Consider the following 57,671-nt stretch of genomic DNA (forward strand, 5'->3'; position numbering starts at 1 on the left):
TTTCGCTGCCGGCTCCGTCCCCGTCGTCTCCGCGGGCGCGCAGCTTCAAGTAAGCTATTCCGGTGATCGCGGCGAAGATGACGACGGCGATGGTGGAGGTGGCGCGGCTCCCGGCCAAGTCGGCGAACACGTTCACGGGAACGAACGACAGGATCATCTGGGGCAGCGAGAGATCCGCCACCTGCTGCTGCTCGGTTTGAAGCGCTTGCAGGCTGTCGGCGCTCGCGCCCGCTCCCGCGTCGGTGAAGCTGGCGCCTGCGAGCCCCGAGAACGCCACCGCCGCCCAACCGGTAAGCGCCGCCACCGCCACGGTGCCCAGCAGCACGGCCAGCACGACGGCGCTGATGCGCCCCAGGTTCTCGGTGACCTTCGTGCGGGTGAACGCGCCCACGATGGCTACGAACACGAGCGGCATCACCAGCATCTTCAGCAATGCGATGTAGCCCTGGCCCACGATCGACATCCAATCGAGCGCCGTCGAGGCGGCGTCGCTTCCGCGCCCCAGCGCCAGCTGAATGCCGATTCCCAGCGCGATGCCCAGTCCCAGCGCCGTGAACACGCGCGGCGTGAAGCCCATGCCCTTGGCCTTCATGAAGCGCAGGGCTAGGAGCAGGGCGACGAACACGGCCAGGACGGCCGCTACGGGAAGGATGGCATCGAGGGACATGGCGGTTCTGGCTTTCTCGCGCGCGTGGTTTCAGCGGTTGCTGCGAAATAGTATGCGGCCGCACCTGCTGGACGCGGCCGCATGCGGGTGATTTGTCTCTGGTCTGTTGACCAACGCCAACAGGACGGCAACAAGGGCGAGCGGAAACCTTCAAGCGCCTCCGAGGGTGGTGTATCAAAATTCGCCGCAGGGCGCCGCTTAGACGGTCCCGCCGTAGGGCAAGGGCCCTGCCCTTGCCGTCGACCTGGGAAAATGTTGTCTTGCCGAGCGGCAAGGGCAGGGCCCTTGCCCTACGACACCAGCGAAGCGGTCCTTTTGGTACAGCCTTGTTCGCGTGTATGCGCGAAAACGCGAACCGCAGCCGCTTTTCCGGCTTCGTCGAAACGGTCGATCAGGGGGATCGCTCCTGCGGCGGCCTACAGGTTCTCGTCCATGTCGAACGACAAGGGGGAGTCCTCCGCCTCGGCCATGATCGCGTCCTGCAGCAGCGTGCGCGTGTCGGCCAGCAGCTCGTCCATGAACGCGCGGTTCGCGCCGGTCAGGGCCTCGGTGAGCGCTTCGCCTTTCAAGGGGGCGCAGGCGCGGTCGGTGGCGGCGACGAAGGCGTGGGCCTTCTGGCGGCTGGCCTTCAGATAGTCTTCCACGCGGCGCGCCACCAGCGGGTAGCGGCTCTCGGCCAGCACGTCCAGCGTGCGTAGCAACCAATAGACGCTCTCGGGATCGGGACGGCGGGCCTCGCTCTCCCAGGCGGGGTGCACGGCCGAGGCGTTCGCGAAGAAAGGCACGAACGGCGAGAACGCCGTGGTGGCCAGCGACACCCAGTGAACGCCCGCGCGCTCGGGCGGCAGGCCGGGGCGAATCTGCAGCACATGGCCTTCCTGCGTGCGCGACAGCGCGATGGCGCGGTAGCGGGTACGGCTGCGCTCGTCGCCGTCCGAGCCCAGCGGGTCGAACGGCGTGCCGTCGAAGTGCGAGGCCAGCAGCTGCGCCACGTCGTCCACGTCCAAAAGACGGTTCGCACGGCGGATGAACGGCAGGTCCAAATCCTCGGGCTGCTGCTCGACCTCGGGCGTGAACAGGCGCTGGCCGAACCAGACGCGCGGAGCGTTGTAGTGGGTGTCCTGCTGCGAGTACGTGCCGAAGATGCGGCGGAAATCGAACGTGCCGGGGCGCGGGTTCAGGTGGTTGTCTTCCACGAACTCGCGAATGCCGTCGGAGTGCAGGAAGTCGGGCGATTCGAAGTCGACCTCCTGGATGGAGATGCGGTTCGCGCACACGGCGTACGCGTCGTCGGGGATGCGCTGCGCCACCCAGTGGTGTCCGGTGGCCAGCTCCATGTACCACACCTCGTCGGCGTCGGCGAACAGGATGCTGTTGCCCTCGGCCGACCCGTGCTCGGCCACGATGGCCGCCACGCGCTCCACGCCCGCGCGCGCCGAGGAGATGAAGGGCAGCACCACGGTGACGAGCGCGTCTTCGGCCAAGCCGCCTTCCTCCACCAGCGGGTCGTGCGCCAGCACGCGTTCGTTGGCGTAGGTGGATTCGGTGGCGCTCATGGCCACGCCGGCCGCGTTGATGCCGGCTTCCTCGTAGGCGCCCTCGGACTGATCGACGTCGGGCGTGGACGTGTAGCGCAGGCCCGCCCCGTCCAGTTCCATCGAGAATTGGTTGTTGGCCGACACGAACGACTCTTTCTTGTGCACCCGCTCGGGCACGACGGTGAAGCGCTTCGGCGCGCAGGCTTCCGCATGGTCCTCGGTGCGGGCGATGAGGGTGGAGCCGTCGAGCGTGGCCGCCTTCCCCACGAGGACGGATGTGCATGCGCAGTGGGTGAGTCGGGCCATGAGGGCTCCTCTCGTTCGATGATGCCGATGGTTGACATGGTACCTCGTGATGGCGCGGGAGTGCGGGATCTCTTTCGCTGGAGGTCTATCGGTTTCGGACTTCGGAGCCCGTTCTGCGCGGATTCGCGTGACAACGATCGCCGGGCGTGCCGTGCCGAGGGCCGCGTTCGCATCCCGCCGTCCCGCGCGAGCGGAAGGTCGGCAGCCTGACGTGCTGTCGCGGCGTGCCGGTTGACGGGGCCGGGGCGGCGCGGTATGCTGGGCGGCGTTTTCGTACACCCCTTTGGAGGATTCGTGATACTTTGCAGGGCTGCGGCTCCGCGCGTGATCGCCGATGAAGCATCGCACGGAGCAGGGACGAGCATAGTCATCGGCATCGGAAGGCGCGCCGCCTAGAGGCCCGTCGTCTTCGTCGATGCCGGAACGCCGAACTCGCAAGCGCCGCAGGTGATGATTCATCTGCGGCGCTTTTTTGCGCGCTGGCTCGCGGACCCGTTGACGATGCGTCGTTGCGGGGAGTATCCGCCGAGGCTCGGTGCGCGTTCCTTGTCCCGCATTCCGAGATCCAAAGAGGTGCATGGTGTCTACTTCCGTTTCGTTTTCCGAGGGGCCGCTGTTCCGGCAGCTGCTCTCGTTCGCTTTGCCGCTTATGGCGGTGAACCTTCTGCAGTACGTGTACCAAGCGGTCGACATGGTGGTGGTCGGCCAGGTGGTGGGCGATGTGGGGCTGGTGTCCATCAGCAACGCGACGAACGCCGCCTTTCTGGTGAACGCATTCGTTATCGGGCTGACCGCCGGGGGCGGCGTGGTGGTGGCGCGGGCCGTGGGTGCGCGCGACGCGTTCGCGCGGCGGCGCGCCTATGCGGCCACGCTCGCGGTGGCGCTGTTGGCGTCGGCGGCCATCGCGGCGGCCGGCATGCTGTTGGCGCGGCCGGCCTTCACGGCGAACGCGGTGCCCGCCGCCGCGCTCGACGATGCCGTAGCCTATACGGTGGTCATGTGCTGCGGCGCCGTGGGGCCGTTCCTAATGAATGCCGCCGCGGCGTTTTTGAAGGCGCAGGGCGATGCGTGGACGCCGCTTGTGCTGGTGGGCGCGGCGGCCTTTGTGAACGTGGCGCTCGACTTGGTGCTGGTGGGGCCGGCAGGCCTCGGCGTGGTGGGGGCCGCGTTCGCCACGGTGTCGGCGCAGGGGCTCGCCGCCGTGCTGGCGCTCGCGTTCGTGTGGCGGCGCTATCCCGAGGTGCGGCCGTTCGGCCGGGGCGGGGCTGCGCCGGGGCAAGGTCGCGGTCGCGGCGGAGCGCTGGAGGACGGCCGGCGCCAGGGTCGTGACGGTGCGCCGCTCGGCCGAGCCGGCCGCCGCGCGCCCGGGTTGGGCGCCGCCGTGCTGGCGGTTCTGCGCGTGGGCGTTCCGTCGGCCGTGCAGATGGCGGTGGTGAACCTGTCGTACGCGCTGGTCACGGGCTTGCTCAACCGCTACGGCACCGATGTGGCCGCGGCTGCCGGGGTGGGGCTGCAGATCAGCACCATCGCGGGGCTTCCGTGCTGGGCCATCGGCCAGGCCATCACCACGGCCGCCGCGCAGAACGCCGGGGCGGGCGAGCTGCGCCGCGCGCGCGACGTGGTGCGGCTGGGCGCCGTGCTCAACATCGGCGTCACGTTGAGCATCCAAGTGCTCATCCAACTGCTGGCTCCGGCCATCGTGGCGCTGTACGGCCTGACCGAGCCGGCGACGCTCGACGTGGCCGTGCTCTACCTGCGCATCACGTGCAGCGTGAACGGGCTGTTCTACGCGGCCATGTACAGCTTCGACTCGTTCGCGCTCGGCGCCGGCTCGCCGCGGCTCGTGCTGGCGAACTCACTCATCGACGCGTTCGCCGTGCGCTTCGGCCTGGCGTTCCTGCTGAGCGGCGTGCTGGGCGCGGGCTACGTGGGCATCTTCGTGGCGCAGGCGGCCTCGCCGGTGATCCCGGCGATCATCGGCGGCGCGTATGTGCGCCACTGGTCGCGTTCGCGCGGGGTGGGGCGGGCGCGAACGGCTCAGGCGGGCGCCGTTGGAGAGCGCGCTGCCCGATGACGAGCCCCGGCCGTCCTTGCCGGCGAGGCCGGAAGGGCGGCCGGGACGGGCTCCTCCCAAGAGGGGGTCTTGCTCCTTACCGTTCCTTGCTCGTGCCCCTGCTACGCCGTCGTCACCAGCTCGCTTGCGGGGATCCGCTCGACAGCGTGGCGGTCGGGGCTCTTCGGCTCGCAGGCGGCGTGGCCCACGGCCAGGATGTTCACCGGCACGAGCGATTCCGGCAGATCGAACTCCGCACGCACGACGGCGGGGTCGAAATGGCATATCCACACGCTTCCCAAGCCCAGGTCGGCGGCGGCCAGCATCATATGGTCGGTGAGGATGGAGGCGTCGATGTCGACGGTGCGCATCCCGTCGATCGGGCGCCGCCAGGCCTGCTCGCGGTCGGCGCACACGACGAACGCGAGCGGCGCGCCGTGCAGGTTGGCCGCCCGGCCCAGCTTCGCGAGCCCCTCCTCGCTGGACACCTGCACGATGCGGACCGGTTGGCGGTTCGCGGCGGTCGGCGCGACGCGGGCGGCTTCGACGATGGTGTCGATGCTCTCCTGGTCGACGGGATCGGGTCGATAGGCGCGGATCGAGCAGCGTTTTTTGGCAAGGTCGAGAAACGTCATGAGATGCTCCTGTTCTCTTTGGTCGGAAAGGCCGGCTTCGTTCGCAATCCATGCTACTCGCCAGTATCTTTCAGGCAAGTAGGCACTTTTTCGGAATATACTATCCAAAAGGAAAGCAAGGGATCGACTGCGCCTCCGGTCACCCGCGTGGCGAACGCTCGCAAACGAACCGCTCGGCCGGAGCCTCCGCATGCGGAAGGGGTCGCCAACGCGCGCATGGGAAAGCGGCCGGATGCCCCGCATTTGGAAGAAGGCGCGAACGCTCCGCGCATAGGGAAAGGAAGCCGTGCATGAAAACCTGTCCGAGCGCCTACCATTGCCCTGTCGAAGCCACCATCGACATCGTGGGCGGCAAGCACAAGGTGCTCATCCTGTGGCATTTGAGCAAGCACGGCGTGCTGCGGTTCGGCGAGCTGCAGCGCCTTATGACGCAGGCCACGCCCAAGATGCTCACCCAGCAACTGCGCGAGCTCGAGGCCGACGGCATGGTGCATCGCGAGCTGTACCACCAGGTGCCGCCCAAAACGGAGTACTCGCTCACCGAGCGCGGGAGCAGTTTCGTGCCCATTCTCAACGAGATGTGCGCGTGGGGGAAGGACGTGCTCGCCGAGGCGGGTGCGTCGGAGTTCTAGCGCGCGGCGTTTGCTCGGTGGCGGGCGATTGCTGGCGGCGAGCCGCGGCCGTGGCGGCGAGCCAGCCGCTTCGACGACGAGCGACGCCGAAGCGTTGCCGCCGCCCGCTACGCTTTCGGCTTCTTGCGCAGCCTGAGGTCGATGCCCCGCTCGGCGGCCAAACCCTTGAGCGTGTCGGCCGCGAAGGCGGCGCGCTCCCTGAGCGGCACGGCATCGTCGACGGCCACGGGCTCGATGCGCTCCATGGCGCGCCGCACGTCGTCGAGTTCGAGCAGGTTCGCAGCCTGGCAGAACAGCGTCTTGCGACGGCCGTCGTTGCACCGGTCCAGCAACAGGGCCAGGGCCGCCGCCTTCTCCCGCTGCTCGGCGCGATAGGCGTCCAGCCCGTCGCGCTGCGCCCGTTCGAGGTTCTCCATCTGGTTGCGATGGGTGACGAACAGGTCGTACTCGCTGATGCCGTCGTAGTGGGCGCAGGGAAACTCGGCGCACTGGAAGCAGTATTCGACGCCCGGCTTTTCCCGCGCGCACCGCGCGATGGCGCAGCCTTGGTTTCCGGCGCCGCCTCCGCAGCCGGGGCAGTATCCTCCCACGCGCATCGAGCACAGCCCGCAGTTCAGCCCGCAGAGGGAGAGCAAGAGGTCGTCGCGCTCGAAGCCTTTCATGGAACCGCCTTCCGCTGTCGCACGTGTGCTCAAAAGGTGTGGGCTTTGATTATGGCAGGGCGCTCTCTGGCATGCGGGCAGGGCGATGACGCGCGTGCGGCGTTTTCGGCGCGCGGCCGCATGCGCTCGTGCTAGGAGGTCGGGGCGCTTCGGCGACGCGGGAGTCGGGCGCGCTTTCGTTGAGAGCCGTGCGCGGCGGACGCTACAGGCCGGCTATTTCCCGTTGCAGCTTCTTCGTCAACTTGGCGAACACGAGGCTGTACGAGTGGTCGCACAGCTCGCGCAGCAGGTCTTCGGGCACGGTCCCGTCCAGATCGACGGAGATCCAGCAGCGCTTGTCGGCGTAGAAGCCGGGCAGGATGTCGCCGGGCCAGTCGGCACGCAGCCGCTCGCTCCACACAGGATCGCATTTCAGCGACACCAGGTTCAGGCCCGCGTACTCGCGGTGCTGCTCGCCGGGCTGCATGGTCGCCGCGAACATCTTGCCGCCCACCTGGTAGCGCCACCATTCCCACTCCACCTTGTAGTCCTTGGTCGCGCCGGGCTTGCTCAGCAGGTATTCGTCCAGCCAATCGTGTACGGTCATGTGGGCGTTCCTTCCTCGGTTGCGTGCGTGCCGATTCCCTGCGCTTTGGCCATGCGGGCGGCGGTCTCGCACTCGGCGCGCTCGCTGAAACGGGCAGCAGCGGCGTCCATCAGCTCCCGCTCGCCTTCTATCTCGCTTGGGTAGGGGTGGCGCGTCGCCATGCGGTCGAACTCCTCGCGAACGCGTCGGGCTTCCTCCTCGTCGCCTTCGGCCAGAAGCGCCAGGGCGTGGCGCGTGCGCAGCACGGACGGGTAGTTCTTCATGGCCTTCATGAGCTTGCAGGCGTCGGCGTCCAAGATGCGCTCCGTCTCCTGCATCCCTTTCCCGGCCATGAGCTCGCAGTACGCGAGGTCGATCTTCAGCAGCGAGCGATGCAGGCCGAGCATGCCGGTCTCGCCTTCCAGCAGGTCGCAGATGGCCTCGGCGGCCTCGGTGATGCGCCCTTCGTCCAGAAACCGGCTGCAGGCGACGACGGCCACGGAGGCCACGAGGGGGTTGCGCAGCTGCTCGGGCTCGGCGGGCGCGGCGAACCACGCGGCGGGCATGTCCTTCGTCCGCACGTCGTCCGCCTGAGCCTCGCTGATCTTCAGTATGATCCAGAATGCCCGCAGCGCCTCGGGACCCTCGCCTGCCGCTCGCAGGTTCTTGCCGTCGTTGTTCACGCCGCCCACGGTGAGCGGTAGGCCGTTCGTCAACGCGAAGGCGAGCCCGATGATGGCGACGAACGCGAAGAAGGCGGTGCCGAGCCCCTTCGGCAGCAGGAAGGCCGGCACGGCGGCGGCCAGGCCGACGAGCACGTTCGCCAGCGTGCCGCCCAGGTTGTAGAGTCGGTAGGGGATGCCTCCGTTCACGAGGTCGGGCGGCGCCATAAGGCATTGCCCGCCCGTCCCTTGCACGGAGAACCGCCTAAAGCGCAGGCGACCGTCCTGCTGGATCAGCATGAGACTGCCCACGCGAAACGAGCGGAACCGATAGCCGGTGGCCAGCCCGAACACGAGGTGCCCCGCCTCGTGGACGATGATTTGCAGGAAGTAGGCCGCCACCAGAAGCACGACGAGCGCCACGATCCATGCGGCAGTGCCCAGGGGATCGGCATCGGGGCCCTCCGCGCCGCGAGTCAAGTGGCCCGCAAGGTAGCCGACTGCCGCGCCGAGCACCATGAACAGCGCGACGACCAGCGCTTTCGTCGCCAGGCCCCGCTTCTGCGCGCTTTTCTTGTCGGACACGCCCCTGCCTTTCTCGATTGCTCTCACCGAAGTACCGTCACAGTATCTCATATCGCTCACGGAATCGTCCCTTGTCCCGCGACGCTGCGTAGCGTATGATACATACCGTTAGTATGTATAGAGCGTCTTCGCCGCGCGTTGGGAGCGGGCGGCAGGTCGTCAGCCTGTGCTGCGCACCGGCTGGGGCGCTTCATCTGGATCATCCGTTTGTTCGTCTACCCGAGAGGAGGGCCCGTGGCGCGCAACAAGCATCCCGAGGAGACGGTGGGTCGCATCCTCGACGTGGCCATGCGCCTGTTCGTGGAGAAGGGGTTCGAGCACACCACCATTCAGGACATCGTCGACAACTTGAACGTGACGAAAGGCGCGGTGTACCATCACTTCAAATCGAAGGAGGACATCCTTGACGCGGCCATCGAACGCGAGAGCGCGCCGCTCATGAAGGAGCTGGTGGCCATTCGCGACGACCCGCGCATGACCGGCCTCGAGAAGATGCAGGCCTTGTTCGAGGCCTCGATGGACGGTCCGCAGCTGCCCTTGAGCGCCGAGGTGGCCGTCGAGCCCGACCCGGTGAAGAACAGCCGTTTTCTGGGTATGCAGTACCGGTCTATCATCGAGGAAGTGGCTCCGCGGTTCGTAGAGCCCATCATCTGGCAGGGGATGGAGGACGGCACCATCCGCACCGAGCATCCGCGCGAGATGGCCGAGGTCGTGCTCATACTGGCGAACCTGTGGGTAAGCCCGATGTTCCGCATGACCGATGCCGACCAGCTGCGTCGCCGCATGGACTACTACGTGGAGCTGCTGCACCTCATGGGCCTGAACGTCAAGCCCGGACGCATCACCGGCATGCTCGAGGACTTCCGCAGCGGTTACGAGCAGAAGCTGCAGGAGAGGGGAGGGCGCGCATGACCCGATGATCGCGGGTTCGCCGCGCCGCCACGCTGCTTCGAGCAGCGTCTTTTTTTGACCAAGATACATACCAACCGAAGGTATGAAAGAAAGGAATCGAACCATGGCAACCTTGTTCAACCGATCGTTCGTGTCGGTCATCATCGTGCAGATAGCGTCGCTGTTCGGCGACGCGGTGCTGCGCTTCGCCCTGCCGCTCTACGTGCTGAACGTGACGGGCTCGGCCGCGCTCATGGGGGCGGTGTCGGCGGCGGCGTGGCTGCCGTACCTGCTGCTCACGCCCATCGGCGGCGTGGCGGCCGACCGCGTGAACAAGCGGCGCATTATGGCGTCGCTCGACGTGCTGCTGGCGCTGACGTGCACGGCGTTTCTGGCGCTCGACGGCACGGTCGACCTCATCGGCATGTCCATCTGCGCGCTCATCATCTTGTACGCGGTGCAGAGCGTGTACCAGCCCACGGTGCAGGCGGCCGTGCCGTTCATGGTGCCGCGCGAGAGCGTGGTGCGGGCCACCGCCATCGTGAGCCAGATCAGCGCGCTGTCGGGCCTGGTGGGACCGGTGATCGGCGGTTTGGTGTTCGGCCTGTTCGGCATCGAGCCCGTGGTGATGGTGGCCGGCGCGGCGTTCGCGCTGTCGGCCCTGCTCATCGTGGCGTTCGTCCGCATTCCCTTCCAGCGCATCGAGCGCGAGCAGGGCATCGTTCGCACGGTGTTGGGCGATCTGGCCGAGAGCCTCGCCTTCCTGCGCCACGAGCGGCCGGTCATCCTGAAGACCATCTTCTTGGTCGCGGGCATCAACGTCACGGTGTCGGCCTTCATCATCATCGGCACGCCCGTCACCGTGACGCAGATTCTGGGGTTGCCGAACCAGTTCATGGGCTTCGCCGAAGGCGCGCTCGCGCTGGGCGGCCTGGCGGGCGGCGTGGCGGTGGGCGCGCTGGGCAACCGGCTGAGCCTGCGCAAGGCGCCGGTGTTCCTGCTGGTGGCGGCACTCTCGCTCGTGCCGGTGGCCGTGGTGCTGGGCGTGCCGATGGACGCGATGGCGGCCTACGGGGTGCTGCTGGCAAGCCTGTTCGCCAGCATGGCGTGCGCGACGATGTTCAGCATCCAAGCCATCTCGTTCATTCAGATGGAAACGCCCGCCCATCTGGTGGGGAAGGTGATCGCGCTGGCTATGTCCCTGGCGAACTGCGCGCAGCCGGTGGGACAGCTGGCGTACGGCGGCCTGTTCGACGCGCTGCGCGGCAACCTGGTTCCCGTGGCCATCGGCACCATGCTGGTGGCGTTCGTCATCGCGGGGCTCACGTACCGCGTGCTCAAGCGCGGGTTGCCGGCGGAGGAGCCTGCGGCGGCCGAGGCCTCGGCTGAAGGCGAGGTGCGGCTTCTCTAACCGGTTGGCAGCTCATCCGGTCGTCGGCCAGCCCATTGTCGCCCGAAAGCCTCGGTTCTGGGGTCGAAACCGAGTGTTTCGGGCGACAATGCGGCGGCGAGGGCGGCGTACGGCTGCGGCAAGAAGTCATCCCGCTTACGGCAGCCGTCTCGCCCTAGCGCCGTGTCCCGCCGATCGGTTGTTAGCGCCGGTTGAACGGCACGATGGTGGCGGGGATGCCGCCTTCCATGATGACGCGCGGCTCGCCCTTGATAAGCGGGCGGAAGTACTCGAGCGCTTCCGGCGCGATGCCCTGGTAGTTCGGCAGGATCCACTCGGCGGGGAAGTGCTTCACGAAGTTCGCGAATTCGCTGGCGGGCGCGGAGAAGTACTGCGCGTTGTAGAGGCCCTGCGCAGCGGCGGCCTCGTCGCGGCGCACGCCCACCACCTGGCCGGTGAACGCGGGGTCGGCGCTGCGCATGTGGGCGCTCATGCCCAGCTCCCACGCCTCGGTGCGGTCGACGATGCTCTGGGCGAAGTTGCTGGAGCGCGCCGCGCGCGACAGGTCCTGCACCACGCCGCGCGGCACGATGCCGGCGTCCACGATCATCTGCTTGAGGGCGGCCGCGGCGCCACCCAGCACGGCGTGCGCGAACCCGTCGTCGGCGGCGTTGCCGGCCGACAGGTACGCTCCATCCGCGTAATGCGCGCCCTCGGAGGTGACGATGTAGCATTTGCCCGCCTCGTCGAACTTCTTGCGCACTTCGGCCAGGAACGCCTCCTGATCGAAGTCGACCTCCGGCAGCACCAGCAGGTCCACGTCGCCGGTGACGCAGCAGCTAGCGGCGAGCCACCCCGCGTCGCGGCCCATCACCTCGAGCACGAACACCTCGGGGCGCGTGTACGCGTCGTAGTCGAGGCGCGTGGCGTGGGTGATCTCGCAGGCCACCTTCGCGGCGCTCGGGAAGCCGGGGCAGTGGTCCACGGGCACGAGGTCGTTGTCCACCGTCTTCGGAATGCCGATGAACCGTTTGCCCGGCGCGTTGTCCTGCGCCCACGAGGCCAGCGCGTCCACCGTGTCCATGGAGTCGTTGCCACCGATGTAGAACATGGTGGTTATGTCGTGCGCGTCCATTACCTCCACCAGGCGGCGGTAGTCGACGTCGTTGCCGCGCTTCAGCTTGTAGCGGCACGTGCCCAAGGCGGACGACGGCGTTTGTTGCAGCAGCTCGATGTCGTGCCCCGTGAGGTCGGTGAGGTCGTACAGCAGTCCGTCCAGCGTGCCCTCGATGCCGTACAGGCCGCCGAACACGCGGTCGTACACGGGGTTCAGCTGGTTGGCGCGCACGACGCCGGCCAAGCTGGAGTTGATGACGGCGGTGGGGCCGCCGGATTGCGCGACGAGGCAGTTTCTCATGGAGGATGCTCCTGTTCTCGAAAGGTTGTTCGATCCGTTCTCGAATTTCGCTGTCACAGTATGACGGTGCCGGGTGCGCGCGGCGAGAATTCCTCGCGTTCATCATGCTAATTCCCGTGCCCGTGCATTTTCAAGGGGCGCACGGCGGTCGATGCGCTATCGCTGGTTCTGCGTCTGGTCCGATGGATGCGGGATAGAGATGGCCTGCGGATACGCTGGCGGTGCGGTTGGCGGGTACGACGTCGGGCACGCCTGTGCGGCAGGGGCTGCTCCCGGCGAGTACGGCGGCGCGAATCCACCGGGCTGGTTTGGAGGCGTCGCGCCGAAAGGCGTTCCTGAACCAGCGGGCTCCATGCCGCCCTTCTCGCGTTTGCGACCGCGCACGAACAGGACGATCGCGTCGACGACGTCCGCGAAGAAGAACAGCTGCAAGATGATGTGCGCCACGCACTCGCCGGTGGAGATGCGCCGCTCCGCGCGTAGACCGCCCGCATAGGCGATGGCCCACAGGGAGCCTCCCATCATGGTGATCCAGCCAACCGTTAGGGCGATGGGCACGGACACCCAGCCGACCACGGCGAGCACGGGATGCAGGGAAAGCAGCAAAAGAAACATCATAATCAGCCCGCCCAGGCAGAAGAACGGGATGAGGCCCAGCTTGGCGAGCAACATCGCCCTGCGCGAGAAGGCGAGATGACCATCGGCTTTCCTGGCGTACAGGATGATGCATTGGACGACGCTGGCCACGAACGCCGCGAGCACGCAGAAGCTTAGCACGGCGAAGCCCGCGTCGAACATGCCGGTCGAGTCGGGGTCGAACGTCGATGCCAGACCCGCCAGCACCAAGAACCCGTCCAACGACGCGACGTAGGCGATGGGTGCGATCCAGCGCAGCGGATGTCGGGTGCTTTCCATGGCGGCTCCTGTCAGACAATGCTTGGACGCTGTGCCCCATCGGCTCAGTCGGACGTCGCGTTCCATCATAGTCTGCCGAGGGCGCTGGGGCAAACTCTGCCGCGCGTGCACGGGCGAACGAGCGCATGCGGAAAGCCTCCTCGCTATCCGGGATATAAGGAGACCCCGCTCCTTTTTCTGAAGGGCAAACGTGCCCTTGCCCTCCGCTGCTAAACCGGCATTGACATTACGCAGGCCAGCGCGTTGTCATCCTGAGCGAGCGAAGCGAGTCGAAGGATCCCGTGCGGTGCCAACCGGAGGTGCTTTCGGCTGCCGCCGCACGGGATCCTTCGACTCCGGCGGCTTATTCGACTCCGGCGGCTCGCGCCGCCCATCGCTTCGCGATGCCTCCCTGCGCCCGCTCCGCGTGCTCGGGAGTGCAACAAGTCCACTGGACTGTTGCATGCTCAGGATGACAATCTGGACGGCGCATGTCAGTGGCGGTTGAACGGCGGATCTTGTCCTGAAAGCACGAAAATGCGAGCAATGTTGCGTTTCGAAAGCCCGCATTTGCGTTCGTGTCCAAGGGCTTCGTAAATTGCCTGCTCAGGGCATCTACTTGCTTGCGAGGCGGATGGGGCGGGCGCCTTTATCGATCTCGATCGCAACATTGCTCCCATTTTCGTGCTTTTTGGGCGGTTCGAAGTTGCTTCAAGCGTTTCGCGGCTGCTCGCGTTCGGCGCTCTGCGCAGCGTCTTCCTCCACCAAGCCTGCGGCCGCCAGTATGGCTGCCTTCGGGTTCAAACGCGCTTTCCCGTCTGCCGAAATCCATAAGAAACGGATAGCCGCAGATGGTCTTTTCCGGGCTTCCATATTGTGCGTGGACAACGGTTTGTTCTATTCTCGCAGGTCGCCTTTCGTAACGGCAACGCACGGTCGACGGCAAAACCCCAGATGGCGAAAAACTACCACATGTTGTTGTTCATTGTGTTTTCATCTTCAACATATGGGTGACATGCATTGACGAGGACCCGGAGCGCTGGTAGGGTGGAACCACCGCCCGGCGGCGAGGGACAGTAGGCCCGCCGGCTCCGAGGACGCCCCGCTGCGGGCGCGCTGAGCGAAACAACACACTGCACAAAGGAGACCGTATGTATCAGGTTCAGAAGCGCGACGGCAAGATCGCGGAATTCGACATCGCCAAGATCTCGTCCGCCATCGCCAAAGCATTCGACGCGTTGGAGAAGCAGTACCATCCTTCCACGATCGACCTTCTGGCCCTGAACGTGACCGCGCACTTCGAGCCCCGTATCAAAGACGGCATCATCAGCGTCGAGGACGTGCAGGACAGCGTCGAGGAAGTGCTCTCCACGGCCGGGTATGCCGACGTGGCGAAGTCCTACATCCTCTACCGTCGCCAGCGCGAGAAGGTGCGCAACGCCAAGGCCACGCTGCTCGACTACAAGGACCTCGTCGACCAGTACGTCAAGGTGGAGGACTGGCGCGTGAAGGAGAACTCCACGGTCACGTACTCCGTGGGCGGCCTCATCCTGTCGAACTCCGGCGCCATCACGGCGAACTACTGGCTGTCTGAGATCTACGACGACGAGGTGGCCAACGCCCACCGCAACGCCGACATCCACCTGCACGACCTGTCCATGCTCACGGGCTACTGTGCGGGCTGGTCGCTCAAGCAGCTCATCCAGGAGGGCCTGGGCGGCGTGCCCGGCAAGATCACGTCGAAGCCGGCCAGCCACCTGTCCAGCCTGTGCAACCAGATGGTGAACTTCCTGGGCATCATGCAGAACGAATGGGCCGGTGCCCAGGCGTTCAGCAGCTTCGACACCTACCTCGCCCCGTTCGTGAAGGTGGACGACCTCACGTACGAGGAGACGAAGCAGTGCATCGAGTCGTTCGTGTTCGGCGTGAACACCCCGTCGCGCTGGGGCACGCAGGCTCCGTTCAGCAACATCACGCTCGACTGGGTGTGCCCAGCCGACCTGCGCGACCAGCCGGCCATCGTGGGCGGGCGCGAGATGGGCTTCACCTACGGCGACTGCACGCGCGAGATGGACATGGTGAACAAGGCGTTCATCGAGATCATGATCGAGGGCGACGCGAACGGCCGCGGGTTCCAGTACCCCATTCCCACGTACTCCATCACGCGCGACTTCGACTGGAGCGACACCGAGAACAACCGCCTGCTGTTCGAGATGACCTCGAAATACGGCACGCCCTACTTCTCCAACTACATCAACTCCGACATGGAGCCGTCCGACGTGCGCTCCATGTGCTGCCGCCTGCGCCTCGACCTGCGCGAGCTGCGCAAGAAGTCGGGCGGGTTCTTCGGCTCGGGCGAGTCCACGGGCTCTATCGGCGTCGTGACCATCAACATGCCGCGCATCGCGTACCAAGCGGTGGACGAGGCCGACTTCTACCGCCGCCTCAACCACCTCATGGACGTGTCCGCGCGCTCGCTGCACACGAAGCGCGAGGTCATCACGCGCCTGCTGGACGCCGGCCTCTACCCGTACACGAAGCGTTACCTGGGCACGTTCGAGAACCACTTCAGCACCATCGGCCTGGTGGGCATGAACGAGGCGTGCTTGAACGCCCGCTGGCTGCGCGCCGATATGACGCAGGAGGCCGCGCAGGCGTTCACGAAGGACGTGCTGAACCACATGCGCGAGCGTCTGGCCGACTACCAAGAGGAGTACGGCGACCTGTACAACTTGGAGGCCACCCCGGCCGAGAGCACCACGTACCGCTTCGCCAAGCACGACAAGGAGCAGTTCCCCGACATCGTCACCGCCAACGACCAGGGTTCGCCGTACTACACGAACTCGTCGCACCTGCCGGTGAGCTACACCGACGACATCTTCAGCGCGCTCGATGTGCAAGACGAGCTGCAGACGCTGTACACGTCCGGCACGGTGTTCCACGCGTTCCTGGGCGAGAAGCTGCCCGACTGGCAGAGCACGGCCACGCTGGTGCGCAAGATCGCCGAAAACTACAAGCTGCCGTATTACACCATGTCGCCCACGTATTCCGTGTGCAAGAACCACGGCTACATCGCCGGCGAGGTGTACGAGTGCCCGTGCTGCCACGAGGAAACGGAAGTGTACTCGCGCATCACCGGCTACTACCGTCCCGTGAAGAACTGGAACGACGGCAAGTCGCAGGAGTTCGCCGACCGCGTGGAGTACGACTTGGGGCATTCGCATCTGACGCGCGAGGGCGTGCAGGTGACGGCCGCCGCTGAGCAGGCCGGGCAGGCGGGTTCGCACGTGACGGTGCCCGAGGAGATCGCCCCCGATCACAGCACGCTGCCGGCGGGCCTGTACCTGGTGGCTACCCGTACCTGCCCGAACTGCAAGCATGCCGCCGCCCAGATGGACGAGGCCGGCATCGCCTACGAGGAGCTGTTGGCCGAGGAGAACGTGGAGCTGGCCCAGCGCTACCGCATCATGCAGGCCCCCACGATGCTCGAGGTGGGTGCCGACGGCTCTGTGGCCATCACCGGCGGCGCGGCTCCGGTTTTCCAGCGCATCAACGAAATGAAGATGCAGGTGGTTGCTTAGCTCCCGACGCTTGCGTCGGATTAACGAGAGGGCGCGCGGCGAACACAATCGCACCCCATTGCCAGCATACTGACAGCTAGCGCCCATAAAGAGCAGGGCCGGATTCGAAAGAGTCCGGCCCTGTTTGCGTAGGGCAATTCGGAGCACAGCGTGTTCCGAATTGCACGATTTGCGACTCGCGGTGCCTCGAATTCGGCCCTCGATGCGTGCCGAATTCGCACCTCCGTGGGGGGGGGCCTGCTGGTCATCCGCGCGATGGTTGTTCCCGGAAAAATGCGAATTGCAGGAAGGTCAAGTTGTTTGTTGACGTGAAAGGAAGGGCTGGAGGCGCTAAGGAAGCGCTATCGGTTCCTTCCGGACCGCTCGGTGCCGACGCCTTTGTTATCCAAAAGCGAAAAAGCTTCCTCGGCAGGTGTTTCTGCTTCAAAAAGGCGTTTGTGCATGATCACATCTAAGAATAATAAAAGCTGTAGCCCTTTCAACTGGTGTTTTATAAAATGACTATAACACTTATACATAAATACTTCGAAATAGTCGTTCACAAACGCCCTTTTGAAGCAACATTGGCAGATGTTGCTTCAAAACCAAGGATTGCACGGGCCTGTTTCTGTCCGCGCTGCGCAAATCGCCGTCAAGCGGCCGTGCGTCTGGTTTCAATCCTGGTTTGATACCTGGCTGAAACTCGACTGCTCAGACGCCGCGCAGGTGGGTGTTGGGGACGGCTTGGCGTAGTTCGGGGAGGAGGGTTTCGAGCTCGTCGGGGGCGTAGGGATGCAGGATGCCCGTTCCGGCGAGCACGGTGTCGGTGTCGACGAAGCTTTGCAGGTGCCAGGCGCTTGCGCCGGCTATCCAGTGGGAAAGGGCCACAAGATCGGCGAGCGTATGCAGTTCGCGCACGACGGTGGTACGGAACTCGTAGGGCACGACGTCCGACAGCAAGTAGCTGATCGAATCGCTGATGGGGGCTATGTCGAAGCCGGGCACGCCGACGGTTTCTGCATAGCGTTCGGGTGCGTTCTTCACGTCCATGGCCACGTAGTCCACGAGTTCCGCTTCCACGAGCGCCCGCAGCACCTCGGGGAAGCTGCCGTTCGTGTCCAGCTTCACGCTGAAACCTGCGTGCTTGATGCGTGCGCAGAAGTCGGCGAGATCCGGCTGGAGCAGCGGTTCGCCACCGGTGATGCACACGCCATCGAGCAGGCCATGCCGCTTGTCCAAGAATGCGAAGAACTCCTCGACCGCTGTGTCGCCGGACGTGTCGTTCGGATCCAGCACGAGCGCGGCGTTGTGGCAGAATGGGCAACGGAAGTTGCAGCCCGGAAGAAACACGGTGGCCGCCGTATGCTCGGGATAGTCGAGCAACGTCAGCTTCTGCAATCCGGCTATTCTCATGAGGCGGCTCCTTGGATGTGCGGTGGGAGCCCGACGTGCCGCCGGGCTCCCGTCATCATAAGCTGCGAGCGCTCATTCCGCAAACGCATGCATCTCCCCGGTGGAACGTAGGAACGGCCTGCTGGCCGCACGGCGCAGCAAGTCGCGGCGGCTGAAAACAATGCAGCGAGCGCACGGTGCGCTCGCTGCAATATATCGTGTTGTCGAACGTTTCGGCACCTGTCAGCCAGTAGGCTGTCTCTACGAGAGCTCCGTGATCGTGAAAAGCGGAGTGGCTAAAGCAGGGTCGTTTTCGTCATGATCCGGCGTGAACGAAACGTCCAAAAATGTTTTACATTTTTGTTCGAAGTCCTCTACAGGAGCAATGCGGTAGTTCTTGGTGGCGGTGGTCCCGTCGGTGAACGTAGCCGTGACGGACAAGGTTGCATTTGCAAGCTTTTGAGCGGCTTCGGTCACTTTTGAAGCGAACCACGTGTTGTTGTCGATCTTTCCACTCATCAAGTCGCCACCATAGTAGGCATTGTTTAGCTCTGTGGACTCGACAAACAGCTCATTCAATTGGTCCTGCAGGACTGCGGCTGCATCAGGGTCTTCGGTGGCTTCAAGCTGGCGGTGGAGGTCGCTTATCTGCTGCTTGTTTTCCATTATTGCCGGGTCGGCCGTGTTGACGAGTATCTCTCGACGAAGACCCTCGGGATTTTGGTCATCATAATCGACTTCAAACTGGGCGGGCGTGTCCATTACGGGGTGCGATGCGTCTTGAGATATATCAAAGCCCATAAACCTCACGTCGTCACCTTCGATGGCGTATGAAAGATGCTTGATGCTTTCGCCGGCGCAGGTCAGGTTCATGGCGAAACGGATGTCGAAGCCGCCGTTGCCAGCAAGGCTGATGCCCGATTCGTCGGTAGAAAGAGCGATGCTCTGCCCGGGTTCAGCCGCTTCGGCCACTGCGAGGCCGAACGGATTGGCGAAGGATGGCGATAGCGTTGTATCTGTGCCGTCATTGTTGTTGGACGATAGGGCGAGGGGGCTCAAAGCTAAGGCACCAGCTCCCAAAGCCAAAACGGCGCAAGCGGCGATGGCAAAACCCTTGACGCGGGTGCGTTTGACGGAAAAAACAGGTGCGGCTGCGGGACGGCCGGGTTTCGCGCTGCGAGTTGCATTTGCCGAAGCGCTCGCTGCCGATTGCGCGCGCGCCTGTTCGAGCACTTGTTCGGGCAGGTGGGCGGGTGCGTGGGTGTCGTTCATCATGGATTGGTAGCGGTTCAGGGGATCTTCGTTCATGAAAGGCCTCCTTTCGAAGGGAGGATGGAGGGAATCGGTTGGGGTTGGTCCGCGCAGCGCAAGACGCTGATGTTGGGCGGACGAGGCTTGGCCGGCGTGTCGGGTCGTCCGGTCGTTTCAGGCTCGGTTTGCAACCCTTCCTTGGGCGTATCGCCTTCCAGCAGCTCTTTAATGCGGGCTCGGGCGCGGAACAACCAGGTTCTGGTCGTCGCGGGCCGGCAGTCGAGCGCGCGTGCGATCTCGTCGGTGGAATACCCTTCCACATAGTGCAGGTGCACAGCCGTGCGCTGCTGCTCGGGCAGCTGGCCCACGGCGTCCCATACGGCAGCGTCCTCGTCGTCGCGCGCGGGAGTGTCGGGTGCATCCCATTCGGGGTCGAGGGCGACGGTGCGATGCTTCCAGCCCGATCGAGCCAGGTCGCGACACCGATTCACGGTCACGCGCAGCAGCCATGCCTTCACGTGCTCGGGGCTCTCGAACGTCGTGGCGTCGCTGTGCAACTTCAGGAACACGTCCTGGTACACGTCTTCCGCATCGGCGCGCGATCGCGTTTGGCTGAGTGCCAGCCGGTACACCGCGTCGCCCCAATCGGCCATAGCCTGCCTGAGAAACGCCTCCGCGTCCGTTCGGTCTTCGTGGTTCGGCATGTTTTCACCTCCTTGAAGAAGCATACGATTCAGAAAGCCCGCATGTTTCGGAGGATGGAAAAGAGTGCGAAAAAGAACGCCGCGCCTTTGAGGCAAAGGCGCGGTAAATGCGAGGGGCTAGAAATGCGAACCGCAGCCGATGGCTCTTACGACAGTTCGGAGATGGCGAACAAACTTGGCTGCTCCGGGCGGTCTTTCTGATGCGCGTTGAGCGCTTCGACATCATCGCTGCTTGTTGGCTCGTGGGTTATTGCCCACTGGTAGCACGCTTCCCGGTAGTCCGCCATCTGTTGCTCGAAGCCGGATATCGGCTCTATGGAATAGGACTTCGTCTGAGTCGATCCGTCGGTAAACGTTGCTGTGAGCTCAATGCGACAGCTGGCAAGAGCAAGCGCAGCTTTTATGTCGATGGCTGTGCTGTACTCGTAGAACAGATGGCGATTCGCCTCGCCCGACTGCAGGCGGTGAAACGCATCTGCGGCTTCCTCGGGAACGGGAAACCCGAGGTAGATACTCACCGTCCTGTCATTTTGAACACTGCGCTGATCGTTGTAGTCGAGGATAACCGAGTCGGTATAGTGAAAAACTGAATCATTGCCGGAATCGATCTCTTCCTGCGTTGAGGGGCGTGATGCCTTTTCATTGTCTATGGTCTCGAAATAGGCGTGGTCTCCTTTTATCGCGTAGGTGATCGACTCGATGTTTTGACCGGTGCAGGCGAGGTTTAAGCCGTACTTGTACCCGGCCCACTCGTCGTACTTCCAGAATTGCTGGGTTTCCGGATCGTAATATGCGCCGCTGTAACCGCCCCATCCGAAATCAGGTGAATTGAGCACAATCGTTTCGCCTGCGGTGCCTTCTGGGTGTTCCGAAGCGTAGGCTGAGAGTGCGAACGAATTACCGGAACCTTGCGAACTCATACCGAAAAAGGGGAGTTCCGGCCAGGTGGCGACACCGCTCGCGAACGCGGTTCCCGCAATGAGAACCGCAAAGCAGGCCGCTACGGCGAATATCTTCGGCAAAGGACGTTTGGGGCGTGGCGTGGGTTTATCGTGCGTTCGCACAGATGCGGAAAACGCCTTATCGTATGCGGATTCTTCCGCCCCGCCTGCCGCACGGCGTTCGGCGGCCGCTTTCTTCATCACGTCGTCAAGCAGGCGGTCGGACGCTCTCACCTCCTGCATCTTCGTAGCGTAGTCGTTGAAGGGATCGTTGCTCATGGTCGGCCTCCTTTCCTGAAGGCGTGGTTTCGTTGGTTGCGGAGCGTGGGGATGCTGGCTGGTCGTCGGCGGCCGCGCTGCGCGCGGACCGTCCGGCCAACTCCCCGGTTTCGAGGGCGGCCCTCATGTGCTTGCGGGCGCGGTGCAGGCGCGTGCGCGCGGTCGAAGGGCGACAACCTACGAGGCCGGCCACCTCGTCGGTGGAGTAGCCCTCCACGTAATGCAGGTGCACCACGGCGCGCAGGTCGGGAGGGAGCGCGCCGATGGCGTCCCATACTTCGGAGCCGAGCAGATTGGGCGCTTCGATGGCCGTGTGGCGTTCCGCCAAAGGCTCGTTGCGGCGCTTCCAACCCGATCGGCCGATATCGCGGCAGCGGTTGACGGTCACGCGCAGCAGCCACGCCTTCAAATGCTCGTCGTCGTTGAATGTCGTGCGATCCTTCAACAAGCGGATGAACACGTCTTGGAACACGTCCTCGGCGTCGGAGGCGTCGCGCAGCTGGCTCAAGGCCAGGCGCAGCACCATGTCGCCCCAACGGCGCATGGCGCGCTCGAGGAACGCGTCGGAGCGCAGGTCCGCGGCGGCCGAGTTCGCGGCGGACGGCAGGGCGGCCGTTCGTTGAAGCGCGGGCTCGGGCGCAGGTAGGACCCAGGGTGCGGGTGCTGGTGCAGGCGCGACTTCAGGAACGAGCGTTCCCCCTGGCGCCGCTGCGGCCTCGGGTGCCGCTGCGGCCCCGCGCGCGAATGCAACTTCGGGTGTCGTTGCATCCGCCATTCCGGACGCGCGGACGGACGGTATATGTTCGGGCATTGGTTTCACCTCCTCGACCATAACACGAACGAGGACGTGCGATTGTTCGCGATGGGCGAACCGGGTTCACGGGACGGGTTCGCACGACGGGTAGGCCGCGCTACGAAAGCTCCCCTTCGGCTTCCGCAGGCTCGCCGTGTCCCTGCCCGTTCTTTCGTTCGCGGCGTTCCGCCCTACCTGGCAGCGTCACCACGAAGATCGACGCGACGACGAGCACGCAGCCGATCCCCTGCAGAGCCGTAAGCGTCTCGCCCAGCACGAGATAGGCGAAAAGCAGCGAGAACGGCGTTTCCGACGTGCCTACGAGCGACGCCTTGGTCGCGCCGATGATCTTGATGGAAATAAGCAGCAATGCCACGGGAATGACGGTGTTGAACAGCGCCATGGCCGCGCCCAGCCCCAGCTGCGTAGGCGTCAGTTCGAACATGGTGGGAAACGTCGTGGGAAACGACACGGCCAGCACCGCCAGGCTCACGGCCGTGAGCGAGAACGTGATGGTGAACGTGCCGTCCTTCTTCACGACCTTCTGCCCGAGCACCGAGTAGACGGCGAACGTCAAGCAGGCTCCCACGCCGTACAACACGCCGAGCGGGGACAACTGCAGGTCGGACCCCGGCAGCACGCCCGATATGAGCACCACACCGGCCATGGCCAGCACGAGCGCGGCCACGATCCGCTTCGTAAGGCGTTCGCGAAACACGAGCGTTCCCATAAGCGCCACGACGGCGGGGTACGCGTAGAGGATGACGGTGGCAAGCCCGGCGGTGATCTCGTTCACCGCCATGAAGTACAAAAGCGCGCTGCCCACGAAGAACACGCCCTGCACGTACACGAGCGGCTGCCGGCTGAACAGCGGTTGTCGTCGCCATACGACAAGGAAGGCGCCCAGCAGGAGGAACGTCAGGCTGAAGCGCAGCACCATGACCTGCGGCGGTTCGAGTCCCGTGCCGAACAGGTACTTGCCGATGACTCCCATCGTCGAGTAGAGGATCGCCTGGATCACGGCGAGCGCGTATCCGACTGCCTGCGAGCGCACCGAGCCTCCTTCTTACACCGATAGGGATTATTCCGTAGTATGCACCCTCCGTTCGATCCCATCAAGCGCCCATGCCGCCCGAGCCGTCGATCGTCTGACGCGGGGTGCCGCCCGCGCCCTGGCGGATGCCCGAGCGCTGCGAAGGGCCTTCGCGCTCTGCTCAAGACGGCGGGGAGGGGGCTCCGCGCTCCGCTCCGTCGCATCCCGCGTGCGAAAACAACGTAATCGCACGTGGAGCGGTTGCGCGACGCCGTCCCGTCCTCTATATTATCCCTATCAATATCTATTTCTATATGGATATATTCGAAGGGAAGGCCCGTGCCCAGCAACGACGCTCTGACCGCCGACGAGGTTGCCGGCATCCTCCAAGTGAGCAAGAACACCGTTTACAACCTGGTCAAACGCGACGAACTCGCGTCGTACCACATCGGGCGCAAAATGCGCTTCACCATGGGCGACGTCGGGAACTACATCGCGCGCTCGAAGCGCACGGCGCCCACGGTGGGAAGGCGGTCCGCCGTTAAGCCTCGTCGCGCGGATTCCTCGCGCGCCGTGTCGAAGCCGGTGGAAGTTGCCGGTTCGCTACGCCCTTCGCCTGCGCCGTCGGGCGAGTACGTCATCGCGGGCAACGACGTCATCGGCGACGTGATCGCGAACTACCTGGGAGCCACGGACTCCCCGGTCAACCGCGTGTACGAGGGCAGCTACGCGGCGTTGGTGGATCTCTACCTCGGTCGGGCGCACGCGGCGCTCGTCCATCTGTACGACGGGGCCACGCGCTCCTACAACGTGGAGGCGGTTTCACGGCTCATGCCGGGCCTGCCGGTGAAGCTGGTGCGCCTCGTGGGGCGCCGCCAAGGGCTCATCGTCGCGCGCGGCAATCCCAAAAACCTGCGCACGTGGGAAGACCTGCTGCGTCCCGGCGTGCGCCTGGTGAACCGCGAGCGCGGCTGCGGGTCGCGCATCCTGCTGGACGAGGCCCTTTCAAGCTTGGGAGCCGACCGCTCGAAGCTTGCGGGATACGACCGCGAGGCGAACTCCGCTCTGTCCATGGCCTCGTTCGTCGCCCGCGGCGCCGCCGACGTGGGCATCGGGGCGGAGCGGGTGTTCCATCAGGTGGAAGGCGTCGACTTCCTGCCGTTACAGGACGAATGGCTCGACATCGCCCTCGCGAAGGGCCCCGCCGAGCGCGTCGCAGGCACGGTGGCGAAGCTCGCGCGCACGCGCCCGTTTCGCGAGGAGATAGCCACCATCGTGGGCTACGACGTGTCACGTATGGGCGAGGTCGTGCACGAACGCTGAAAAACTGGCAATAGGCTCTTCTCAAATAATAGACTATGTCATATAATAGCAGTGGTCTGAGGCACCGGAACCATCATGATCCCTCCAACCATGATGGTTCCGCCTCTTCAGGAACGTTTCCTCTCATCTTCTTCTCATGCGCGCTCGACTCCCTCCGGTGACACGGCGGGCGGATTGTGGGACAATGAGGCGTGAAATATCGACTCTTCGCATGTGAGGTATGAGCGCCCATGTCTGCCCAGTTCAACATCAAAGCGGCCGACCCTGCCGCCGTCGCGCGCATCGAGCGCGGCTTGGGGTTGCCGCGTTTCGTGGCCGCCACGCTCGTGGCGCGCGGTATCGTCGAGCCCGAACAGGTTCGCACGTTCTTGGAGCCCTCGCTCGATCGCGACTGGCTCGACCCCTACGGCATCCCGGGTTTGTCCGAGGTGGCCGACGCGCTCGAGGCGGTCATGCGGAAGGACGGCCGCATCGTCGTGTTCGGCGACTTCGACCTCGACGGCATCTCGGCCACGTCCGTGCTCACGCGCGGGCTGCGCGCGCTCGGCGCGCATGCCGACCCGTTCATCCCGCGCCGCTTCGAAGAGGGGTACGGCCTGACCGAGGCCGCGTTCGAGCGCGCGCGCACGCTCGACCCCGACTTCATCGTCACGGTGGACTGCGGCATCGCCTGCAAGGTGGAGGCCGCCGCCATCGTGGCCGCCGGCGTGGGCCTGGCCGTGACCGACCACCACGAGCCGGTCGACCTGGTGCCGGAGGGCGTGCCGGTGGCTGACCCGAAGTGCGACGAAGCGTGCGAAAGCGCCATCTTGGCCGGCGTGGGCGTGGCCCTGAAGCTCGTGCAGGTGCTGGGCGGCCGCTTCGGCTACCCGCATCTGTGGCGCAGCTACACCGACCTGGCAACGCTGGGCACGGTGGCCGACCTCATGCCCATGCGCGGCGAGAACCGCGCGCTCGTGGCCGACGGCATCCGCCGCATGAACGACGCGCCGCGCCCCTGCATTGCCGCGCTGCTGGGCACGAGCGGCGCGGCCGACAAGCCCGTCTCCGCCACGAACCTCAGCTTCTCGCTCATCCCGCGCCTGAACGCCGCCGGTCGCATGGGCGACGCGCAGCTGGCGCTCGACCTGCTCATGACCGACGACTTCGACACGGCATGCCGCCTGGCCCAGGAGCTGGAGGCCGTGAACGACCAGCGCCGCACCATCGAGGCCGAGCTTTCCGAGATAGCGAAGGCGCAGGCGGCCGACCTCTACCACGGCCAGCGCGCGCTCGTGGTGTCGGGCGACGGCTGGCACGAGGGCGTGAAGGGCATCGTGGCGAGCCGCTTGGTAAACGCCTACGGCGTGCCCAGCCTGTTGTTCACCATCGATGGCGACGAGGCGCGCGGGTCGGGCCGCAGCGTGGGCCAGGTGAACCTGTTCAAGGCCGTTGAGAGCGCGTCGGACCTGCTCACGCGCTTCGGCGGACACGACGCGGCCGTGGGCGTGACGCTGCCGGCCGACAAGCTGCCCGAGTTCTCCGAGCGCCTGTGCGCCTACATGGACGAGTTGCCCGAAGGCGCCTTCCACCCGCTCATCGAGATCGACACGTGCGTGGCGCTCGACGAGCTCACGCTCGAGAACGTGGAGAAGCTGGACGCGCTGGCGCCCTTCGGCCAGGAGAACCCCGTGCCGTGCTTCCTCGCGCGCGACGTGACGCTGGTGAACTGCCGTGCGGTGGGCGCGGAGAAGAACCACTTCTCGTGCTCGCTGTCCGACGGGCGCAACACGGTGGCCGGCATCATGTTCCACTGCACGGACATCGAGGCGCTCATGCACACCGACAGCGTGGTGAACGCCGCGTTCGAGGTGCAGATCGACGAATGGCGCGGACGCCGCACGGTGAAGGCCATGCTGCAGTCGCTCGCGCCCGCGCGCACCTGCGGCGCGCTCGAAGCGTGCCTCAACCCCGAGAACCTAAGTTTCGTGGCCGATCTGTACGCCACGAGCGACGCCGAGCTGTGCGCCGACGTCGAGCACAGCCCCGAGGCCGTCGAGGCGTACGAGGCCGCTCGCGCGGCGAACCGCGAGCAGTGGGAGCGCAAGGCCGCGAGCGACCCGGCGGGCCTCGAGGCCGACATCGTGCGGGCCATCATCGGCGACGGCGCCCTCCACGCGTCGCAGCGCACCGTGCTCGACCATCTGGACGCGGGCCGCTCCGTGCTGGCCGTCATGGCCACGGGTCGCGGCAAGTCGCTCGTGTTCCAAGTGCACGCCGCCTGCCGCGCCTTGCGCGAGCGCACGGCCAGCCTGTTCGTGTACCCGCTGCGCGCGCTCATCGCCGACCAGGCGTTCCACTTGAACGAGGCGCTGGAACCGTTCGGTATCGCCGTGTCGGTGCTCACGGGGGAGAGCACCCCCGAGGAGCGCCGCCAGACATTCGCGGGTTTGGCCGACGGTTCGGTGGACATCGTGCTGACCACGCCCGAGTTCCTGGGGTACCACGCCGGCGAGTTCGCGCAATCGAGGCGCATCGGCTTCGTGGTGGTGGACGAGGCCCATCACATCGGCTTGGCCCGCGCGGGCCAGCGTCCCGCCTACGCCGCCATCGGGCAGGCGGTGGCGCAGCTGGGAGAGCCGGTGGTGCTGGCGCTCACCGCGACGGCCGACGACGGCATCGCCGACGCCATCCGCACCGCGCTGCCGCTGGACGAGCTCGTGCTGGACGAGGCGGATCGCCCTAATCTGGGCGTGGACGACCGCCGCAACCTGAAGAACCGCGAGGACTACCTGGCCAACCTCGTAGCCAGCGGCGAGAAGACGGTGGTGTACGTGAACTCCCGCGAGCAGTCCGTGGCTGTGGCGCGCACGCTGCGCAAGCGCGTGCCGCAGATGGCGCCGCTCATCGGCTTCTACAACGCGGGACTCACCCGTGTGGAGCGAGCGCGGGTGGAGGATCTGTTCCGCACCGACGCGCTCAAGGTGCTCGTGGCCACGTCGGCCTTCGGCGAGGGCGTGAACATTCCGAACATCAAGCACGTGGTGCTGTACCACCTGCCGTACAACGAGGTGGAGTTCAACCAGATGAGCGGCCGCGCCGGGCGCGACGGCACGCCGGCCCAGGTGCACTTGCTGTTCGGGCGCAACGACGCGGGCATCAACGAGCAGGTTCTGCGCGACATGACGCCCGACCACGACTGCCTGGCGCAGGTGTACCGTCGGCTGCGCGCCATCCAGCGCGACCACGGCGATGCGTTCTTCACGCTGGGCAACGTGGATTTGGCGAAGCTCGCCAGCGAGGGCGGACACGCGGTGAGCCCCGCCTCGGCGGCGTGCGGCGTGGCCGTGTTCCGCGAGCTCGGGCTCATCGAAACGCACACGGCGTACGCCTCGGGAGAAACCACGCGCTCCATCCGCGTGGTGGACACGAACAGCAAGGTGGAGCTCACCGACAGCGTGCGCTACCGCGAGGGTCTGGGCGAGCGCGCGATATTCAACGCGTTCCGCGACTGGGCGATGGGCGCCGACGCGGCCAGCCTGCGCGTGCGCGTGTCGCGTCCCATCCTGCCGGGCTCCGCGTCGCGCGCCGACCGCTAGAACAGGGAAAGGAGGCCGCATGGGCAAAGGCGAGCACAAGCGCGAAGAGCTGTTGGGAGAGCCGCTCGAGCAGGCGTCGCACAAGCAGACGGTCGAAGACGACCTTTTGGGCAGGCCGCATGTGGCCGAGAAGGCGTTCGCGTCCGAAGGCCGCGCCGATGCGGGCGGGTCGCGCCGCACCGAAACGCCGGAAGAGCGCTTCGTCGAACTGCAGCGCCTCACTTCCGCGTACTTGACCGAACCCGACCAGGCGCTGCTGGCTAAGGCGTTCCAGTTCGCCAGCGAGGCGCACGAGGGCCAGTGTCGCAAGAGCGGCGAGCCGTTCGTGGCGCACCCGGTTGAGGTGGCCATCATCCTGGCCGACCTGCGCATGGACGTGGAGACGCTCTGCGCGGCGCTTCTGCACGACACGGTGGAGGATACGTCCGTCACGGCCGAGCAGGTGGCCGAGGAGTTCAACGACCAGGTGGCGCAGCTGGTGGAGGGCGTGACAAAGATCACGCGCATCGAGGTGGAGAGCCTCTCCGACGAGCAGGCCGCCACCATCCGCAAGATGTTCGTGGCCATGAGCAAGGACATCCGCGTCATCGTCATCAAGCTGGCCGACCGCCTGCACAACATGCGCACGCTGGGAGCCCTGCGCGAGGACCGCCGCATCTTCAAGGCGCGCGAGACGCTGGAGATCTACGCGCCCATCGCGCACCGTTTGGGCATCAACAACATCAAATGGGAGCTTGAGGACCTGTCGTTCTACTACCTCGAACCCAACAAGTACAAGCAGGTCAGCCGCATGGTCACCGAAAGCCGCGCCGAGCGCGAGGGCTATCTGGACCAGATCATCGGCATCCTGCACGACGAGATGGAGAAGGTGAGCATCCAAGCCCAGATCATGGGCCGTCCGAAGCATCTGTACTCCATCTACCAGAAGATGACGCAGAAGGGCAAGGGCTTCTCCGAGATATACGACCTCATCGCGGTGCGCATCATCGTGAAGTCGGTGAAGGACTGCTATTCGGCGCTCGGGGCGGTGCACACGCTGTGGCACCCCATGCCCGGCCGCTTCAAAGACTACATCGCCATGCCGAAGTACAACATGTACCAGAGCCTGCACACCACCGTCATCGGCCCGGCGGGACGCCCCTTGGAAGTGCAGATCCGCACCGAGGACATGCACCGCCAAAGCGAGTACGGCGTGGCGGCCCACTGGCGTTACAAGGAGAAGGGCGGCAAGAGCGGCGACGCCTTGGACCAGCAGCTGGCGTGGCTGCGCCAGATGGTCGATTGGCAGGACGAGACCCAGGACTCGCGCGAGTTCCTGAAGGACCTCAAGGTCGACCTCGCGCCCACCGAGGTGTTCGTGTTCACGCCGAAGGGCGAGGCCATGAGCCTGCGTGCCGGTTCCACGCCCGTCGATTTCGCCTACGCCATCCACACCGAAGTGGGCAACCACTGCGTGGGCGCGAAGGTGAACGGCGCCATCGTGCCGCTCACCTACGAGCTGCAGCTGGGCGATCGCGTGGAGATACTCACGCAGAAGAGCGCGAGCCCCTCGCGCGACTGGCTCAACCTGGTGAAGACGCCCAGCGCGCGCAGCAAGATACGCTCGTACTTCAGCCGCGTGAGCCGCGGCGACGACCTGCAGAGCGGCCGCGACAAGCTCACGCGCGAGATGCGCAAGCACGGGCTGGGCATCTCCAGCGCGCAGTCCATGCGCGCCATCAAATCGGTGTCCGAGCATTTGGGTTACAACGACCCCGACGACATGCTCGTGAACATCGGCACGGGCAAGGAGAGCGCCCAGCACGTGGCGAACCGCCTGCTCAAGATACTGGTGGACAAGGGCAACGAAGAGGCGGAGACGCCCGGTTTCGGCATGGGCGACATGTCGACGGGCAAGCTGCCCCCCATGCTCACCAGCGTGAAGCGCCCGAAGAAGCACGAAGCTCACAGCTCGAACGGCGTGGTGGTGAAGGGCATCGACGATGTGCTCGTGCGCCTGTCGCGCTGCTGCAACCCCGTGCCGGGCGACGACATCCTGGGCTTCGTCACGCGCGGCCGGGGCGTGTCGGTGCACCGCGCCGACTGCCCGAACGCGCGCGACCTTATGACGGAGCCCGAGCGCATCATCGAGGTGTCGTGGGAGAGCGCTCCGTCGAAGAGCACGTCGTACCAGATCGAGGTGTTCGTGGAGGCGCTCGACCGCATGAACCTGCTGCGCGACGTGGCCGTCACGCTGTCCGAGGTGGGGGCGAACGTGCTGTCGTCGTCCACGACCTCGCATCGCGACGGCATGGCGGAGATGCGCTTTCTGTTCCAAGTGTCAGACATCAAGCACATCGACATCATCCTCAACAAGCTGCACAGCATCGAGGGCGTGTTCGATGCCCGCCGCATGCTGCCCGGCGAAACCGGCAAGAAGAAGAAATAAGGGAAGCCCGCAATCCGCCTACTGGTCAACCTGCGGGCGGTCTGCCGACCGTGATCCATCCGCAGGTTGACCGTAGGGGCGGGGCTTGCCCCGCCCGGCGCGGCACCTGGCGAGTACCGAAGCCATGCGGCGAGCAGCGCGACGTGCCAGCAAGCAACAAGAGAGACCGAGCAACCGAAAGGATTTCCTCATGACCTATAAAGCAAAGGGAACGTGCGTGTCGGTGGAGTACCTGGTGATGGGCATGTTGGAGAACAACGTGTACCTGATCTCGGACGGCGACGCCACCATGGTGGTGGACCCCACGTGCAAGGCCGACAAGATCGTCGAGGCGCTGGGCGGGCGCAAGCTCGACGCCATCGTGCTGACGCACCGCCATTCCGACCACGTGGGCGCCGCGAAGGACCTGCGCGCCTTGACGGGCGCTCCCGTGATCGCGTCCGCCATCGACGCGCCCCTGATCTCGGGCGAGCAGAGCCTGCCGCGCGACGACACCCGCTTCGCGCCGTGCCCCGTCGATCGCACGGTGTCCGACGGCGAGACGCTGAACGTCGGCGGCATGCCGTGGAAGGTCATCGTCACGCCCGGCCACACGAAGGGCAGCATGTGCCTGTTCCTCGATCCGGAGCGCACCGCGAACCCGGCGGCCGCGCCCGTGCTCGTGTCGGGCGACACGCTGTTCTGCGGCTCTATCGGCCGCACCGATTTCGTCGGCGGCGACATGAACGACATGCGCCGCTCGCTCAAGCGCCTGGAGCAGCTGCCCGACGACACCGTCGTCCTCCCCGGTCACAACAATCTCACCACCATCGGCGCCGAACGCAAGCGCGTGTTCGCGTTCTACGCTTAGGGAGTTCCGCCGTTCTACGAACGGCAGAACGACTCGACGCTGCGGCCGGCAGCCTGCCTCTACGAGGATTGCCGCTTCCGCATGCAAACCGCCACGCCCAGGCATACGAGCGCCAGGGCGCCGAAGGCGGCCAGGCCGGGGACGTTGGAGCCGAAGGCGGCCATGCTGGCGGACAGCACGAGCGGCGGGAAGAAGCCGCCCAAGCCGCCCCACATGGACACCAAGCCGTTCACCGGGCCGGCCTGGTCCATGAAGTACGTGGGCACGAGCTTGAACACCACGCCGTTGCCGATGCCGCATGCCACGCTGATCAGGTATATGCCGGCCAGGTACACGGGCAGGTCGGGCGCCAGCGCCAGCACCACGGCACCGGCCGCCAGCGCGGCGAACACGCCGGTCAGCAGACCCAGGCAGTCCCGCCGATCGGCCAGCCAGCCGCCCAGCACGCGCACGGTCGCGGCCGCGACGATGAACACGCTCGTGCACATGCCCGCCGTCACGCCGTCCAGCCCGTAGTGCGACGTGAGGAAGTTCGGCAGGTACACGGTCAGCGCCACGAACGCGCCGAACGTCACGAAGTAGAACAGCGACAGGAACCACAGGCGCCCGTCACGCCACACGGTCTTGATCTGCGCCACGATAGGCGTCTTCACGCGCGGCTCGCGCGCATCGCCCAGCACGAGGTTCACGACGATGGCGGCAACCAGCAGCACCAGGTACAGCTTCACGGCTATGCGCCAATCCCATGCGGCCGCCGCCAGAGGGGCGAGCCAGGTGGTGAGCGCCGTTCCCATGTTGCCGAACCCGTACACGCCGTTCACGAAGCCGTGCCGCTCGCGCGGGTAGTACTTCGGCAACGACGTGACCCCGACGGAGAAGATGGCGCCGCCTATTCCCAGGAACACCCCGCCCGCGATGAGTTCCTCGTAGGTGGTGGCCTCGCTGATGAACCACACGGGGAACAGCAGGCACACGAAGCTGCCCAAGAACACGGTGCGCGCGCCCAGCAGGTTCGCCAAATAACCCAACGGCACGCGCAGCACCGAGCCCAGTATCACGGGCACGGCCGTGACGAGCGCCAGTTGATCGGGCGGTATGGAGACGTCCTGCTTGATGTACGGCAGCAGCGACGACAGGATCACCCACACCATGAAGCCGACGATCAAGTCGCCCGTCTGCAGCGGCAACTGCGCCCTCTTGTTCATGCGATCGCTCCCCCTCGAGCACGGTCCCGCGTCGAAGGCGCCGTCCGCGCGGCACCTTCTTTAATTCATAGCAATATACTTGTAGTTTAGCAGCCGTCACGGCTTCGATGCCGCTTGCCATCTCCCCTTAAGGGTTTTCCCCTATGGCATTCGCCGTGCGCGGCCTCGCGCTCGACGCCTCAAGCGGCGGGCGGGAACAAGCCGCCCTTGTCGAGCGGGGCGTCCCCTTGCTTCGGTGCCGGGGAGACGTGGCGAAAAAAAGGGGGGGGGTCGGCCGCCGTTTGCCGCCTGTCTTTTAGGCGGCGATTGTGTTCCTTTACGTGAATTTTACCAAACGGCGCGTCCGTCGACGTAAAAAGAAGGGCCGCCGCCTAGCTGTTTGTCAGATTTACGTTAAACTGGTGAACTGCTGAGCCTTTTTACTGTTTTGTTGAAAGGGAACCCGTGACCATAGAGTGGGCTACGTTTATCGCCGAGCTCGCCTCCAACCCCGTACTGGTGGCTGTGACCCTGCTCAACATCGGCGTTATCGTCGTCAACGGCGCCACCGACGCCCCGAACGCCATCGCCACGGTGGTGTCCACGCGGGCCATGAAGCCCAAGTGGGCCATTCTCATGGCGGCCGCCTGCAACTTCCTGGGCCTGCTGCTCGTGTCGCTGGTCACGTCGGCCGTGGCGCATACCATCTTCAACATGGTCGATTTCGGCGGCAACTCGCAACAGGCGCTCATCGCGCTCACGGCGGCCATGATCGCCATCATCGTATGGGGCGTGGCCGCATGGTACTTCGGCATTCCCACCAGCCAGTCGCACTCGCTCATCGCCGGCCTCACAGGTGCGGCCATCGCGCTGCAGGGCGGTTTCGGCGCCATCAACGGCGGCGAGTGGATGAAGGTGGTCTACGGCATCCTGCTGTCCACGCTGTTGGGTTTCTTCCTTGGGTGGCTCAATTCCAAAATCGTCGGCCGCGTGTGCCGCAACATGGACCGCAAGCGTACGACCAAGGCGTTCCGTTGGGCGCAGGTGGTGTCCGGCGCGGGCGTGGCGTTCATGCACGGCGCTCAGGACGGCCAGAAGTTCATGAGCATCTTCGTGCTGGCCATCACGCTGGCCACGGGCGTGGGCCAGGCCGACCAGATGATCCTGCCCATTTGGCTCATGTTCTTCTGCGCGCTGAACATGGGCATCGGCACGGCGGTGGGAGGCGAGCGCATCATCAAAAGCGTCGGCCTCGACATGGTGAAACTGGAGCCGTTCCAGGGCTTCGCCGCCAGCTGCGCCACGTTCTTCTGCCTCATGCTGTCCACGTTCGCCGGCCTGCCGGTTTCCACGACGCACACCAACACCACGGCCATCATGGGCGTGGGCGCCGCCAAGCGCAAGAGCGCCGTGAAATGGGGCATAGCCGTCGACATGGTGAAAACCTGGGTGCTCACGTTCCCCGGATGCGGCCTGCTCGGGTTCGCATTCGCCCACCTGTTCCTGCTCTTCTCGTAAAAGGAGTGTTCAATGTCCAAGAAGCACAAGTTCGATTACTTCGACGCCTTCGAAAAGCAGTCAGAGCTGGCGGTGAAGGAGGCCGAGCTGCTCATCGAGGCCATCGAGAACTTCACCGAGGCCGAGAATCTGCGCGACGTCATGGAGCGCGCGCACGAGCTCGAGCACGAGGGCGACGAGATCAACCACGCCATCTTCAAAACGGTGGCCACCGATTTCATCACGCCCATCGAGCGCGAGGACATCATCGAGCTGTCGCAGTACCTCGACAACATCATCGACTACATCGAGGACGTCATGCAGCGCTTCTACATGTACGACGTCCACTTCATGCACCACGACGCGCACGAGTTCGCCTGCCTGATCAAGAAGAGCTGCGAGGCGCTCGAGCGCGCCATGGAAGACTTCCGCAACTTCAAGAAGTCCAAGACCTTCAAGCAGCTCATCATCGACGTGAACACCTACGAGGAAGAGGCCGACCGCCTGTTCCTGAAGGTCATCCGCAAGCTGCACACCGAGGATAACGACAACCCCATGCGCGTGCTGGTGTGGACGCAGATCTTCGACCGCATGGAGAAGTGCTGCGACGCCTGCGAGCACGTAGCCGACACCATGAACACCATTCTGCTGAAGAACGTGTAGGGTTCCGCGGGCCGTAGGCCCGCGGAACCTGCCGACGCTGCGCTCCGCGCACCGCCCCTACGAGCGCGGCTCGAACGGGTCGCGGGGCTCTTCTTCGCTTGCGTCGCCGCCTATGATGCGGCGCAGCTCCTCGCGGTCCACGTGGATGCGGTCGCTCGGATCGCTGGGAGTCGCTTCGGGTGCGGCTTCGTCGGGCCGCCTCGATCCCGGTGCGCCGCCGTCGATGTTCTTCTCCACCGGCGGCAAGGGGGATGTGGCGCCGGGTGCGCGCCAGAACCGGCGGAGCCGTTCGTAGGCCGTGCGCCGCTCGCGCTCGCGGGCCACCTTTCCCTTCGGGGGCCGCACGCGGCGTGCCACGGATTTCACCGGGCGGGCCACGGCGCTCGTCACCACGTCGGTGTAGTCTTTGGGCGGCTTCGTCTTCCAGCCGAAGAACAGCGACGCGTAGCGCAGCGCCAGCACGATGGCCACGCACGCGTAGGGCGCGTATTGGTCGAGCACGTGGTTCTGCGCCATGAGCGCGTACACCGTGGAGCCGATGAGCGCGGCCGAGCCGTACATCGCCCCGGCCTGGAACGACTCGGGCTCGCGGTTCATGAACACGTCGCGCAGGATGCCCCCGCCCACGGCGGTGACGGTGCCCAGGATGATGGACGGCACGATGTCCAGGCCGGCCGAAAGCCCCTTGCCCACGCTGATCACGGCCCACAGCGCCACCGACAGGTTATCGAGCAGCGCCACGACCGGGTCCAGATAGGCGGCCAGCTTGCCGAAGTAGAACACGACGACGCCCGCACCGGCGCAGGCCAGCAGCAGCTCGGGTTTCTGAAACGCGTAGATGCCGTAGTTCTGCATGAGCAAATCGCGCATGATGCCGCCGGCCAACCCGGCCGTGAGCGCGATGCACACCACGCCGAATATGTCGTAGCGCGCCCGCACGGCGCTCATGGCGCCTGACAAGCCGCCTGTCAGCGCGGCGGCCAGCTCCAGCCAGAACGGTATGGTGAGAACGACCTCGAGCATGCGGGGCTAGGCGCCGGCAGGGGAGGGCTCGTCGGCGCTCGGAGCGCCGTCCGCGTCGCCTCGCTCCGGTGCGTCGTTCGGTTCCGGCGTCGGAACGCCGTCCTCCACCGATACGAGCGTGGCCACGACGGGTCGTCCCGAGAAGTCGAGCTCGCCCGTGAGTTCCCGCGCGTCCTCCAAATCGAAGTCGTCGCGGTCGAACGCTGCGATGTTCGCCAGGGCCTTCTCGAGCGCCTCGTCGAACAGGTCCCAGAACCCTGCCGTGCTCGCCTCGCCCGTGTAGGGGTTCTCCCACGCCTCGTGAGCGCGGTTGTCGTAGGCGCTCTCGGTAAGCTCCACGGGCCTGTGGCTCATGGACTGGTAGAACGAGAACGGGCGCACCAGCTGCTCCACGCGCCCGATGGCGGCGCGCTTGGCACCGGTCTTGGAGTAGAACAGCCGCTGCACGCGGCGGAAGCTGCGCACGGACTGCGCGAACATGCTGGGCGGGACGATGCGCCCGTACACCGTGAGCGCCACGTAGGAGTACATCTTCGAGATCACGTCGAGGGCGAAATCGCTCGCTTGCAGTATCTCGCGCCACGGCTGGAACGTGGCCACGGTCTCGCCGCGCTTCGCGAACAGCACGAGCTCGTCCAACTCGCTTTCGATGACGGCGTGCACCTCGTGGCCGTCGGCGCGCGAGAGGCCCGGCTCGCCGGCATCGCACAGGCGGTACTCGTGGAAGAACACGAGCGGGTGCATGGTGGAGTCCAGCGTGTAATGGCACAGGAATCCCAGCGCGTAGGCGCGGCCCACCGGCAGCTCGTCTTCGCCCAAGATACCTAGGGAGTCCTTGAACGCCTTGATAAGCTCGCTCGGCTTCTCGCTATGCATGATGTTTCCCAAACGGTTGTGCTCGCGCAGGCGCGGATCGACCACGGCGTAGAACAGGGGGTCGGGCCCCTGGTTGCCCAGCAGGAACGCCTGCGCCTCGTCGCGGGTGCCCCCGATGTCGCGGAAGAGCCGGTCGTATACGTCCTGGCCGAAGAAGTCGTGCGTGATGAGAGCAGGCATGGCGAGCGCCCCGTTTCTGACTTGAAATTTACCCGTGTCGCTACGCGGTATCATATACAATGAGGCGGTGCTTGTTAACCGTCGGTTTCCCAGTTGTGAAGAACGTTTCAGGCTGAACGGCGGTGCGCGAGGCGCGTCGCAGAGGGTGCGCCCTCGGCGGCCGGCTTCGCTGCGGCTTCGGGACACGGCGCGCGGGGGCGCGCGAGACGAGAGGAAGGCGCACATGGCGCGAGTGAAGATGACGAAGCAGGAGCGCAGCTGGGTTCTCTACGACGTGGGCAACTCGGCGTTCGTGCTGTTGGCGACCGCGCTCATTCCCGTGTACTTCGCCTCGCTGGCCGAGCCGGGCTCGTCGGTCGTGGTGGCGTGGGGCTACGCCGAGACGGTGGCCTCGCTTATCCTGGCGCTGCTCATGCCCATCCTGGGCAGCCTCGCCGACCTGAAGGGCAACAAGAAGAAGTTCTTCGTGGGCACCGTGGGCACGGGCGCCGTGGCGCTGGCCGCGCTCGGCATACCCACGGCGGCGCTGGCGTTTCTCGTGCTGTATGTGGTCGCGTCCATCATGCTGAACGGCTCCATGGTGTTCTACGACGCGTTCCTGGTCGATGCGGCCACCGACGAGCGCTACGACGAAGTGTCGTCGCAGGGCTACGCGTGGGGCTACATCGGCTCGTGCGTGCCGTTCATCGCGTGCTTGGCCGTGGTGCTGGGCGGGCCGAGCATCGGCATTCCCATGGACGTGGGCATGAAGGTGGCGTTCCTCATCACGGCCGTGTGGTGGGTCGCGTTCAGCATCCCGCTCATCCGCGACGTGCATCAGACGCACTTCAAGGAGCGCCCGGAGCACCTGGTCCGCGACACGTTCTCGGGGCTGTGGCGCACGCTCAAGCGCATTTTCAAGGACCGCAAGCTGCGCTTGTTCATGCTGGCGTTCTTCTGCTATATCGACGGCGTGCACACCATCATCAAGATGTCCACGAGCTACGGCACCGACTTAGGGATAGACTCCACGCAGCTCGTGCTGGCGCTGCTGGTGACGCAGTTCGTGGCGTTTCCTTCGGCCATCGCCTACGGGCGGCTGTCCACGAAGTTCGGCACGAAGAAGATGCTCATGGTGGCCATCGGCGCGTACTTCTGCATCACGCTGTTCGCGGCGTTCTTCCTGCGCGAGGCCCTTGAGTTCTGGATCCTCGCCATCTGCGTGGGCCTGTTCCAGGGTGGCATCCAAGCGCTGTCGCGCTCCGAGTTCGGCAAGCTCATACCCAAGGAGCACGCCAACGAGTACTACGGGTTCTTCGACATCTTCGGCAAGTACGCCGCCGTCATGGGCACGTTCTTGGTGAGCATCTTCACGCAGATAACCGGCAACTCGTCCATGGGCGTGCTCTCGATAGCCGTGCTGTTCGTCATCGGCTTCGTGCTGCTGTGGAGGATGCCGGAAAAGTAGCCGCGGCGATTGCGCCCGCCGGGCGGAACGTGACCGTTGCCCTACCGTTTTGGGAGCGCCCGTAGGGGCGGCCTGCTGGCCGCCCGGCGCGTAGCGTGCCAACGAGAAAAGCCGTACGGCGAGCGCGTCGAAATCTCCTGAGCGCGCGGGCGCACCAAGCCGTACCCGAGCGCATCGGACCCTCCCGAGCGAGCGAACCAAGCTGTGCAGCGAGTGCGCTAAACGCCCCTAATCGGCAGGCTTGCGGCGCGTGCTCTTCCCCAATTCAGGCCCAGACAAGCGCGAATGCATCTCAAAGGTCGATTCCCGAGCAGAATTGACGGTAGTGTACGGGATTTCCGTGTTTCAAGCACCTTCCGGAGTGTTTTTCGCGCTGCTGTGTTGGTGTGCAAATTCTTCGAGCTGGGAAAACGCGGGGTTATCTTGCGGAAGTCGGGCTTTCGCCCGTACACTACCGTCAATTCTGCTCGGGAATCGACCTCTCGTTTGCATTTGACATCGCTGCGACGCACGGGGAGCGGCGTTCAGCTTCCCCGAAGACGCTCGACATGCAGAGGGGCATTCGGCACCTGGTTCGCTCGCGTTCGCCGCACGGTACGTTCGCATTGGGCGGCGCCGCGCCGGGCGGGCAGCAGCCCGTCCCTGCAGAGATGCCCGTCCTGCCGTCTGCCGGGGTCTCCGGCCTATCGTTCGCCCGGACCGCCGTTGCCGTCCACGAAGCCTTCCGCGTAGGAGCTGGGCACCACGAGGGAGCCCTTCGAGTCCTTCAGGCTCTCGTTCACCAGGTGCATCTGCCGCAGCTTGAGCGCGATGTCGTCCTCGCGGTAGATCTCGCTCGCGTCGTGCAGCATGGCGGCGATGTCGCGTTCCACCTCGGCCAGCACGATGCGGGCGTCCTTCTCGCGGTCGGCCCGCGCCTCCGCCGACATGGCGCGCTGCAGATCCTTGGGGATGACGATGTCCCTGATCTCCACGAACAGGATGGACACGCCCCACACCGACGTCTTCTCCTCGATGGCCGCCTTCAGCTCCTCGTCCAGCTGGTCGCGGTGCATGGTGATGTCGGTGATGCCCTTGCGCCCGATGGAGTCGCGCAGCGTGGTTTGCGCGGCCAGCGCCACCGAGTCGTAGTAGTCCTCCACCTCCAGGCAGGCTTTTTCGGCGTCCCACACCATCCAGAACACGGCGGCGTCCACGTTGACGGGCACGAGGTCGGCCGTGAGCGTTTCCTCGGCGCTGAACCCGGTGAGCATGGTGCGCTGGTCGGCGCGCAGCGACACGTGGTCGATGAAGGGGATGGTGAGGTAGAGGCCGGGGCCCGCGGTGCGCCGGTATTTGCCCAGGCGCAGGATGACGGCGCGCTCCCACTGCGGTGCGATGTGCACGGTGAATATGACCAGCACCGCGAGCACGAGGGCGGCCGCGAGCAGCCAGATGTTGACGGTGCCCATAACGGCGAACCCGATGCCCAGCACCGCCAAGGCCGTCGCGACGAACAGGAAGGCGGAGAACACGAAGCTGGCGTTCTCGTCGGTGTGCCGGGTTTTGGGGGAGCTGTACGACTCGACCTGCTGCACCTCTTCGCGCTCGCTTCTTCGGGCTCCTTGGGCCGCCTTTTTGCCGTGCGCCTTATTCCGCGTCATAGTATATCGTCCTCTCTTCGGCCGCGCTGCGGGCCTCGCTTCTCATGGAGTCCGTGATGGCTCGCACGTGGTCGTCTATCTCGTCGAACGTCATGCCGAGGGAGCGGTACTGCTGCACGCAATCCTCCAGCACCGCGTCGATGGCCAGCGTCTTCTGCTCGCCCTGCGCCGCCAGGTTCTTCTGTACGTACATGCCGCGCCCGCGCACCGACACGATGAGCTTCTCGAGCTCCAGGTCGCGGTACGCCTTGGTCACGGTGTTGTAGTTGATCTTCGCGTCGGCGGCCAGGCTGCGGATGCTGGGCAGCTGCTCGCCGCCCTTCAGGCGGCCGGTGCGTATGAGGTACGCGATCCTGTTGCGCAGCTGCACCCAGATGGGCAGATCGGACGCCTCGTCCACTTCGAATATGCTGGTGTTCGCACTCAAACGTTACCATCTCTCTCTAGAAGAAAACGGGGCCCGCCCAATGGGCTCCGCACATGACGACGCAGTACCGAAGGACGAGGCCGCCGATCAGGCACACGACGTCCGAAACGGGGATGCTCCTCGACTCCTTCCTCAGCAAGGAGGCCGTTTCCAGAACCAGGGGAACCGCCAGCCCCATGCCCAGCACCCCGACGACGCCGTTGGCGAGCATGTCGGGTTCGAGCAGCAGGGCGACCGACTGCTGGGCTTGCGGGTTCGAGAACGCCGACAGCAAAAACAGCGCGAGGGCGATCGCCTCGAGAACGAGGCAGGCCACATGGGCCTTTTGCAACGGCTTCACCGCGCGCAGCAGCAGCGTTTGCCCCTGCGTGAAGTAATCGATGAGCAAGACCGTGGACACGCCCGTGGAAAGGGCGGAGAAGAAGAACAGCGCCACGAGCGTCCACGTGTTCCAAAGGGGTATGGCGCTGTCCGCCAACAGCAGTCCCGTATACGCCATGACCACGCACGAGCACAGGCAGCAGAGCACCTCGACGACTTTCTTCGCGCGCCCGCCGAGGCGGGGGAGGCCGAACAGGTTGGCGGCTGCCAGCGCCAGCACGATCAGCAGCTCGGCGGCGAGCGAGAACGCCCCCAAGGTGAGGATGGTGGGTTGCGCGCGCGTGAACAGCAACAGCGCGCGGCTGGGGGAGCCCAAGTCCCAGACCAGGCACAGCACCGCCACGACGAGCAAGACGAAGCAGATGCCGTAGCAACGCCCCAGCAAGGCTTTGAACGCAAGGCGCAAGCGCGGGCCGTGGCGATCGTCGTTGCGATGGAACACGAGGCTCCACAAGGACATGACGAAGCAGGCGCCCGCGGAAGCGCCGCCGAGGAACAAGTACATGATCACGAGCATGCCGAACAAGCGGTGCTCCTTGCCATCGTCGTTGCGGGTATCACCGCCATCCCAAGCATCCGCGATGCCCTTCGAGCAAAGGCGGTGCAGCTGCCTCATTATCCCTCATTTTCCCCCAAAGCGGAATACCTATTGACTGAACCAGTGAATCGCTGTAGCATATCACCAACGAACGAGCGTGAATCCGCGCGGCCGCGAAGACAATAGTGGCGGAGTCCGTTCGTTGGCGGGGCACGCCGAGAGGGGGCTTGCTCGGATCTAGTTGGGATTCCGTTCGAGGGGGAGGGTCCCGCGCCACCGGAAGCGCGAGCGCTTTTCCTCGGCAACGAGGCTGATTGCGAGGTGCTGTTGATGATTTCTGAATTTCCCTTGCTCGTGTTCACGACGCTAGCTGGCTTGACGGCCGGGTCGTATACGATGAGCGCGATTTTCCCGGTAGGGCAGGAGGGCAAGCGCGCGTGGTTGTTCCCGCTCGTCTGCGGCTTGCTGCTCGCGGCCGGGCTGGTGGGGCTCCCGATGCACCTTGAGCATCCGGAGCGCATGCTTATCGCGTTGAGCAATCCTGGTGCCATGATCGCCCAAGAGGCGTACTGGTCCATCGGGTTCGGCGTGATCTTGGCGGCGGACTTCATCGTGTCGAAGGTGAAGGGCAAGAGCCCGCGCGCGCTGCGCGTCGTGGGCGCCGTGGCGGGTCTCGGCCTCATGTGCGTCATGGCGAACGCGTACTTCGTTTCGAACGCTGTCGCCCCGTGGGCCGCATGGCAGACGTTCCCGCTGTTCATCGTGGGAGACTTGGCCATGGGTGCCGCATTGTGCGGCCTGATGGAGAAGCCGCTGTTCGAGAAGGGCTCGTTCTTCGGCGCCGCCGTGGCTTTGGACGCGCTGTTCGCCGTCGCCGCGGGTTTGGAAGCGGCGTATTTCGCCGGCTTGGGATTGGACGTCGTGCCGTTCATCGTGGCGTTGGTCGTGGCCGCGGTCGGCGGTATCGCCGGCACGGTGCTGGCGCGTCGCGGCAAGCCGACCGCCACGTCGATGGCGACGCTCGCGTTCGCCTGCGTGCTGGTAGGCGTCGTGATCGCCCGCTACGCGTTCTACGCGGCGGGAAGCATGTAGGATGCAGGGTGAGAGACAAATGGGGATGCGAGAGGAGAATCGTATGACCGTATCGAAGAACATAGACCGCCGCCAGTTCTGCAAAGGCGCCGCCGCGGCAACCGCCGCGTTCGGAGCCCTATCGCTGGCAGGCTGCGCAGAGGGCAATCTGACGGAAACGGGCGAGGCCGCCGGCTCCGCCGAGGCTTTCGTGGCTAACGAGGAAGGCGCCGAGTGGATCGCTGCGCCGTGCTGGCACAACTGCGGTGGACGATGCCTGAACAAGGTGCTCGTGAAGGACGGCGTGGTGCTTCGCCAGAAAACCGATGACACGCACGAGGACAGCTGGGACTGGCCCCAGTCGCGCGGGTGCCTGCGCGGCCGCTCCACGCAGCAGCAAGTATTCGGTGCCGATCGTTTGAAGTACCCCATGAAGCGCAAGCATTGGGAGCCGCTCACCGGTGGTGACAAGAGCCTGCGCGGCCGTGACGAGTGGGTGCGCATCAGCTGGGACGAAGCCCTCGACGCCATCGCTGCCGAGTTGAAGAACGCCAAAGAGAAGTACGGCAACCGCTCCATCCTGTACCTAAATATTGTGAACATGGAAGGTTATCTCGGAGGCGTGCTTGGCGCGTTCGGGGGGTATGTGGATTCATGCACGTCGGGGTCGACGGGAACCTTTGCGTACAAAACCTCTTTGTTCGGTGTTTCGTCATGCGACCTCAACGATCGCTACGACATCTTGAATTCTGACTACGTCATTTTGTGGGGCAATAACGTTTCTTGGTGCGCATTCGGCAATCCGTCCTACTACCTCAAGCACTTCAAGGAAGCTGGTGTGAAGTTCCTGTTCGTGGGGCCTGAATACAGCGTTACGGCGGGGCTCACCAATGCCGAATGGATCCCGGTGCGCCCAGGCACCGATACCGCCCTCCTTCTGGCAATCGCCCATGCCATGATCACGCGCGACCAGAACGGCTCCCTCATTGACTGGGACTTCCTCAATCGTTGCACGGTGGGCTTCGACGCCGACCACATGCCCGCCGACGCAAAAACCGACGAGAACTTCCGCGATTACGTCATGGGCAAATACGACGGCGTGGAGAAGACGCCCGAGTGGGCGAGCGAGATATGCGGTACGCCCGTCGAGATGATCAACCATCTTGCAGACGTTTTGGGCTGCAAGAACAACTGCTATATCTCAAGCAACGGTGCTCCAGCGCGCAACAAAGGCGCGGAGAACTATCCACAGGCGCTTATGACCATAGCGGCTATGGGCGGCCATTTCGGTAAGCCGGGAAACGCCTGCGGCGATGATCAATATTATGGGGCCCTCAATCGCGGCCCCCAGATCGTCAAACCCGCCTTCGGTGGAACGCCTTTCCAATTCACTAACAAATTCAACCCTGTCGATGATATTTTTGGTGCTGATGAGATTTGGTCTGCCGTTCTTGACGGCAAGTACCATTGCTTTGGCCACATCATAGGCGGTGCCTTCCATGAATGCGAAGAGCGTGAGATCGATATCCATGTGATCGTAAGCGAGCATCACAATCGTCTTCAGACGTTCGAGAACATGTCTCTGGGCATTGAAGCCTATCGCAAGGTCGATTTCGTGTGTTCGCAGGCTTACACCATGAAGACCGACACACGTTATTCCGATATCGTGCTGCCCATCTGCACGCGCTGGGAATACGACAAAGATGCCGTGTACGACACCAATATCGATAAAGAGAATTGCTTCGCACACAAGAAAATTGTAGATCCCTTGTTCGAGTCTCGAACCGACTGGGAGGTTGCCAAGGAGCTGTCAAAGCGTTTGGGGCTTGAATGGAACGAGATTGTGCCCTTCACCGACAAGCAGATGTGGATGAACGCCATGGCGAAGACCACCGTCATGAACGAGGATGGCAAATACGAGCCGTTGCTTACCATCAAGCAAGAGGATTTCGATCGTTATGAAGTTTCCGGCACTCCGCAAGAAGGGCGTATTCCCCTTGAGAAATTCCTCGACGACGGCGTGTACCGTGTTAAGCGTTCGGCCGACGATCCATACGTCTTTATCTCCTTCGAGGAGTTCCGTAAAGATCCCGAGGCGAATCCTCTGAAGACTACGGCAAGCGGCAAATTCGAGATCTACTGCCAAGCTAAGGGCGACATGTTCGCCATGATCAATCGGGGTGTCGATCGGTTTGAGGAAATTTCTCCTTTACCGAAGTACATCGAGCAGCACGAGGGATACGTCGACAGTTTCACCGACTGGGAGAAAAAGGTGCGGGGCCCGTATCCCATACAAATGACGCACGTTCACTATCTGCGCCGCGCGCACTCCGACTACGACAACCTGCCATGGCTGCGCGAGGCGATGCCGAATCCCGTGTTCATCAACAAAGATGACGCCGAAGCGCGTGGTATCAAGAACGGTGACGTCATCCTTGTACGCAACGACGTGGGTTCCTTCATCCGCCCGGCCACGGTGAGCCGCACGATCATGCCGGGCGTCATCATGGTGCCCCATGGCGCCGGCGTGCGCATCGACGAGGAGTCGGGCATCGACATGGCGGGTGCGGACAATATCCTAACGTCGAGTGGTAGGACGACTTCCTCTGGATTGTCCGGCTGGAACACCACGCTTGTTGAATACGAGAAGTACACCGGAAATATCGAGCTTCTGCCCGACTGCGAGTGGCCGCTCGAGATTCCGCTGTCGGACGAGGAATAGGGGGTAACTCGCTATGGGACAGATGGGATTCTATTTCGACGCCGATAACTGCATCGGTTGCCACTGCTGCCAGGTGGCATGCAAGGATGTGAACCGCCTCGAGGTGGGCACCGACTTCCGCCACGTCAAGAGCTACACCACCGGTTCGGGTTGGGACGTGCATATGTACCACACGTCCATCGCCTGCAACCATTGCGCCGACCCCGCCTGCGTGAAGAACTGCCCGACGGGCGCCATGTACAAGGACGCGGACACCGGCCTCGTGCTGCACCACGACGACCAATGCATCGGTTGTCGCAGCTGCGTCATGGCCTGCCCGTACGGCGAGCCGGTGCTCATCGAGGAGCTGGGCGTCGTGCACAAGTGCGACGCGTGCGCCGGGCTGCGCGCTCAGGGGGAGCAGCCGTCGTGCGTGGCGTCGTGCCCCCAGCGCGTGCTGGAGTTCGGCGATCTCGATGAGCTGCGCAAAGCCCACGCGGATGCCAATCTCACGTCAGACTGCTACGTGCTGCCAGATTCGTCGCAGACGAACCCGAGCCTGGTGATGGAGATCAAGGACTGCATGCTCGACGAGGACTGCGATCCTTTCGTGTTGTAAGAGTTGCCGAGCGCCCCAAAAGGTGCCCGACCCCCTTTGGGGCGCTCCTTTTGGGGCCCTATGGCTGGATCGCAGCTATCCACTCGTAGGGCAAGGGCTCTGCCCTTGCCGTCGACCTGCGAAAACGTTGCCTGTTAAGCGACAAGGGCAGAGCCCTTGCCCTACGGAGTGATTATCCGGGAGCATGCGTTGGGGCGGCTCCGATGCGGTCCGCTTAAGAAGGAGGGGCACGACCATGGTGACAGCGATGAGCGAAGAGAACGAGGCGCGCTTGTACGGGCGGGCTTTCCTATACGAGATGGCGCATACGGTTTTCGGCGGCGAGCCGAACGAGGCGCTGTTCGAGGCGCTCTGCTCGCCTGCGTGCCTCGGCACGCTGCAGGACATGCGTCGCGAGGGCGCGGCCCTTGCGCGTTTGGCGGGCTTCTGCGAGCGCATGGACGCCGACCCGGAGGCGCGGGCGGCCGAACTCGAGCGGAGCGTATCGGATTTCAACCGCGTGATCGCAGGTTTGGGTGCCAATCGGGAGTCGTTCCCGTGGGAGTCCGCCTATACCAGCAGCAAGCGGCTGCTGTTCCAGGTGGAAACCCTCGAGGTGCGCAACGCCTACCGCGCCTTCGGGTACCAACCTGAGCTGTACCCCCGCGTGGCCGACGACCATCTGGCGCTGGAGTGCGCGTTCATGGCCGCCTTGGCGAAGGCGACGCTCGAAGCCGAGGACGAGGTCGAGCGAGAGCGTCTCTTGGCGGGTCAGGAGGATTTCCTGGCGAACCACGTTCTGAAGTGGATCGAAGACTACGTGCGCGACCTGCACGAAGACGCGCCCGGCGGCCTGTACGACCTGACGGCGGCCGCTCTGGTCGAGTATGCGGCAACGGATCGGAAGTTCCTCGGAACCCTTCGCCATACCTAGGGGAGCGGCCCGCGCCGTGTTCGGCGTAGCCCGCTCCGACTTCAAACACGAACGCGAGCGCGGATAGGGTGCTCTGGCTGCTCGAGGCAAGGGCTTACGCGACGCGCGCGACGCCGGGGAATCCGCTACGGTGCCGGTGGACCCTCCCCGCCGGTGCCGCAGCGGATCCCCCGACGCCGACATGGGTAGAGGCCGCGCATTCAGTCGAAACGAAGGAGGGGGACGTATGGCGTTCCTTTTAGTGTTGGCGTGCACGGCGGCGGCTTGCTTCCTCCTGCGCACGCAGATCAAGAAATTCCCTGCGGCGTTCTACCTTTTGGCGGTTGCCCTGGACGCGCTGTTCGTAGCCGGTTGCCTCGGCTTGCTGCCGTGGTTCGTCTGGGACGGGCTGTCGTTGCTAGTTCGGAGATGCGCCCTCGCGTTCTCCCTGTTCACCGTTGTCATGTTCATAGGCTTGCTGCCTGTTGGGTCGAAAGCGCGCAGCTGGCTTATGCCCGTTCGAGGCGAGCTGTCCATCGTCGCCTGCATCCTTGCCCTTGGCCATGCGGCGTTCTACCTGATTTCGTACGCGCCGAGGCTGCTGGCCGGCGGGGCGGCGGGCGCCAACATGAGGGCGTCTTTCGTGGCGGCCGTGGTTTTGCTGGCGTTGCTGCTGGTGCTGGGCGTCACGTCGTTCAACGCGGTGAAGAACCGCATGCGCTCTACGACGTGGAAGCGCGTCCAGCGGCTCGCGTACCTGTTCTTCGCGCTGGCCTACGTCCACCTGGCGCTCTCTCTTGCGCCTTCGGCCTTGCAAGGAGGCGCGTCCGCCCAGGCGAGCATGGTCGCGTACACCGCGGTGTTCGCGCTGTACGCGGCGCTGCGTGCGGCCCTCTTCCGAGCGGACCGGCGAAAGGCCTAGCCCGCTTGAGCTATGGCGCTGTGATCGCAGAGCCCCTCGTCGCATTCGATTTTCTTCATGCAGGCATGCAGGGTGGCGGCGGCGCGTTCGACGACGGGGTTCGCGCCTTTGCGCCATACGACGGCCATGGGGAAGCCGAAGGGCCGCCCGTCCACGTCGTCGAACAGGGCCATGTCGCCGCGCCCGGCGCAGCAACGATGGGCGGCTTCCTTCGGTGCCAGGAGCAGCGCCGGGCCCAGATCGACTATCAGCAGGTCGTTGAAGCTCTGCATGGAGCCAGGGGCGAACGCGAGGTGCAGATCCTCTCCGAACAGATTGGTGGTGAGAAGACGGTCGTGCTCGTAGCTTAGCACGCCGCTCGTCATAATGGTTGTTTGAGCGAGGTCCGGGCGGGCAAGCCGCCTCCTCGTCGCCAAGGGGTGCGTTTTCATCATGACGATCGACAGGGGAAACGGTTTCGCGCATTCGAATGCCAGGCCGCGCTCGCGTGCCTCGTCGACCAGGCGAGGAAGGCATGCGAAGGAATAGGTGATCGCAAGGTCGGCGCGATCGGCGTCGAGTGCCGCGAAGGGCTGCTCGCCGAACGCGCAGTCGACGAAGCAGAACGGTGCGTCGATCCGCGTGCTCAACAGGGAGGCGAGGGCCGTCGTCGGTGCCGAGCAGGCGATGCGCACGCGCCGGTCGGTTTCTTGGCGAAAACGCGAGCAGCGTCCGATGGTGTCGTTGAGGCTTCCCAGCGCCGTTTTCGCTCCTTCCAGGAAGATGGCCCCCTCCGGCGTCAGCGCGTTGCCGTTGGCGCGGTCGACCAGCTTGAGCCCCGTTTCGTGTTCCAGCTGGGCGATGTGCGTGCTCAGGGTCGATTTCGCAATGAACAGCTCCTCTGCGGCCTCGCCGAAGTTCAGATGGCGAGAGAAGACGACGAATTCCTCCAAATGCTGGGTTCTCATAGCTATCCTTCGGTCCCTTTCTCCCCATCGGGCGATCCGGTTTTGCAGGGGGAGTCCTGCGTCGACGAGCGCCTCTCCGGTTTCTCTCCTGGCAAACCCCTGTTTTCAGCATAAAGTTAGCCTAGCATAACTTTGTTCATATTTTGTAAACGGCAGACAACTTTTTCGAACAGGGTTTGGGAAATCGCGCTTGCGGGAGTCTTCCGTTCGGTGCATAGTAGAGTCGAAATATCGGAGTGCTGCGGGGCCTGGTTCCAGGCCTTTGTTTTCCACTTGTGTTAGTTAAAGCTAACTTATGCGGCGTCGGAACGGATCGAGAAGGATCGGGCCGACCTACCGCTCGGCTAGGCAAGCACGGGAAAACGGTCGAGCCGCCCAGCAGCCGCGTAAAACGCACCTCGCGGGAACCCGATTTCGAAGGAAAAGGGTTCCTCGAGGCGAGAGAGGAACGGGGAATGACAAGATCAAGGCAGGGCTTCGCGTTCGTGAAACGCGGCGCAGCGGTGATGCTCGCGGCCACGTTGACCGCCGGCATGGTGCCGGGGATGGCGCTTGCGGAAATCTCGAAGCAAGGCGCGGATACAGTGACGGGTGCGTTGGCCAACACGGGTGATGGGTATGCGCTCGAATCCGGTAAAACCTATCCAGTCGGCGTGACGTGGGGCGCAGGTGCCGGATTCGAAAACTTTGCAGGCATGATTCCGGGAATGGTCGGGGGCTATTTTGGCAATACCGTGTCCGTGTCCCTGAACGGAGGCGGCGGGTACAATGTCGTCATTTCTTTCGGTGGCGACAAGGGCTACAGTGAGGCTATCGGCGATATTGTCTACAACGGGCAGACGATATCCCAAAGCGCCGATAAGACGTACACGTTGACGGTCGATTCCCTTGACGCCGTCATCAATGCGAATATCGTCATCGGCGGCGGCATGGCAAGCATGTTCCCCAACGGGGTTGGTATTACCATGGCGCTCGACACGTCCAGCCTGCCCACCACGCCGCCGGTCGCAACGGTGGACAAGGCGGCCCTCGAAGCCGCCATCGTTGACGCGAAGGCAGTTGAGCAGGGCAAGAAGTCCGATGACGCTTGGAAAACGTTGCAGGACGCCATCGCCACGGCCGAGGGCGAGCTTGCCAGGGAGGGTGCGACCCAGGACGACCTCGACGCGGCCGTAACCGCGCTGAATGCTGCCGTGGGCGCGTTCGGCAACAGCGAGGATGTCGGCGGCGAAACCGCGCCCGAACTGCAGTATGCTACCGCCAACGCCACCTGGTACCTGCTCCATGACGGCGTTCAGGACGAGGACCCCGCTTCTGACAGGGTGACGAACTACTTCGGCAAGACGGTCGAGTATGCGAAGAATGCAGACGGCACATATATGCTGCGCGTCACCGCAACCGGTGTCGGCGGTCTCAGTTTCTGGATGAGCCTGAACAACGGCGAGAAGAGCTTTGGCACGGCTGACGGCGACTCCTATGTCTACACCTTCTCAGTGGCTTCCGTGACCGAGGCTATCAACCTCCAATTCGGCTATACCGCTGGCAGCTACAACGGCTCTCACGACACGAACCTCTATGTGGAAAAGGCTGCGGCAGTCGACAAGTCCGCCTTGAACGCCGCCATCGCTGACGCGAAGGCGCTCGCGCAGGGCGGCAAGACCGACGAGGCGTGGGACGAGCTGCAGGCGGCCATCGCCACGGCCGAGAAAGCCGCCGCGAACGAGAGTATCCCGCAGCAGGGCGTCGACGGCGTGACCGCCCAGCTCAACGCCGCCATCGAGAAGTTCAAGAACAGCCCGGACAAGGAAACCCCGTCGGGCGACTACGACATGGTGGTTGGCAAGACCTACACGGCTTCCGTGAGCTACGCGGGCACGGGCTCGTTCGCCGGCATGCAGGACATGCTCAAGCAGATGGTGTCGAAGTACTTCGGCAACGCGGTGGAGCTGGCGCTTCTGGAAGACGGCACGTACGACGTGGTGGTCTACTTCGGCGGCTCTACGGGCTACGACGACGCCATCGGCGACCTCGTCTACAACGGTCAGGCCGTCAAGCAATCCGCCAACAAGACGTACACCGTCAACGTCCCCTCGTTTGAGAACGCGATCGATCTGGCCCTGCACGTAGGCGGCTCCATGAACATGGACATCACGTACGCCATGGCCATCGACACCTCCACCATCGCGCTCAAGGAAGGCGAGCCGCCGGTGGCGAGCATCGACAAGTCCGCGCTCCAGAGCCTGGTCGACCAGGCCGCCGCCCTGACGCAGAGCAAGAAGAGCGATGCGGCGTGGGAGAGTTTGCAGACCACGCTTTCCGCAGCCCGCGCCGTTCTGAACGACGCGGACGCCTCGCAGGACGCGGTCAACGAGGCCGCCACGTCGCTGAAGGAGGCCATCGACCGCTTCAACGCAAGCGAGAACGTCGCGTTCCAGGTCGGTCACACCTACGAGGTGCCCATGGCGTTCTTCAAGCACGGAAGCGTGACCGAGAAGTCTATGGCCGCCCAGTATTTCGGCGACACGGCCCTCGTGCGCCCGCAGGAGAACGGCACCTTCGCGGTGAGCTTCGCCGCGACGGGGCAGGGTTTGGAATACATCAAGTCGCTGTCCTACAACGGAGCCAAGGTCTCGCAGAACGGCAGCCAGTTCATGCTGTCCATTCCGGCTTCCGAGAGCGACACGGTGATTCCGCTCGATATGTCCATCACCATGATGGAACAGCTGGGCATCGGCCAGTCGCAGGTTGCCGACCTGCACCTGTACCTCTCGCAGGCGAAGGATTTGGGCACGGGTCAGAGCGGCATGGCCGCGTCTTCGTCCAACCTGGCCCAAACGGGCGATGCCGCCACGGGTCTGGTGACCCTGGCGGGCGGCGCGCTCGTCGCGGGCGCTGCGGTTGCAATGACGGCTCGCCGTCGCATGGCCCAGCGGAAGTAACCATTTACTGAAAGGCACGGTATGACCACGCGTATTCGATCCACATGCGCGGCGGCTTGTGCCCTGGCAACGGTGCTCGCCCTTGCGGCGGGCACCGTTTTCCCAGGGACGGCTTTCGCCGCTGTTTCGGCTGTGTACACGGCTACGACGAACCCCACCTACGAGAACCCCGTGACGGGTGCCATCGAGGACTCCGCCGGCGGCAGCAACGTCGCCTTGGCCGAGTCGATGGTGACGAGCATCGTCTACGAAAGCGCCCTGATCGAGCGGGACGTGGACGGCACGATGTACGCGAGCCTGCGTTTCAAGCTGGCCGACCAGATAAGCAGCATCGGTCTGGAGGCGTCCGCCGACGGGTCTACGTACGAGGCGGTCGAGGCTGTGCAGATGCAGACGGGCACCGACAGCGTCACTTCCACGGCCACGGCCGACTACCGCTTCGCCATTCCCAGCGAGACGAGCACCATCCGCTGCTCCATGGACGTGATTCCCATGGGGCGCGCGGTCGTCTACTTCATCTCGTTCGGCGCATTGCAGGAGGGGGCTCTAGACGGCACCTTCTTGCAGACCGTGACGCCGGGCGAGGGCACCGAAGACGCGGCCCCTGTTGCGGCGAGCAGCGCCGGCAACGCCTCGGGCGGCGAGGGCTCCACGGACGAGGGTCCCGGTCCAAACGCCGACGGCCTGGCCAGCGCCTCCCCGAACGCGGGCGTGCAAGAGTTCGACGAGGAGGGGCGCGAGGTCACGGGCGACAAGCGGGCGGAAGGATCGCTCGACGGCGGCACCGTCGCGATGATCGCGGCAATCGCCGCGGGCGTGGCCGTGATTGCCGGGGCGGTGGTGTACGCGACCTACGTGCGCCCGAAGCGCGCACGGCAGGCGAGCGCCGCCGCTGCGGCTGCCGCTGCCGCAGCGAGCGCGTCTGCCGATTCCGGCGCCAAGAAGGCCTTCGGTGCCGATACGGCGTCCGCAGCCAAGAAGGCTCCCGCTTCCGGCGAGGTTTCGGCGGCCGGCGAGACGATCGACGGCGACGGGGGCGCGAGCCGTGCATAAGCGCGCATCGGCGATATCCGGGATCAGGGGGGCGGCGCGCCGTGCGGGCGCGTTCGCCCTCTCGGCGTGCCTCGCCTGCTCGCTGCTGCTTACGGGCTGCGTCGACCAACACCCGGAGCGCTCGGAGAACGGCGACGGCTCCGACGAGCCCCGCATCATCGCCACTTCTCCCGCCATTGCCGAGGTATGCGACCTGCTCGACCTCGATCTGACGGGGGTGCCCACCACCTCGCGCGGCCTGCCCGACCGCTACGCCGACGTGGACCAGGTGGGCACGGCCATGTCTCCCGACCTGGAGATCGTGAAGTCGCTGCGCCCCGACTGCGTGCTGTCGCCCAACTCGCTGCAAAGCGACCTGCAGCCCAAGTTCGCCTCCATCATGGTGGCGTCCGTGTTCCTGAACCTGCGCAGCGTCCAGGGCATGTACGATTCCATCGCCTACCTGGGCGACAAGTTTGACCGAAAAGAGCAGGCCCAGGCGCTCGTGGACGAGTACGAGGCGTTCATCGAAGGCTATCGGGCCCAGAACGAAGGCGAAGGGTCCCCGAAAGTACTCGTTTTGATGGGCGTTCCCGGCTCGTACGTGGTGGCCACGCCGAACAGCTACGTGGGCAGCCTCGTCGAGCTGGCGGGCGGGCAGAACGTGTACGCCGACTCCGAAGAAGAGTTCGTCAATGTGAACACCGAGGACATGCAGGCGCGCGACCCCGACATCATCCTGCGCACGTCCCACGCGCTGCCCTCCCAGGTGATGGCCATGTTCGCCAACGAGTTCGCCACGAACGACATCTGGAGGCACTTCCGCGCCGTGCAAGAGGGCCAGGTGTACGACCTGCCCTCCGACAAGTTCGGTATGAGCGCTGATTTCGATTACCCCGACGCATTGGAGGAATTGCGCGTCATTCTGTACGGGGAGGAAGCGGGAAGCGACGGGACCGTCGTGGGCGAGGCGGCTTCCGCCGCAGCTGCAGCGATCTCGTCTTCGAGCGACGCCGGCGCCGTCGCCGACGCCGCTGCCGGCATCGTGGGCGATGCGGGGTCCGGCACCGTCGCCAGTATCGTGGACAAACAGGAATAAGGAAGGTATCGCATGGTAAGCACCTTGCGCAAAGCGGTGGCGTTCGTCGTTACGGCGGTGGCGCTCGTGGCGCTGTTCTTCGTGGCGGTGAACACAGGCAGCTTGCAGGTGAGCCCCGAGCAGCTGTTCAACGGCTTGTTCGTGGCGTACGACGACACGGTTTCCACCATCTACGACCTGCGCTTCCCGCGCATCTTCATTGCCATGGTGGGTGGCGCGGCCACGGCCGTCTCGGGCGTGCTGCTGCAGGCCGCCATTCGCAACCCGCTGGCCGACTCGGGCATCATCGGCATCAGCTCGGGCGCGTCGCTGGCCGCCGTGCTGGTGACGGCGTTCTTCCCGGCGCTGCTGTTCTTCGCGCCCGCGTTCGCGTTCGCCGGCGGCATGGTGGCGTTCCTGCTCGTGTACGGCCTGTCGTGGCGCGGCGGGCTGTCGCCTTTGCGCGTCATCCTGGTGGGCGTCGCGGTCAGCGCCCTGTTCACCGGCATCATGTCGGCGTTCGGCTCCAGCAGCGGATCGACGTCCAGCAGCGTGACCAGCCTCGTTGACGCCAACATCACGATGAAGACGTGGGACGATTTCCAGACGCTGCTCGTCTACGGCGCCGCCGGCCTGGTTCTGGCCCTGCTCGTGGCGAAGCGCTGCGACCTGCTGGCTCTCGAGGACAAGACGGCGCGCTCGCTCGGCATCGACGTGAACAAGAACCGCATGTTCATCTCGGCCGTTGCCGTGCTGCTGGCGTCCATCTCCACCGCCATCATCGGGCCTATCAGCTTCCTGGGCCTCGTCGTCCCGCACATCGCGCGCTTGCTGGTGGGCACGACGCACCGGACGCTCGTCCTGTACTCGGTGATCCTAGGCGCGTTCTGCCTGCTGCTGGCCGACACCATCGGCCGCACCATCGCGGCGCCCTACGAGATCAGCGCGGCGGTCATCATGTCCATCGTGGGCGGTCCGGTGTTCATCCTGCTGTTGAGAAAGGCGCGGAGCAGCTATGGCGAATAACGTGTTCACAATCTCCGGGCTGTCGTTCTCCTACGACCAGAACCGCATTTTCGAAGGCCTGGACCTCGCGTTGCGCGAAGGCGTGGTCACCACGCTCATCGGGGCGAACGGCTCGGGCAAGTCGACGCTGTTCAACCTCATGACCAAGAACCTGAAGCCCAGCGCGGGCAACGTGTTCCTGCGCGGCGGCGACGTGGGACTTCTGCGTCTGCGCGACTTCGCGAAGCTGGTGGCCATCGTGCACCAGCGCAACACCGCGCCGGCCGATTTGTCCGTGGAGAAGCTGGTGGGTTACGGCCGCTTCCCGTATCGCGCGCTCGGTCGGCGCGCGGATGCCGAAGAGGACGAGCGCATGGTGCAGTGGGCCCTGGAGACCACGGGGCTGGCGGAGTTCGCGAAGCAGTCGGTGTCGTCGCTGTCGGGCGGCCAGGCGCAGCGCGTGTGGATAGCCATGGCGCTGGCGCAAGGCTCGAAGGTGCTGCTGCTGGACGAGCCCACCACCTTCCTCGACGTGCGCTACCAGCTGGACATCCTGCGGCTGGTCCGGCGCTTGAACGAGGAGTTTGGCATGACGGTGGTCATGGTGTTGCACGACGTGAACCAGGCGCTCCATTACAGCGACGAGGTGGTTGCGTTGGCAAGCGGCCGCATCGTCGCGCAGGGCGCGCCTGAGGACATCGTCACGTCGGAGCTGCTGGAGCAGGTGTACGACGTGTCCCTGCGCGTGGTGAGCGTCGACGGCAAGCCCTTCGTTCTCGAGGTGTGAGCGCTGGCGCGAGCGTCGTTCGCAGTGCGGGGGCGCCCGGCTCGCCTGGCTCGCAACGCACGCTCCATGAAACGGCTTTTGCCGGGTTTACGCCGTTCGGGTCCGCCACCCGGGCGGGGCGGTTGCATTCGCTGTGAAAACGCCGCTTACGGCGGTCTTTCCGTAAGCGTGCGGCGGGGTTGTTTGCTATAGTGGAAAACCGTTGGGGTTCACCACGATAAGAAAGACCGCCATGTCGCTAATCGTATGCAAATTCGGAGGCACGTCCGTCGCCTCGCCCGAGCGCATTCAGATGGTAGCCAAGAAGCTCATCGCGAAGCGCCAGGCCGGCCATGACGTCGTAGCCGTCGTGTCCGCCATGGGCAAGACGACCGACGAGCTCGTGGGGCTGGCCCGCGCGCTCAACGACAACCCGCCTGCGCGCGAGATGGACCGGCTGCTGTCCACCGGCGAGCAGGTGTCCATGACGCTTCTGGCCATGGCCATCGAGGCGCGCGGCTACAAGGCCATGAGCTTCACGGGCCGCCAGGCCGGCATCGAGACGGACGGCATGCACGCGAAGGCGAAGATCGTGAAGGTGCACAACGAGCGCATCATGGAGGCCGTTGCCGCCGGGGCCATTCCCGTGGTCGCGGGATTCCAGGGCATCGACGCGAACGGCGACATCACCACGCTGGGGCGCGGAGGCTCCGACACCACGGCCGTGGCCGTGGCCTGGGGCATCAACGCGGATGTGTGCGAGATCTACTCCGACGTGGACGGCGTGTACACCGCCGACCCGCGCGTGTGCCCGCGTGCGAAGAAGCTCGACGAGATCTCCTACGACGACATGCTCGAGCTCGCGGGCTCGGGCGCGGGCGTGCTGCAGATGCGCGCCGTGGAGTTCGCACGCAAATACGACGTGGTCATCCATTCCCGCTCGGCGTTCTCCGAGGCCGAGGGCACCTACATCAAGGAGGAAACCGACATGATGGAAGAAGCCGTCATCACCGGCATCGCGCACGACACGTCCGAGGTGAAGGTGACCATCCGCGGCGTGCCCGACATGACGGGCGTGGCGGCGAAGGTGTTCAGCGCGCTGGCGGGCAACAACGTGCGCGTGGACATGATCATCCAGAACATCTCCGAAGACGGCTTCACGGACATCAGCTTCACGTGCGCCGGCGCCGACCTGGCTCTCGCGCGCGAGACCATCGAGCGCATCCTGCCCGAGATCAGCGCCCGCGAGTTCGACGTCGACGCCGACATCGCAAAGGTGAGCCTGGTGGGCACCGGCATGAAGTCGTCGCCCGGCGTGGCCGCGCGCGCGTTCACCACGCTCGGCGAGAACCAGATCAACATCCTGGCCATCTCCACGTCGCCTATCCGCCTGTCCGTGGTGGTGGACGGCTCGCAAGCCGCCGAGGCCGTGCGCTGCCTGCACCACGCGTTCGACCTGGATTCGGACAGCGTGTTCGAGGAGACGCAGCTCTCCGCAGAGGAGATCGCCGCGAAGATGAACAAGGGTCGATGAGGTTCCGCCGTTCTGTCGAACGGCGGAACGGCTCGATGCTGCGAGGGGCCGGTGCACGCCGCCTTTGCGCGATCCCGGAGGCTCGCGTACCCGTTGTACGCTTCACCTCCGCGATCCCGCGAATCCGACGCACCCCGGCCCCTCTCGCTGACTGACTACGCCAACCTGGGGAAAGGGAAAGTTCGGATGCATGCATATCGGGGCCGATATGCATGCTAGAATGTTAGTGGGCCAACGGATGTAAGTCCTGAGCGTCGGGCGGCACCTTCTTCTTGAGGAGGGAGGTGATTCGCATGGATGCTATCGTGTTGCTCCTCAAGCTCGCAGCTTCGGCTGTTGGGCTGGCGGCTGCGGTCGTCGGTCTGCTTCGGGAGGCGGTGGCGAACGCCCGAGGCGCTTTGGGCGCACCAAAATAAGGATGACCGCTAGCAGGAACTAGCGGTCATGCATACCTTAACGGTGCCGCCTGCACATCACCTCAGGCAATCCGTTGGCTTCTGTATTATATACTAGCAACGATTGGCTTTGCAAATGGGCGCGCGAGAGGCGCAGAGGTTTCAAGGGGCCGAGGGCAAAAAGGAGCGCATGATGGCTTGGACGAAGGAGATGCCGGCGAATCCGGTGGTGGCGATCGCGGGGGCGACCGGCGCGGTGGGCAGCGAGTTTCTGCAGGTGCTGCACGACCTCGATTTCCCGGCGAGCGAGGTGCGGGCGCTGGCGTCGGCGCGTTCGGCGGGCAAGAAGCTGCCGTTCGCGGGCTGCGGGCAGGTGTCGGCCGGCGAGCTCACGGTGCAGGAGATGACCCCGGCATCGTTCGAGGGTGTTGACATCGCGCTGTTCAGCTGCGGCGCCGGCGTGTCGAAGGAGCTGCGCGAAGCCGTCACGGCGGCCGGCGCGGTGATGATCGACAACTCGAGCGCGTTCCGCATGGACGAGGACGTGCCGCTCGTGGTGCCCGAGGTGAATCCGGGCGACGTGGCCTGGCACAGCGGCGTGATCGCGAATCCGAACTGCTCCACCATCCAGATGGTGGTGGCCTTGAAGCCGCTCTACGACCTGTCGCCCATCACGCGCGTGGTGGTGTCCACCTACCAGGCCGCCAGCGGCGGCGGCGCCCCGGCCATGGCCGAGCTGTACGACCAGACGAAAGCGTTCCTTGACGGCACGCCCGAGGACGAGCTGGCCGTGGAGGTGTTCCAGCACCGCATCGCGTTCAACTGCATCCCGCACATCGACAAGTTCCTCGACGACGATTCCACGAAGGAAGAGTGGAAGAT

General features: G+C 64.8%; 46 protein-coding genes (2 of these 46 running past the window's edge). 24 read left to right on the forward strand and 22 right to left on the reverse strand.

The genetic code is table 11. The features are described from left to right. Nucleotides 1-667 carry the 5' end (the start) of an L-cystine transporter gene (locus HCH03_RS03095; RefSeq protein ID WP_221688296.1) on the reverse strand. 821 nt of this gene lie to the left of the window's left edge, so only the first 667 of its 1,488 coding nucleotides appear in the window; its start codon is at nucleotides 665-667; its stop codon lies beyond the left edge, outside the window. Nucleotides 668-1,083: 416 nt separating this feature from the next. Next, complete coding sequence (locus HCH03_RS03100; RefSeq protein WP_221688297.1) at nucleotides 1,084-2,511, reverse strand: C69 family dipeptidase; 1,428 nt, start codon at nucleotides 2,509-2,511, stop codon at nucleotides 1,084-1,086. Nucleotides 2,512-3,088: 577 nt separating this feature from the next. Between HCH03_RS03100 and HCH03_RS03105 the strand changes: the two genes are divergently transcribed. Further along, complete coding sequence (locus tag HCH03_RS03105; RefSeq protein WP_221688298.1) at nucleotides 3,089-4,585, forward strand: MATE family efflux transporter; 1,497 nt, start codon at nucleotides 3,089-3,091, stop codon at nucleotides 4,583-4,585. A gap of 101 nt (nucleotides 4,586-4,686) precedes the next feature. On the opposite strand, the gene HCH03_RS03110 is transcribed toward HCH03_RS03105, so the two are convergent. Then, entirely contained in the window at nucleotides 4,687-5,199 is a 513-nt protein-coding gene (locus HCH03_RS03110) for a nitroreductase family protein (protein ID WP_221688299.1), read from the reverse strand. Between the two features lie 290 nt (nucleotides 5,200-5,489). Between HCH03_RS03110 and HCH03_RS03115 the strand changes: the two genes are divergently transcribed. Further along, the gene (locus HCH03_RS03115) at nucleotides 5,490-5,831 is read left to right on the forward strand and encodes a winged helix-turn-helix transcriptional regulator (RefSeq protein ID WP_080144457.1); all 342 of its coding nucleotides are present in this window, start codon (nucleotides 5,490-5,492) and stop codon (nucleotides 5,829-5,831) included. A gap of 107 nt (nucleotides 5,832-5,938) precedes the next feature. Here HCH03_RS03115 and HCH03_RS03120 read toward each other — a convergent pair whose 3' ends face one another. The 3 genes from HCH03_RS03120 to HCH03_RS03130 form a co-directional block, all read right to left on the reverse strand. Then, the gene (locus HCH03_RS03120; protein ID WP_185904254.1) at nucleotides 5,939-6,493 is read right to left on the reverse strand and encodes a DUF3795 domain-containing protein; all 555 of its coding nucleotides are present in this window, start codon (nucleotides 6,491-6,493) and stop codon (nucleotides 5,939-5,941) included. 202 nt (nucleotides 6,494-6,695) lie between these two features. Beyond that, complete coding sequence (locus HCH03_RS03125) at nucleotides 6,696-7,079, reverse strand: MmcQ/YjbR family DNA-binding protein (RefSeq protein WP_221688300.1); 384 nt, start codon at nucleotides 7,077-7,079, stop codon at nucleotides 6,696-6,698. Continuing rightward, nucleotides 7,076-8,305, reverse strand: a complete 1,230-nt coding sequence (locus tag HCH03_RS03130; RefSeq protein ID WP_221688301.1) for a hypothetical protein — start codon at nucleotides 8,303-8,305, stop codon at nucleotides 7,076-7,078. Before HCH03_RS03130 ends, HCH03_RS03125 begins: the two co-directional genes overlap by 4 nt. A 234-nt stretch (nucleotides 8,306-8,539) precedes the next feature. Between HCH03_RS03130 and HCH03_RS03135 the strand changes: the two genes are divergently transcribed. Both HCH03_RS03135 and HCH03_RS03140 read left to right on the forward strand, forming a co-directional pair. Next, entirely contained in the window at nucleotides 8,540-9,217 is a 678-nt protein-coding gene (locus HCH03_RS03135) for a TetR/AcrR family transcriptional regulator (protein WP_221688302.1), read from the forward strand. Between the two features lie 103 nt (nucleotides 9,218-9,320). Then, nucleotides 9,321-10,607 (forward strand): MFS transporter, encoded by a 1,287-nt coding sequence (locus tag HCH03_RS03140; protein WP_221688303.1) that lies wholly within the window; start codon nucleotides 9,321-9,323, stop codon nucleotides 10,605-10,607. Between the two features lie 181 nt (nucleotides 10,608-10,788). Here the strand turns inward: HCH03_RS03140 and HCH03_RS03145 are convergent, their stop codons facing one another. Next, nucleotides 10,789-12,003 carry a diphosphate--fructose-6-phosphate 1-phosphotransferase gene (locus HCH03_RS03145; RefSeq protein WP_221688304.1) on the reverse strand — a complete coding sequence of 405 codons (1,215 nt, stop codon included), beginning with the start codon at nucleotides 12,001-12,003 and terminating at the stop codon, nucleotides 10,789-10,791. Between the two features lie 156 nt (nucleotides 12,004-12,159). Then, nucleotides 12,160-12,918, reverse strand: a complete 759-nt coding sequence (locus HCH03_RS03150) for a hypothetical protein (RefSeq protein ID WP_221688305.1) — start codon at nucleotides 12,916-12,918, stop codon at nucleotides 12,160-12,162. Nucleotides 12,919-14,048: 1,130 nt separating this feature from the next. Here HCH03_RS03150 and HCH03_RS03155 point away from each other — a divergent pair. After that, the gene (locus tag HCH03_RS03155; RefSeq protein WP_080144467.1) at nucleotides 14,049-16,478 is read left to right on the forward strand and encodes a ribonucleoside triphosphate reductase; all 2,430 of its coding nucleotides are present in this window, start codon (nucleotides 14,049-14,051) and stop codon (nucleotides 16,476-16,478) included. 341 nt (nucleotides 16,479-16,819) lie between these two features. On the opposite strand, the gene HCH03_RS03160 is transcribed toward HCH03_RS03155, so the two are convergent. The 7 genes from HCH03_RS03160 to HCH03_RS16740 form a co-directional block, all read right to left on the reverse strand. After that, nucleotides 16,820-17,020, reverse strand: a complete 201-nt coding sequence (locus HCH03_RS03160) for a hypothetical protein (protein ID WP_221688306.1) — start codon at nucleotides 17,018-17,020, stop codon at nucleotides 16,820-16,822. Nucleotides 17,021-17,168: 148 nt separating this feature from the next. After that, the gene (locus HCH03_RS03165) at nucleotides 17,169-17,870 is read right to left on the reverse strand and encodes an anaerobic ribonucleoside-triphosphate reductase activating protein (protein WP_221688307.1); all 702 of its coding nucleotides are present in this window, start codon (nucleotides 17,868-17,870) and stop codon (nucleotides 17,169-17,171) included. 240 nt (nucleotides 17,871-18,110) lie between these two features. After that, on the reverse strand, nucleotides 18,111-19,157 hold the full coding sequence (locus tag HCH03_RS03170) for a hypothetical protein (protein WP_221688308.1): 1,047 nt from the start codon (nucleotides 19,155-19,157) through the stop codon (nucleotides 18,111-18,113). Then, a complete protein-coding gene (locus HCH03_RS03175; RefSeq protein ID WP_246599490.1) occupies nucleotides 19,154-19,804 on the reverse strand; it encodes an RNA polymerase sigma factor in 651 nt (216 codons plus the stop codon). The genes HCH03_RS03170 and HCH03_RS03175 overlap by 4 nt, the downstream gene beginning before the upstream one ends. A gap of 146 nt (nucleotides 19,805-19,950) precedes the next feature. Beyond that, entirely contained in the window at nucleotides 19,951-21,024 is a 1,074-nt protein-coding gene (locus tag HCH03_RS03180) for a hypothetical protein (RefSeq protein ID WP_221688309.1), read from the reverse strand. Beyond that, complete coding sequence (locus HCH03_RS03185) at nucleotides 20,954-21,835, reverse strand: RNA polymerase sigma factor (RefSeq protein WP_246599491.1); 882 nt, start codon at nucleotides 21,833-21,835, stop codon at nucleotides 20,954-20,956. The genes HCH03_RS03180 and HCH03_RS03185 overlap by 71 nt, the downstream gene beginning before the upstream one ends. Before the next feature lie 100 nt (nucleotides 21,836-21,935). Then, nucleotides 21,936-22,871 (reverse strand): DMT family transporter, encoded by a 936-nt coding sequence (locus HCH03_RS16740; RefSeq protein ID WP_221688310.1) that lies wholly within the window; start codon nucleotides 22,869-22,871, stop codon nucleotides 21,936-21,938. 318 nt (nucleotides 22,872-23,189) lie between these two features. Here HCH03_RS16740 and HCH03_RS03195 point away from each other — a divergent pair, with 318 nt between their 5' ends. From HCH03_RS03195 to HCH03_RS03210, 4 genes are all read left to right on the forward strand, one after another. After that, complete coding sequence (locus HCH03_RS03195) at nucleotides 23,190-24,173, forward strand: substrate-binding domain-containing protein (protein WP_221688311.1); 984 nt, start codon at nucleotides 23,190-23,192, stop codon at nucleotides 24,171-24,173. Nucleotides 24,174-24,403: 230 nt separating this feature from the next. Continuing rightward, nucleotides 24,404-27,751, forward strand: coding sequence for a single-stranded-DNA-specific exonuclease RecJ (recJ, locus tag HCH03_RS03200; protein WP_185904272.1), 3,348 nt, complete (start codon nucleotides 24,404-24,406; stop codon nucleotides 27,749-27,751). Nucleotides 27,752-27,770: 19 nt separating this feature from the next. Beyond that, on the forward strand, nucleotides 27,771-30,179 hold the full coding sequence (locus tag HCH03_RS03205) for a RelA/SpoT family protein (protein WP_080144484.1): 2,409 nt from the start codon (nucleotides 27,771-27,773) through the stop codon (nucleotides 30,177-30,179). Nucleotides 30,180-30,369: 190 nt separating this feature from the next. Continuing rightward, the gene (locus HCH03_RS03210) at nucleotides 30,370-31,029 is read left to right on the forward strand and encodes an MBL fold metallo-hydrolase (protein ID WP_221688312.1); all 660 of its coding nucleotides are present in this window, start codon (nucleotides 30,370-30,372) and stop codon (nucleotides 31,027-31,029) included. Nucleotides 31,030-31,088: 59 nt separating this feature from the next. On the opposite strand, the gene HCH03_RS03215 is transcribed toward HCH03_RS03210, so the two are convergent. Next, a complete protein-coding gene (locus HCH03_RS03215) occupies nucleotides 31,089-32,234 on the reverse strand; it encodes an MFS transporter (protein WP_221688313.1) in 1,146 nt (381 codons plus the stop codon). Between the two features lie 444 nt (nucleotides 32,235-32,678). Here HCH03_RS03215 and HCH03_RS03220 point away from each other — a divergent pair, with 444 nt between their 5' ends. Both HCH03_RS03220 and HCH03_RS03225 read left to right on the forward strand, forming a co-directional pair. Continuing rightward, nucleotides 32,679-33,731 (forward strand): inorganic phosphate transporter, encoded by a 1,053-nt coding sequence (locus HCH03_RS03220; protein WP_080144488.1) that lies wholly within the window; start codon nucleotides 32,679-32,681, stop codon nucleotides 33,729-33,731. A 12-nt stretch (nucleotides 33,732-33,743) separates the two neighbouring features. Continuing rightward, nucleotides 33,744-34,373: a DUF47 domain-containing protein gene (locus HCH03_RS03225; protein WP_080144489.1), complete on the forward strand. Its 630-nt coding sequence runs from the start codon at nucleotides 33,744-33,746 to the stop codon at nucleotides 34,371-34,373. 57 nt (nucleotides 34,374-34,430) lie between these two features. Here the strand turns inward: HCH03_RS03225 and HCH03_RS03230 are convergent, their stop codons facing one another. Both HCH03_RS03230 and HCH03_RS03235 read right to left on the reverse strand, forming a co-directional pair. After that, nucleotides 34,431-35,396: a trimeric intracellular cation channel family protein gene (locus tag HCH03_RS03230; RefSeq protein ID WP_221688314.1), complete on the reverse strand. Its 966-nt coding sequence runs from the start codon at nucleotides 35,394-35,396 to the stop codon at nucleotides 34,431-34,433. Between the two features lie 6 nt (nucleotides 35,397-35,402). Beyond that, the gene (locus tag HCH03_RS03235; protein WP_246599492.1) at nucleotides 35,403-36,452 is read right to left on the reverse strand and encodes a zinc dependent phospholipase C family protein; all 1,050 of its coding nucleotides are present in this window, start codon (nucleotides 36,450-36,452) and stop codon (nucleotides 35,403-35,405) included. Between the two features lie 223 nt (nucleotides 36,453-36,675). Here HCH03_RS03235 and HCH03_RS03240 point away from each other — a divergent pair, with 223 nt between their 5' ends. Next, nucleotides 36,676-37,899 (forward strand): MFS transporter, encoded by a 1,224-nt coding sequence (locus tag HCH03_RS03240; RefSeq protein ID WP_221688315.1) that lies wholly within the window; start codon nucleotides 36,676-36,678, stop codon nucleotides 37,897-37,899. A gap of 683 nt (nucleotides 37,900-38,582) precedes the next feature. Here HCH03_RS03240 and HCH03_RS03245 read toward each other — a convergent pair. The 3 genes from HCH03_RS03245 to nrfD are packed head-to-tail and all read right to left on the reverse strand — an operon-like array spanning nucleotide 38,583 to nucleotide 40,966. Next, entirely contained in the window at nucleotides 38,583-39,542 is a 960-nt protein-coding gene (locus HCH03_RS03245; RefSeq protein ID WP_221688316.1) for a slipin family protein, read from the reverse strand. Further along, on the reverse strand, nucleotides 39,529-39,969 hold the full coding sequence (locus tag HCH03_RS03250; RefSeq protein WP_080144494.1) for a GntR family transcriptional regulator: 441 nt from the start codon (nucleotides 39,967-39,969) through the stop codon (nucleotides 39,529-39,531). Before HCH03_RS03250 ends, HCH03_RS03245 begins: the two co-directional genes overlap by 14 nt. A 16-nt stretch (nucleotides 39,970-39,985) precedes the next feature. Continuing rightward, nucleotides 39,986-40,966: an NrfD/PsrC family molybdoenzyme membrane anchor subunit gene (gene nrfD / locus HCH03_RS03255; protein WP_221688317.1), complete on the reverse strand. Its 981-nt coding sequence runs from the start codon at nucleotides 40,964-40,966 to the stop codon at nucleotides 39,986-39,988. A 252-nt stretch (nucleotides 40,967-41,218) separates the two neighbouring features. Between nrfD and HCH03_RS03260 the strand changes: the two genes are divergently transcribed. The 5 genes from HCH03_RS03260 (at nucleotide 41,219) to HCH03_RS03280 (ending at nucleotide 47,093) form a co-directional block, all read left to right on the forward strand. Beyond that, nucleotides 41,219-41,980, forward strand: coding sequence for a DmsC/YnfH family molybdoenzyme membrane anchor subunit (locus HCH03_RS03260; protein ID WP_246599496.1), 762 nt, complete (start codon nucleotides 41,219-41,221; stop codon nucleotides 41,978-41,980). Between the two features lie 43 nt (nucleotides 41,981-42,023). Then, nucleotides 42,024-44,681 carry a molybdopterin-dependent oxidoreductase gene (locus HCH03_RS03265; protein WP_221688318.1) on the forward strand — a complete coding sequence of 886 codons (2,658 nt, stop codon included), beginning with the start codon at nucleotides 42,024-42,026 and terminating at the stop codon, nucleotides 44,679-44,681. Between the two features lie 13 nt (nucleotides 44,682-44,694). After that, nucleotides 44,695-45,279, forward strand: coding sequence for a 4Fe-4S dicluster domain-containing protein (locus HCH03_RS03270; RefSeq protein ID WP_221688319.1), 585 nt, complete (start codon nucleotides 44,695-44,697; stop codon nucleotides 45,277-45,279). 235 nt (nucleotides 45,280-45,514) lie between these two features. Beyond that, nucleotides 45,515-46,192: a TorD/DmsD family molecular chaperone gene (locus HCH03_RS03275; protein WP_221688320.1), complete on the forward strand. Its 678-nt coding sequence runs from the start codon at nucleotides 45,515-45,517 to the stop codon at nucleotides 46,190-46,192. Nucleotides 46,193-46,418: 226 nt separating this feature from the next. Further along, complete coding sequence (locus HCH03_RS03280) at nucleotides 46,419-47,093, forward strand: ferric reductase-like transmembrane domain-containing protein (RefSeq protein WP_221688321.1); 675 nt, start codon at nucleotides 46,419-46,421, stop codon at nucleotides 47,091-47,093. On the opposite strand, the gene HCH03_RS03285 is transcribed toward HCH03_RS03280, so the two are convergent. Next, nucleotides 47,090-48,040, reverse strand: a complete 951-nt coding sequence (locus HCH03_RS03285; RefSeq protein ID WP_221688322.1) for a LysR family transcriptional regulator — start codon at nucleotides 48,038-48,040, stop codon at nucleotides 47,090-47,092. The genes HCH03_RS03280 and HCH03_RS03285 overlap by 4 nt on opposite strands. 455 nt (nucleotides 48,041-48,495) lie before the next feature. Between HCH03_RS03285 and HCH03_RS03290 the strand changes: the two genes are divergently transcribed. The 7 genes from HCH03_RS03290 to HCH03_RS03320 form a co-directional block, all read left to right on the forward strand. After that, entirely contained in the window at nucleotides 48,496-50,979 is a 2,484-nt protein-coding gene (locus tag HCH03_RS03290) for an FIVAR domain-containing protein (protein WP_221688323.1), read from the forward strand. A 21-nt stretch (nucleotides 50,980-51,000) separates the two neighbouring features. Further along, entirely contained in the window at nucleotides 51,001-52,032 is a 1,032-nt protein-coding gene (locus tag HCH03_RS03295; protein WP_221688324.1) for a heme-binding Shp domain-containing protein, read from the forward strand. Continuing rightward, nucleotides 52,025-53,110, forward strand: coding sequence for a heme ABC transporter substrate-binding protein IsdE (gene isdE, locus HCH03_RS03300; protein WP_221688325.1), 1,086 nt, complete (start codon nucleotides 52,025-52,027; stop codon nucleotides 53,108-53,110). Before HCH03_RS03295 ends, isdE begins: the two co-directional genes overlap by 8 nt. Before the next feature lie 12 nt (nucleotides 53,111-53,122). Continuing rightward, nucleotides 53,123-54,115, forward strand: coding sequence for a FecCD family ABC transporter permease (locus tag HCH03_RS03305; protein WP_221688326.1), 993 nt, complete (start codon nucleotides 53,123-53,125; stop codon nucleotides 54,113-54,115). Beyond that, the gene (locus HCH03_RS03310; protein ID WP_221688327.1) at nucleotides 54,105-54,881 is read left to right on the forward strand and encodes an ABC transporter ATP-binding protein; all 777 of its coding nucleotides are present in this window, start codon (nucleotides 54,105-54,107) and stop codon (nucleotides 54,879-54,881) included. Before HCH03_RS03305 ends, HCH03_RS03310 begins: the two co-directional genes overlap by 11 nt. 232 nt (nucleotides 54,882-55,113) lie before the next feature. Continuing rightward, nucleotides 55,114-56,394 carry an aspartate kinase gene (locus tag HCH03_RS03315; RefSeq protein WP_080144505.1) on the forward strand — a complete coding sequence of 427 codons (1,281 nt, stop codon included), beginning with the start codon at nucleotides 55,114-55,116 and terminating at the stop codon, nucleotides 56,392-56,394. Nucleotides 56,395-56,982: 588 nt separating this feature from the next. Then, nucleotides 56,983-57,671, forward strand: partial view of an aspartate-semialdehyde dehydrogenase gene (locus tag HCH03_RS03320; RefSeq protein WP_221688328.1) — the 5' portion only. Its footprint extends 361 nt past the window's final position; only the first 689 of its 1,050 coding nucleotides appear in the window; it begins with the start codon at nucleotides 56,983-56,985; its stop codon lies off the right edge, out of view.

Origin of the sequence: Gordonibacter massiliensis (ex Traore et al. 2017), assembly GCF_019731765.1 — a bacterium.
Lineage (GTDB): Bacteria > Actinomycetota > Coriobacteriia > Coriobacteriales > Eggerthellaceae > Gordonibacter > Gordonibacter massiliensis.

Excerpts from the sequence above, each read along its gene's own strand:
- HCH03_RS03100 (WP_221688297.1), bottom strand. The coding sequence starts at position 2,511 with ATGGCCCGACTCACCCACTGCGCATGCACATCCGTCCTCGTGGGGAAG.
- HCH03_RS03105 (WP_221688298.1), top strand. The coding sequence starts at position 3,089 with ATGGTGTCTACTTCCGTTTCGTTTTCCGAGGGGCCGCTGTTCCGGCAG.
- HCH03_RS03110 (WP_221688299.1), bottom strand. The coding sequence starts at position 5,199 with ATGACGTTTCTCGACCTTGCCAAAAAACGCTGCTCGATCCGCGCCTAT.
- HCH03_RS03115 (WP_080144457.1), top strand. The coding sequence starts at position 5,490 with ATGAAAACCTGTCCGAGCGCCTACCATTGCCCTGTCGAAGCCACCATC.
- HCH03_RS03120 (WP_185904254.1), bottom strand. The coding sequence starts at position 6,493 with ATGAAAGGCTTCGAGCGCGACGACCTCTTGCTCTCCCTCTGCGGGCTG.
- HCH03_RS03125 (WP_221688300.1), bottom strand. The coding sequence starts at position 7,079 with ATGACCGTACACGATTGGCTGGACGAATACCTGCTGAGCAAGCCCGGC.
- HCH03_RS03140 (WP_221688303.1), top strand. The coding sequence starts at position 9,321 with ATGGCAACCTTGTTCAACCGATCGTTCGTGTCGGTCATCATCGTGCAG.
- HCH03_RS03145 (WP_221688304.1), bottom strand. The coding sequence starts at position 12,003 with ATGAGAAACTGCCTCGTCGCGCAATCCGGCGGCCCCACCGCCGTCATC.
- HCH03_RS03150 (WP_221688305.1), bottom strand. The coding sequence starts at position 12,918 with ATGGAAAGCACCCGACATCCGCTGCGCTGGATCGCACCCATCGCCTAC.
- HCH03_RS03155 (WP_080144467.1), top strand. The coding sequence starts at position 14,049 with ATGTATCAGGTTCAGAAGCGCGACGGCAAGATCGCGGAATTCGACATC.
- HCH03_RS03165 (WP_221688307.1), bottom strand. The coding sequence starts at position 17,870 with ATGAGAATAGCCGGATTGCAGAAGCTGACGTTGCTCGACTATCCCGAG.
- HCH03_RS03170 (WP_221688308.1), bottom strand. The coding sequence starts at position 19,157 with ATGAACGAAGATCCCCTGAACCGCTACCAATCCATGATGAACGACACC.
- HCH03_RS03175 (WP_246599490.1), bottom strand. The coding sequence starts at position 19,804 with ATGCCGAACCACGAAGACCGAACGGACGCGGAGGCGTTTCTCAGGCAG.
- HCH03_RS03180 (WP_221688309.1), bottom strand. The coding sequence starts at position 21,024 with ATGAGCAACGATCCCTTCAACGACTACGCTACGAAGATGCAGGAGGTG.
- HCH03_RS03185 (WP_246599491.1), bottom strand. The coding sequence starts at position 21,835 with ATGCCCGAACATATACCGTCCGTCCGCGCGTCCGGAATGGCGGATGCA.
- recJ (WP_185904272.1), top strand. The coding sequence starts at position 24,404 with ATGTCTGCCCAGTTCAACATCAAAGCGGCCGACCCTGCCGCCGTCGCG.
- HCH03_RS03205 (WP_080144484.1), top strand. The coding sequence starts at position 27,771 with ATGGGCAAAGGCGAGCACAAGCGCGAAGAGCTGTTGGGAGAGCCGCTC.
- HCH03_RS03210 (WP_221688312.1), top strand. The coding sequence starts at position 30,370 with ATGACCTATAAAGCAAAGGGAACGTGCGTGTCGGTGGAGTACCTGGTG.
- HCH03_RS03215 (WP_221688313.1), bottom strand. The coding sequence starts at position 32,234 with ATGAACAAGAGGGCGCAGTTGCCGCTGCAGACGGGCGACTTGATCGTC.
- HCH03_RS03225 (WP_080144489.1), top strand. The coding sequence starts at position 33,744 with ATGTCCAAGAAGCACAAGTTCGATTACTTCGACGCCTTCGAAAAGCAG.
- HCH03_RS03230 (WP_221688314.1), bottom strand. The coding sequence starts at position 35,396 with ATGCTCGAGGTCGTTCTCACCATACCGTTCTGGCTGGAGCTGGCCGCC.
- HCH03_RS03235 (WP_246599492.1), bottom strand. The coding sequence starts at position 36,452 with ATGCCTGCTCTCATCACGCACGACTTCTTCGGCCAGGACGTATACGAC.
- HCH03_RS03240 (WP_221688315.1), top strand. The coding sequence starts at position 36,676 with ATGGCGCGAGTGAAGATGACGAAGCAGGAGCGCAGCTGGGTTCTCTAC.
- HCH03_RS03245 (WP_221688316.1), bottom strand. The coding sequence starts at position 39,542 with ATGACGCGGAATAAGGCGCACGGCAAAAAGGCGGCCCAAGGAGCCCGA.
- nrfD (WP_221688317.1), bottom strand. The coding sequence starts at position 40,966 with ATGAGGCAGCTGCACCGCCTTTGCTCGAAGGGCATCGCGGATGCTTGG.
- HCH03_RS03260 (WP_246599496.1), top strand. The coding sequence starts at position 41,219 with ATGATTTCTGAATTTCCCTTGCTCGTGTTCACGACGCTAGCTGGCTTG.
- HCH03_RS03265 (WP_221688318.1), top strand. The coding sequence starts at position 42,024 with ATGACCGTATCGAAGAACATAGACCGCCGCCAGTTCTGCAAAGGCGCC.
- HCH03_RS03270 (WP_221688319.1), top strand. The coding sequence starts at position 44,695 with ATGGGACAGATGGGATTCTATTTCGACGCCGATAACTGCATCGGTTGC.
- HCH03_RS03275 (WP_221688320.1), top strand. The coding sequence starts at position 45,515 with ATGGTGACAGCGATGAGCGAAGAGAACGAGGCGCGCTTGTACGGGCGG.
- HCH03_RS03280 (WP_221688321.1), top strand. The coding sequence starts at position 46,419 with ATGGCGTTCCTTTTAGTGTTGGCGTGCACGGCGGCGGCTTGCTTCCTC.
- HCH03_RS03285 (WP_221688322.1), bottom strand. The coding sequence starts at position 48,040 with ATGAGAACCCAGCATTTGGAGGAATTCGTCGTCTTCTCTCGCCATCTG.
- HCH03_RS03290 (WP_221688323.1), top strand. The coding sequence starts at position 48,496 with ATGACAAGATCAAGGCAGGGCTTCGCGTTCGTGAAACGCGGCGCAGCG.
- HCH03_RS03295 (WP_221688324.1), top strand. The coding sequence starts at position 51,001 with ATGACCACGCGTATTCGATCCACATGCGCGGCGGCTTGTGCCCTGGCA.
- HCH03_RS03305 (WP_221688326.1), top strand. The coding sequence starts at position 53,123 with ATGGTAAGCACCTTGCGCAAAGCGGTGGCGTTCGTCGTTACGGCGGTG.
- HCH03_RS03310 (WP_221688327.1), top strand. The coding sequence starts at position 54,105 with ATGGCGAATAACGTGTTCACAATCTCCGGGCTGTCGTTCTCCTACGAC.
- HCH03_RS03315 (WP_080144505.1), top strand. The coding sequence starts at position 55,114 with ATGTCGCTAATCGTATGCAAATTCGGAGGCACGTCCGTCGCCTCGCCC.